Source organism: Corynebacterium kroppenstedtii DSM 44385, assembly GCF_000023145.1.
Taxonomy (GTDB): domain Bacteria; phylum Actinomycetota; class Actinomycetes; order Mycobacteriales; family Mycobacteriaceae; genus Corynebacterium; species Corynebacterium kroppenstedtii.
Map to the genome: position 1 here is coordinate 1,557,130 of NC_012704.1, position 57,671 is coordinate 1,614,800.

A 57,671-nucleotide genomic window follows, 5' to 3' on the forward strand; every position below is an offset into this window, starting at 1 on the left:
ACTTTTTCTTTTGTCCATGGCGCCGGAACGAGGACGCGGAACCCTATGTGCCGAAGCGCATCTGCACCCCGGTCAATGAATTCCACAATGTCGTTCGTGGATAAAAGGTAGTCACGCGTATCAGGGTCAATGCCATACGTGGCGAGTTGCGGCCACACATGGCATGCCCGCTCTAGTTGCTCGCCCACACGCTTGCGAAGATCAGGGTCATTGATCGGCTGCGGGATGGGTGCGGGCGCGTCGGTACCCGAGCGGTAAGCCAAACGGATTCGCCACTGGATTTCGGGTTCAGGCTCCGCGGTGGCACCGAAGTCATGAACGTTGTCAGTTGTACCGATCAGGCGGGACGCGCCTTCATCGCGAACTATGTCCGCCTCCGCCAGATCACGGGCTGCACGCGGATCCGCCGGGTTGAGACGCGGCTCTTCCGCTTCCACATCGTCGGGTTCGTGGACAATAAAGATGAGGTCATAGCTTTCCGACGACATTTTGCTACGCCACGTATTGATATCGACGACCATCGACCCAGTCGCCCGATCCAGCGGCGATCCGTCGATAAGTGAGCGGACCAAAGGTTGAACAATCTCCTCTTGATCGGGCATGGACACCAACGTCCGCCGTGCTAAGGCGTCGATAAGTGGGACGGAAATTCGTTCAGCGAGATCACGGCCGCCGGAAAGCGTCAGCACATCTGGTGTTGCTTCAACCATCTGGGCCAGCCAGACACGCTCCGCCATGCCGACGGCGGGCTGCCACATCGGAATCCATTCCTGGTCAACCCACTGCATTCGGAACAGGACGCGCCCGGACATGCGGAGTTTTTCCAATCCGCGCAAGAGTGTGAGCACGAATTCCGTTTCCGGTGCGATGCCCACGTCGTCCGGGAGCTCATCATTGTCCTGCAACCGGGCTAGCGCTATCAGGAACTCGACCGCCTGATCCGGAGTGAACTCCACTGTCGGGATCGTCAACTCACGGAGACGTCCTTTTGGCGTTGATAGCACAGCATGTGCACGCCGCGGCGCCACCACCCGTCGACCACGATTGGTTAACGCATCCAGAATGACCTGCGGAAATTGGTCACGCGGTAGGTCAGAATAATTCGCCACAACCTTGTGACCATCGGTCTCCTCCACCCACACATGCATGCCGGAATGCACCGGCCACAAAACATGGAGAAGATACGCAGTCATGGTTTCATTGATACCAGGCCCACGAGACAAACAGTCGATACATCCATATAACACCGTCGAACATATTTTCGATAAAGTCGCCAAAACCACGTGACAACGACGTGAAAACCACGAAAAAACTAAGAATCAGTGTGGGCAAAACAGCCCGCCGGATTTGATACGCCTACTTATCCGTGACACCCTGAAAACGCTCTTTTATCAATCCCCAATTTTTCTATTCGTATTTGTTCGTATTCTTTGTCCCTATTCGTAGCGGTTCATGATTGATAGAACTGCTGTCCCAGCACGCTAACCACCGAGGAGTCTTTGTGAGTCAACAAACGTGGTTCATTATCGCCATGGTGATTTATCTGCTCGCCATGCTTGCGATAGGTCTGTATTCGTTCCGCCAAACTGATGAATACGACGATTACATGCTTGGCGGACGCGGCCTGCACCCGTTCGTCGCCGCCCTCTCTGCCGGAGCGTCGGACATGTCCGGCTGGCTCCTCATGGGGCTGCCTGGCGCCATGTACGTGTCGGGCTTCGGCCAGCTGTGGATGCCCATCGGCCTCCTGATCGGCTGTTGGGCCAACTGGAAGTGGACCGCCCCACGGTTGCGTTCCTACACGGAGATCGCGGATAACTCCATCACCATTCCGTCGTTCTTGGAAAAGCGGCTCAACGACAAGAGCCATGGACTCCGCATCGCCGCTGGCCTCATCATTTTGGTTTTCTTCACCTTCTACGTCGCGTCGGGAATGGTCTCCGGCGGCAAGTACTTCCAGTCGACGTTCGGCGGCGACTACCTCGTCGGCATGCTGGTCATTGCGTGCGTGACCGTTGCGTACACCTTCATCGGTGGTTTCTTGGCTGTGTCCTACACGGATACGGTCCAGGGCCTGATCATGTTCATCGCGCTGATCCTAGTCCCCACCTTCGCTTTGCTGCACATGCACGACGCCGGCTCAATCTGGACCTACCAGACCCAGCACAACTACGGCTTCCACGAAGCATTGAGCTCCAACCCCCACTGGTTCTCCCTGTTCAATGGCGTGTCCTTCATCACCGCCATCTCAGGATTGGCATGGGGCTTGGGTTACTTCGGACAGCCACACATCATTGTCCGCTTCATGGCCCTGCGTAAGCCCTCCGAGGCACGATCCGGGCGTCGCTATGGCGTTGTGTGGATGTCCCTTTGCATCATCGGCGCAACCATGGTGGCCGTCATCGGGCCTTCCTTCTTCGGCCAGGACCCCTCAATCCACATCGACGACACCGTCAACTACGAAACGATCTTCCTGGACATGGGGCAGATCTTGTTCCACCCGCTGATCGCTGGTCTCATTTTGACGGCGGTTCTCGCGGCTATCATGTCGACGATCGCTTCCCAGCTGCTCGTTGTCTCCTCTGCGCTGGTTGAGGACATTTACAACGGGCTGATCAACAAGAACGCGAGCCACAAGACATTGATCAACCTCTCACGCGCTGCAGTGATCATGGTGGCCGTCGTCGCCGCGCTGCTGGCTTTGGATCCGAACAGCCAGATCCTCAACCTGGTGTCCTTCGCCTGGGCCGGCTTCGGTTCCGCGTTCGGCCCGATGGTGGTGGCCGCACTGTACTGGCGTCGTCTGAACTACCAGGGTGCGCTGGCTGGGATGGTCACTGGTGCGGTCGTAGCCTTCGTTTGGGGCCAGTGGATCGTTGACACCCCGTTCGGCAACGGGCTCTACGAGATGATCCCGGGCGTCATTTGCAGCACAATCGCTATGATCGCCGTGACCTTGGCGACGCCCGAACCTGACAAGAGCATCACCGACGGCTTCGACGAGGCCTCACGCCTCGCCCGTGTCGCGGAAGCCAACCCCGAGCTGAACATCGCCACAGCTCAGGAGAAGATCGAGGAAGGCAACATCAAGGCCTAGTTTTCCTTGGAACCTCACCACGTGGAGTGCGTCTAAACAGACGTGCTCCACGTTTTTTCATCTCCACATACTTATTGCCGACGCAGGCTCAGCGTCGTCACTCTCGTTCTGGTCGTCGGACTTCTTGTTGCAACAATCGTCGCCATTAAGCATCGCCCCGAGACCAGCGAGCGTCGCTCCTTGGACGCGCTTCTATCCTCGGCACGAATTATTGACTACCGGACCACAATTCTGGGATATCAGCGCGATAAATTCGGCGACGGGTGGGCACGATCCCCTACCCCACAAGGAACATGGTGCACCACCCGGCAACATGTTCTTCGTGAACAGCGTGATGACATAAAAACGGCTGACACCTGCGACGTTGTCGGCGGGCATGGACTCGATCCTTACACAGGCAAGAGCCTCACCATCGGATCTATCGACATCGACCACATCGTGCCGCTCGCTGCCGCGTGGGACTTGGGTGCGGCACAGTGGTCGCGCGAGGAACGGATGAGCTTTGCCAATGACAGGAAGCGGAATCTGGTGGTGACCGATTCCCATGTGAACAGGACAAAGAGCGACAAAACACCCGAAGAATGGATGCCGCCGAGCACGCGACAAGCCTGCTGGTACGCCACCACCTACGCGAAAGTGATTGTCGCATACGATCTCGCGCTGACTCAACGGGACGCGAGCGCCCTTCGGGAGGCCTGCTGAGAAAAACAAACAGCACACCGGGCCCAGCGCATCGTCACGCCACCACGCTCAACGTCGAATCTGACTTCGTGTCATGTCATCGACCCCTCGACCGGCCACTACCCGCTGGCAGGTACCCTATTGACAGACGACGTATTCATTGACGACCCCTGACCCCAAAGAAAAGGACACATCGTGCCTGAACATTTCATGGTGCTTATCCACGTCATTGCGGCGATCATCCTGATCGGCCCTGTCATGGTAGCCACCTCCCAATTCCCGAAAGCTGCACAGGCTGCGCATAACGGTGATGAGTTAGCGCGAGGCAGAGCCCAATCGCTGCACTCGATCACCAAAGCCTACGGATTGTGGTCCTTGCTCGTTCCCCTTATCGGATTTGGTGCCCTCTTTACCGTCGATGGTGCCCTCAAGAACTACTTCATCCACACCGGCATATTGCTGACGGTGATCGGGTGGGGAATCCTCTTCTTCGTGATCGTCCCTAAGCAAAGGACCCTGATCGCGGACCTCAATCTTCTCGACGAAGCCGACGACATCGAACCTGACGAGGTTCCGCCCGCACAATGGGACAAGACCCCGGGAATGCTCAACATGTTCTCCGGAATTTTCAACGCCCTGTGGGTTATCACCGCTATCTTGATGTTCTTCCGACCTTAAGTCGTTGACGCCACAGGACGTATAACTGCGACAAGGCCGACAGCGCAATGCTGCCGGCCTCCATTTGTTTTATTACTGGTCCAGGGCGGGTTCACTCCCGTCCAATTTCCGGTTTAGTACCGGTCGTCGCGACCACGCCCACGGAAACCACGGTCGTTAAAGCCGCGACCGCCTCGGCCGTTCCAACCCCGGCCACCACGGTTCCGATCATTGCGGCCCCCATCACGACGATCATTGCGACCACCGTCGCGGCGTCGGTCTCCACGATCCCATGAATCGCGACCACCGCGGCCGCGGTCATCACGGCCACGCCCACGGAATCCACGGTCATTGAAACCACGGCCACCATCACGACCACGTGAACGACGGTCACCATGACCACGATCATTGAACCGTCCGCCGCGACGATCGCCCGACTGACGATCCCGCTTGTGCGCACCCGGTCGTCCCGCTGGCGCACCCGGATCCGGCTCGATCTTAATGAGCTGGCCGGACACACGCGTGTCCTCCAACGCCTCAAAAACTTCCATCGGTAGATCCGCAGGAAGCTCAACCAAGGAGTGCTCCGAGAAGATCGAAATCTTACCAAAATCACGGGAGTTGAGGCCGCCTTCATTTGCGATGGCACCCACGATCGCGCCGGGGCGAACCTGCTGACGCTTACCCACCGCGATTTTGTACACAGCCATTTCTTTACCTGTGCGATCCGTGAACCGCGGGGGCTCTTTGCCGCTGAAACGCTCATTCAGGCTACGGGTATCGGGCTCGCGGTCATTCCGGCGGCCGCGTCGATCATTGCGACGATCGTTGCGTCGGATGGTGTCTTCCTTCAGCAGGAATTCGTCACCCGATTGCGATTGGGTTGCGAGAGCAGCAGCAATATCTGCCAGCGGTGTTTCGTGCTCCTCGGCGTAGGAGTTGATCAGGCCACGGAATAAATCAACCTGCGGGTCCGCCAAGGACTCCGTGATCGACTGCGCAAACTTGGCCTTGCGGGTCTCATTGACCTCATCAACCGTCGGCAATTGCATTTCCTCAATCGAGGACTTGGTTGCACGCTCGATGGACCGCAGCAAACGCCGCTCACGCGGGGTCACGAACAAGATCGCCTCACCCGAGCGCCCCGCCCGGCCGGTACGTCCAATACGGTGCACATAGGACTCCGTATCGTGCGGAATGTCATAGTTGACGACGTGGGAAATGCGCTCCACATCCAGGCCACGAGCGGCCACATCCGTCGCAACGAGAATGTCTAAGCGACCATCGCGCAACTGATCGACGGTCCGCTCACGCTGATTCTGCGCCATGTCGCCATTAATCGCGGCAGCAGAGAAACCGCGAGCACGAAGCTTCTCCGCGAGTTCCTCGGTGTTCTGCTTCGTCCGAGCGAACATGATCATCGCGTCGAACTCGGTGACCTCGAGGATACGGGTCAACGCGTCCAACTTGTAGTGGTGGTTGACCAGCAAATACTGCTGGTGGATGTTGTCCGCCGTGCGCTGCTGCGACTTAATCGTAACTTCACGCGGATCCTCCAGGTACTGCTTTGACAACCGACGGATCGACGCCGGCATCGTCGCAGAGAACAACGCCGTCTGCTTATGTTCCGGAGTGTCGGCGAGAATACGCTCAACATCCTCCTGGAAACCCATGTTGAGCATCTCATCCGCCTCATCCAAGACAAGGTATTTGAGCTCAGAAAGATCCAGGCTGCCGCGTTCCAAATGATCAATCACGCGACCGGGCGTACCCACCACGATGTGGGCTCCACGCCGCAACCCCGACAACTGAATGCCATACGACTGGCCACCATAAATCGGGAGGACATGCACGCCACCCAAGTGATCAGCGAACTCCTGGAACGCATCCGCCACCTGCAGCGCAAGCTCACGCGTCGGCGACAACACCAATGCCTGAGGCTTCTTCTGCGAGCGGTCCAACCGCGACAGGATCGGCAGCGCAAAAGCAGCAGTCTTACCGGTACCGGTCTGAGCTAAGCCGACAACATCCCGCCCCTGAGCGAGAATCGGAATCGTAGCCGCCTGAATCGGCGACGGGGTCTCAAATCCGACCTTTTTCACAGCACGGACGACGTCATCGCTCAAGTCCAGGTCGTCGAAAGACGGGCCCTCATCGTCGTCATCATCGGTGTCCGTTGATGCATCTTTGTCCGACGATTCCTTGCCAGACGCATCGTCGTCGGAGTTTTCTTTGTCCGACGTTTCTTTGGCCGGCGCATCCTGATCGGACGCGTCGTCCTGCTCAGGCGCATCCTCCGCACGGGTTTCGTCACCGCCGTTTTCAGTCGAAGCGGTGTGCGCCTCATCCCCGCTATCTGCCACGTCTGAGCTCGTCACCGGTTCAGACTTATCCTTCGAATCATCCACCGAATCAACGGAGATCACGTCGTCCAACGTCAACGCATCATCCTCAGCGCCACGTTGCTCGTCCACATTCTCATTCACACTCATGTCAGTGCCCTGCGTCGGGCCTTCACTCTCATTTCCCATTGCGGAGCTTCCGCTCTCGCCTCCCTTAACGGAGTCTGTCTCAAATTCGGTCGGGGTGGTGGGCTCGTCAGCCATATATTTTTACCCATCTATTTTCTGCCCGACATATCCGTTTCAACGCTCACATCCAACGCGCGTAACTTCATCGGAGGCCATCACTGGTGAACTCTCAACCGGGCTGGACACTCAACCGCACTTCGCCAACAGCTTTCACACTCGACTTCGCCAGAGCGTTCTGTCGCGCAATTTGCCCGCGGGTCACCCGAGAGCACAAAAGATCGCAACAGTAGTAAGGGGAAGAAGGTCAGCGTCGACAAGAAGTAGAACGGTGAACACAGGTCAGAGGTTCACGAGTGAGGACGTAACGGTATTCGTCGGTACTCAACAACGTTTCACATCACGATAGCCACTCATTGGTCACCGGCTGTCTCAACAGCAACGACGACAAGCAGCTATCACACTCCCACGGGCGGACCTTGTGAAGTCATCCCGTCGGGACCCAAACGCAGGTAAGGCAGGTGCCTATTCGCAAGAATGGTGGGCTCCAGCCGGTGCGCTCAGTCCCCAACAGGTTACGCGTCCGGCCAGAAAAAAGCGATTCGACCTGGTGACGCGCGTGGTGGCTAGGCTTAGTGGCTGGGCGTGGCCACTCCGGCGGCTAGGCCCGTTAAACCACCATCATCGGGTAGATCAGCAGCAAGAGCGGGGCGATCACGCCCATGGAAATCGCCAAGCTCAGCAGCAAACGGAAGGTCTTATTCTGCTTGTCTTCCTGCACCTGGGCGACGACCAAGGTGCCGGCGACGTGTACAGGGTTAACCACCATCAACGCTGCCGGCGCCGCAATCGCGGCAATCACCCACGTCATATGCTCATTCCCCGGGAACGACGACATCGCGATCGGCAACGCAAGCCCCAACACGCCCAACGTCGAGGATTCAATATTGCACAACAGGGTGGTCAAGTACACGATCGCGGCCAGGAGCAGGGCCGAGCTGCCGATAGACAACATGCCATGCTGGATCGTATCCATCGTGCCAATGTGCTTCATGACACCCAGGTACGTCAGCAAACCGGTCAACAGGATGATGGCATTCCACGGCACCGTCTTCAGCAGGGCCTTCTCCGGCGGGTCAAAGACCAGCTGCAAAATGACGACCATCGCCATCGCGGTCAATCCAACATCCCAACCGAAGGCAATCACGCAGACGACGAACATGATCAAGGCAAGGCCCGAACAAATTGCATAAACAGGCCGCTCCACGACATCGTCGGCCGTACCTTCGACGACCTGTTCAGGCTTCATATTCGCGCGCGCACGACCCCACTTCGTCGCGGTGAAAATAACCTGCAGCACGGCCACGGCAACCACCGCGGTTACCATCGCAACAGCCCACACGCCCCACTTGGAATAGGACACATTGTGGTCCGCAGCGATCGAACTAATCAGAGCACCAACGGGGTTCAACGGCGACGGCCCCGCCATATTCGCCCCGATAATCACAGCAAGCTCGTTAATGAAGAACATGTGGCGCGTTCGCGACGACACATAGGCCACCATCGGCACCAATAGCGCAATCGGCGCGGTAGCAAACGCGCCCGCCGTCGATAATGCAGCGCCCAAAATGAACACTGCCCAGGGCAACACGTAAACCCGGTCCCCTACGACGTCGAAAATTTTGACTATCAACCACGTCAAGGCGCCCGACTGTTTCATATGGGCGAAGAGCAGTGAAACACCGGCAATCAGAACAACCAGTTTGCCATCGAAAAACTCGAAAACTTGCTTGGCGTCAACCCCCGCGATCACGGCGAGCGGAAGTGTGGCAGCAAGGGCCAAGATACCGATATTCAGCTTCTTACTGATGGCCAGTAAGAACACAAGAACCAGGAGTATCAACGAAAGTAGCTGGTCAAAGGGCATGAGCGATACCTTCCATCCGTGCGCTCCAAGTCAGGGGTGAGCGGGTATCACAGACGTGCCACTGAAACCAGTAACTATAAGCGCGGACTTCGGGGCATCCTCCGTGAACTTCCCACGGCTCTCTTGTAACGGTACGCTCGAGTGGGTGCGATCCATTAAATCCGACCCCATCACAGCAACAGATACCACCATGTCAACTGGCCAACAGGCCCCCATTCGAGGGCGCAATTACCGACGCACGTCGCTGAAAGTCCTTGCCGCAGGTGGCTCTGCTATCGCTCTGTGTGGCGTCGTCACCGGATGTTCCTCAAACTCGGACGACGACAACTCCACCAGCGTCGTCACGTCGACGTCGACCAGGACTGCTGCCCCGTCGGCACAAAAGAGCCCGGCCCCATCGGAGGACAATGGCGAGGGCCCCTCAATTCCGCCTAGCTCCGCTGCAGACCCAGCCGAGGCTAAGCAGAGTGGTGCTGCAAACGACAACGCGCTGCTTAATGCTGTCGTCGGATCTGACAAGAAGAACACCGACGTCAAAGATGTCCGTGGAGCGGGCACAACCAAAGAGCTGGGCGAACCAGCCTTGGCTAGCGGTATGCCGTTCTATCCCCCGGGCGTGCAATTCACCCGCAATGGCAAAACGATGACCGTCTGTAGCCGTGGAAATGACGCGGCGATTAAAAAGGGCATCGAGCAGGTTGCAGCGCTGGATGGCACAAGTTGCGAGTTTGCTAGTGCCGCTGCAGGCGAAGCTTTTAACAAGGTGACCGGTTCCAAGAAACTGAGCCAGGTGACACCGCTATCGATTACCGCAACATCCCCGGTAAGCAATGAGAAGCTCACTTTGAAGTGCGAAAGCCAGGCGGATGTTACGGTCTGCGAAAGCAAGAGCGGCGCATCGGTCTTGATGTGGTAGCAGTGGTGCGGGTGCGCGACGCGGTATCCGTACCGCGCGTGCCGTAGCACTGTAGCCAGCGCTTACGCTTCGTTCACCCACGGATCACGCGCACTGCCTCCCCATGGATCGTTGGCTGAGTTGATGAGCTCAGCCTCCCAATTCTCCGCTTGGTCAACAGCGACACTGAGCACGTTGAACACCGTGTCATAGTCTTTGAATACGCCCAGATCCATGACTTCCACGGCGACGTCGCCAGAGAGATCGTCGTCGTTCTCAGATGTATCGAGGTCGGAGTCGTCTAGGTCGTCGGAGTCGTCGGAGTCATCAGGTTCATCCGTGTCATCTGCGTCGTCGGGGTCAATATAGGTCACAAACGCTACGCTGACGGACGGGGACGACGAATCCACCGTCGTCACCACTTCCAGGGACGACGACTCCCCCACATCCGCGGATAACAGCGTCGGATCCTCGTCATCTTGTTCAAAGTCCAAATCCGCAATACGCGCATCTGAGCCGTCGAGAAGATCTCGGATAATCGTCACGGCTTGGTCCGTCGCAACATGGAAATTGACCGTATCGACGGCATCCTCGACGGTAAATATTGCCGTGACCAGCATGGCATCGTCATCGGATGCATCGTCGCCCGGCGCGGTATTAGCGACGGCCACGTACACATTGGCTGCCGGAATGTCGGAATTGATCTCTTCACAACGGAGATCCACGTCCGGTGAGATGGGGACATACAGGGCCTCGCCCGATATACGGGATTCGATCCCTTCCCGGTCGAGAGCCGCCGCGATCAATTCTAGGAAATTCATGTCCCTCCACTACCTTTCCAACGCCGGCCGAACCGCGATAGGCGTTGCCACGAGTGTACGCCGAGCCCGAGCCTTTCTACAGGGCATAAGGATAGGGTGAGCTAAAAGTTAGATGGCTGCGGGAGCTGGGTTTCGCGTGGCGGGTTTCAGCGGGAGCGGATGATTCCGCACAGGGTCCAGCATCTATAACTCAAGAAGGTTTCGCCGAGATTCTTTGTCCTGACGCGGACAGTTCGTGCACATATCCGCCATTGGCGAGCGATACATCATGCAGCACGACGACCTCACGACGACGACACGCTCCTCCCCCATCGCATCGGTGATCCACTGGGAACGGAACGGAGGGACCCGCACGCCCCACGTCGCCGCTTCGTCGCGAAACGCGTCCTCACAGGTTGCCGCGCACTCCTCCCCTTCCGCCGGAGCGAAATCGTCGTTGCCCGCTTCCGTAGCAGCGCTTCCTAGAGCGTCGACGGCGATGGCCCGAAGCGGGGCCGGAGAGACCGAGGTCACCTCAGAGAGGGATTCGATGACGGGGCGGATGGTGTCGGCAAAAACCGCGCCGAATTGATCACGAGTTGTGGTTGCCCCGGGGTGGAAGCTCCACCACATGCCTTCTCTGTGCTGGAGGATCCCGTCGTCGATGTTCGGGCTAGGGCACACTGATTCCTGCACCGTGAGCCACAGCGAAGGGGCAACAAGGGTGTTGCAGAAACTGTAGAGCCACAGGTGGGCCGCGTCTTTTTCGGACTCTAGCTGGAATTGATGTTTAGCAGCGGCAACATTGCGGGTCATGACGCTGGGGTCTACGAGGTCGGAAAGGGTCCACCTCGCTCCGACACTCTCTTGCTCGAGAGTCTGGTCAAAGCCCTGCCCAGACGTCGGACCGATGGGGTGACGATTTTCATTACTCGACAGGGCACCCTCACCCGGTCTACTATGAACACCGTTGGGTGATACGCCACCTATTTCAGGTGCGAATCGCGGCTGGCGGGATATGAGCCGAGCGAAAGCCCGGTCTAGTGAATCAGTACCCATTCCACACACCGCCTCCCACTGTGAGAACACTCCGAAACAGGCTGGATAACGCTACCAACTGTTTCTGCGAGGCATCTTCCACAGTACCAATACGCATTTGCTCCCACAGCAGTATTCATTTTCCGTCCGGAGGTCCGGCGCCATGGACCGCACCTGAGTGGTACACAGACGTCCGTTAGGGCCTCTGATACAGGAAAATCCAAAATTTATATATTTAGATGTAACGCTCACATATGAATTTCACTAAATATTAAGTGGGTGCACCACAGTATCCCCTCGGACGCTGCCGAGAACCCAACACGATGTAACACGCGTCATTTGCTCATAGACCACATCGCGAGCCAGACCACAACCGACTCGCGCCCCGAGCAAACGACACTAAGGAGAAGAATTACATGACTACGACACCACGCCGTAAGACAATCGGCATCCGTTCCACCCGCCAGAGGGCAGCCGTCGAAGATACCCTCGCTGACCTTCCTCGGTTCGCCTCTGCGGGCGACATTCACCGTCGCATCGTCGACAAGGGTGAGAGCGTCGGGCTTACCACTGTGTATAGGACCCTTCAGGCACTTGCCGACGCCGGAGAAGTCGACGTTCTCAATAGCCTGGGTGGCGAGGCGCTGTACCGGAAGTGCAACTCCTCGACGCACCATCACCACTTGGTGTGCACCAACTGCGGAGCCGCAGTAGAAATCGACGGAGGCCCCGTCGAAGAGTGGTCACAACAGGCTGCCGACGAGCACGGCTACGTTCTTACCGGCCACACCGCCGAGGTGTTCGGCCTGTGCCCACGCTGCCACGGTAAGAAGTCGTAATACACGATGACTTGTTGTGCATGAGTGCACCCAGTGACAGCGGATACTAGCCGGCCGGAGTTGAGTTCTCTGGCCGGCTTTATCATTGTGTAGCGGTGTTTCGACGCTGGTGCTGCACATCTATGGGGCAATCCCACACGAACCCAACCAACGTGGCCGCTAAATTAACCCGAGAAAATACGCCCCAGAATGAAGGTCACGCTGGCCGCGCCAGCACCGATCGCGAGCTGGAATAACGCACGCTTGACCACGGATGTTCCAGAGAGCAATCCGACGGTTCCTCCCGTGCACAAAAGCGCAATCCCCACCAGCGTGCAGGCCACCACCACTGCGGCAAGCCCCGTCATACCCAACAAGAACGGCAACACCGGAATGATCGCGCCGGACGCAAAGAACAGGAAACTTGATATCGCCGCGCCCAGAGCAGTGCCCACGACATCATGCGACTCCGCATACACCGGATTAGCCATACGGCGTGCAGTATCACGCGCTCCCGGCTGTTCCTGCGCGGACATCGCACGGGTGACCTCATCAAAAACCTCGACAGCTTTACGTTGGGCCTTCTCCGCGTCGTACCCCCTCGCCCGATACACCAAAGCCAACTCATTAGCGTTCATGTCCAACTTCGGGACGATATGCTTCGCCTCCGGGTTAGGCTCTGACGCCGCGAGCAGTTTCCGCTGCGAGGAGACCGATACGTACTCCCCCGCCCCCATAGACAAGGCGCCGGCTAGCAAACCGGACAGGCCGGTCACCAGGACCGTGTGATGCGAAATCCCGGAGCCGATCACACCAAGCACCAACGCCAAGTTCGATACCAGACCGTCGTTAGCGCCGAATACAGCCGCGCGGAAACTCCCCGACATGTTTTCTCGCCCGCGAGCTGCCAGTCCACGAACGACCTCGGCGTGGATCGCTTCGTCGGCAATCATTTGCTCGGTAGCGTCGGTGTCTTTCAAATACGGGGAGCGGGTCTCTGCGGACTGCATAAGTGCCAAGACCCACACAGAGCCCATGTTTTTTGCCATCCAGCCGAGGAAACGCGTCCCCCAGCTGGGAGAACGCGGCATCCCCACCCGGTCACCCAGGCGCTCGAGCCAGTACTCTTCGTGACGGTGCTCGGCTTCGGCGATCTCTAAAAGGATGGTGCGCTCTTCCCCCGTTTTCTTCCGGGCGAGTTCGCGATACACAGCCGCCTCAGCGCGTTCATTCGCTAAATAGCGCTGCCACCGGTTGATTTGCCTGCGGGTAGGGGTAGGGACATCAGTGGTCTTCTTCGAATTCATCGATCACTCCTCGGTACACACCATCAACCCCACAACCATGCAGCCAGGCCCTGGCCGCTACATCACTCCGTCGCCACTATTTGACCCCACCGAAACGACGGTCACGGTGAGCGTATTCTTTAATAGCGGCCCAAATATGGTTCTTCGTAAAATCGGGGAAAAGAACATCTTGAAAAACATACTCCGCATAGGCGGATTGCCACAAGAGGAAATTCGACGTTCTTTTTTCTCCCGAGGGACGAAGAAATAAATCTACATCGGGCATTTCCGGATCATATAAGAATGATGAAATATTTTTCTCAGTGATATCCGAAGGAGAAATTTCACCACTCTGAACTTTTTCAGCCACTAATTTCATGGCGTCCGCAATTTCCGCACGACCGCCATAATTAATGCACATGTTGAGCGTCATGCGGGTGTTATTCACGGTCTGAGCCTCAGCCTTCTCCAGCTCGCGAATGACTACCCTCCACAACCGGGGACGACGACCGATCCAGCGAATACGAACCCCCTTCGCATCCAGCTCATCACGGTGATCGTGCAACACCCGACGGCTAAACCCCATGATGAAGCGAACCTCTTCAGGGCTGCGTCGCCAATTCTCGGTCGAAAACGCGTAGGCCGACAGAGTGTTCACACCAGCTTCGAGACACCCATCGACGGCGTCCATCAGCACGGCCTCACCGCGCTTGTGCCCCTCTGTGCGGGGAAGACCACGCTCCCGAGCCCAACGGCCATTCCCATCCATCACCAGAGCAATATGGCGAGGAATCAAATCAGCTGGAAGATCAGGCGAAGCAGAGGGAAGTTGAACAGATGACGAAGAATTCACACGGAATATTCTGCCAGACCGGTGTTGGTGTTCACGACCACCTGCCAACCTGGTCCGACGAGCAACCGGGCGCGGGCGCGTAATCACACGAAGCCGACAGCCTAGCCTTCCATGAGTTCGACGGTCCGCAGCTTCATGCCGAGATGCCACTGCACATGCTCAACGACCAAGTCGTGGCACCCATCAGCGATGCGACGAAACTCTGGGGAATCGCCCGACGACATCCACGCATCGCGAACAACCGCGTCGCGATCATGAGCAAGCCACCACGCCAAACGCAGGGACTCCTCGGGAACTGTCAAGGCTCCGGGCGGGCGGCACGCACCGCACACTGCCCCACCGATCGACGCAGAAAACGCATGGTGAGGGCCTGGTTGGCCACACCCGGCGCAGGAAAACAGTTGCGGTTCCCACCCCTCCGCGGCCAGGGCACGCAGAACAAACTTGTCGACGCGCAACGTCGGCAAGCCCTCGCCACGTACGCTGGACTGTTCCCCCTGTGCAGCTGAGTCCACCGGCCAGGAGTGGGCAATATCGCGGATGGCCGCTGCGGCATCATCACATAACGTCGCTTCCTCGCCCACCGTCAGTTTCTCGGCAACATCAAGCACCGCGCACGCAGCCGTGTACTTAGCGTAGGAATCAACAATCAACTGGTTGTAGGAGCGGACCGTTTCCGCCGACGTCAGCGTCGCCAGTGATCCCCGGCCAACATAAAGCTGCACATCGACGACGACGAACGGCGCGAGGCGACCACCAAACCGACTTTTGTTCTTCCGCACGCCTTTCGCGACAGCCCTGACGACGCCATGCTCACGAGTAAGCAAAACCACAATGCGGTCGGCTTCGCTGAAATCGTAATGGCGAACTACTAAGGCGCGGTCGCGATAATTCTGACGCATAAAAGAATTAAAAGCCCAATCTTCCTAAGGACTTAGGATCGGACTGCCAATTATCAAGCACTTTGATCCTCAAATCGACAAACACGTTTTGCCCCATGAGCTCGATGAGCGACTTACGCGACTGAGAAATAATCCGCCCCATCCGTCGATTATTTTTACCCAATAGGATTTTCTTTTGACCGGGGCGCTCAACATAAATAATGGCGTGGACATCAAGAACGTTAGGGCGGTCGGGATTGGGTAAAACCTCATCGACTTCCACGGCCACCGAGTGAGGCAACTCGTCACGCAGCCCTGATAGCGCGGCCTCACGGATTAATTCGGAGATGCGTGTGTCACGGTCTTCGTCCGTCACGTGCTCATCGGGATAAAACTTTGGCCCCTCAGGAAGATAGCTCGTCAAAACGTCGAGAAGAGTGGAAAGCTGAAAATTATCCTTCGCAGAACATGGAACAACATCGGCACCGTCGAGAAGATCATGGAGTGCGAGCAGCTGGGCACCGATTTCATCCTTCGATGCAATATCAGTTTTCGTGACAATGCCGATCAAAGGCATCTTTGGGGCGACTTTACGGACATTCTCCACAATCCACCGGTCCCCCGGCCCCAGTTTCTCATTCGCGGGAACACACACCCCGATGACATCGACGTCGGCGTATGTATCTTTAACCACTTCATTCAAGCGCTCACCCAAGAGCGTTCTCGGGCGGTGCAGTCCGGGAGTATCGACAACGATAATCTGCGCATTATCCTCGTGAATCACGCCGCGGATGGGATGCCGAGTGGTCTCTGGCTGGTCTGCAGTAATCGCAATTTTCTCGCCCACCAAGGCATTGGTTAACGTCGATTTCCCCGTATTCGGGCGTCCAACGAAGCTAACAAAACCTGACCGAAAACCATCGGGTTGATCGCCCAGGGAACTGCCTTGTGGTGCGTCCATCGCGTTTATTCTCCTTCTAGCGTGTGGGGCAATTTGTTATTTATGAGGCAATGATATTTAGCGTGATGAAATGTGCCCGCCATGCTTATCACTCATCATGATTCAGACTCGTGATCGCCCGTGCCACTGTGGACGATCCCATTATTCGAAGAATCATCACCATTGACAGGTTCACTCGACGTTGCCGACCGGCTCACAACGACGCTGGTAATCCGGATGCGGCCTCGACGATCGTGTCCTCCCTCAGCGCGGAACGTGAGCCCCGCCGTCGTGACCTGGGCACCCGGTAGTGGAACACGGCCTAGCTCAAACGCCAGCAAACCTGCAACAGTCTCGACGTCCTCGAGCTGCTCCTCGGAGAATTCGATGTCAATTCCCCGCTTCTCGTCGTAGAGTTCAACCAGTTCGTCTAGAGAGAACCGTGCAACTAGTCGGAATGAACCGTCATCGAGCTCCTCGACGGGGGCAACTTCGTCCTCGTCATATTCGTCGCTGATCTCTCCCACGATTTCTTCCAAAATATCTTCAATGGAAATCAAACCAGCAATGGCGCCGAATTCATCGACAAGAAGAGCGATATGGTCGTGGGATGTCTGCATGTCGCCCAAAAGCTCATCTAAGGGCAAAGAATCGGGAACAAATTCCGCCGGGCGCATGACTTCTTTGACCGGCGTCGAATTTTTACTGGGATCGTCATAGGACAAAGCCACGAGATCCTTTAAATAGACAACGCCCTCAATGTCGTCAACATTTTCACCAACGACAGGAATGCGGGAGTGGCCTGAGCGAACACACAAACGGGTTGCCTGGCGCGCGCTCTTTTCCGACTCAATCCACAACATATCTGTTCGCGGAACCATCACTTGCCGTGCACGCGTATTAGCTAAGTCGAAAATAGCCTGAATCATTCGTCGTTCTTCTACTTGAACAACACCGCGTTCCGAGGCTATGTCTACCATTTCGCGGAGCTCAACCTCGTTAGTAAAGGGCCCTTGTTCGAATTTCTTTCCGGGCGTAAAAACATTTCCTAACCAAATGAGCAACGATGCCAGCGGGCTAAATAACTTCACAATCGGCCGTAAGAAAAATGCCGCTCGCAAACCAACCGTGTAGGGGTTTTGGCGGCCGACAGTTCGTCCAACCACGCCCAAGAACACATAAGAAAGGAGCGTAAGCAGGACAATCGCAACAACAACGGCAGCCTCGTGAATTAACCGAATAGCGAGGACCGTAATAATGACCGATGCTCCCGCCTCGCACGCGGTTCGCACAAGAATAAGGGGGTTAATAAAACGGGCCCGATTATCCAATATCGCCAATAACGTCCGCGTGCTCCGTGTCTCATCCATATCTTCAACACGGGCGCGTGAAATCGAGATCAATGCGGTCTCTACTGCTGTAAAAATCGCGGCAATAGCCAAAAGAACCACGACAATAACGCAGTCAATAAGGCCTTCAGTCAGAAAATTCACGGGTCTGTAACGTCTTCCTATGACTTATCGCGATCAGTCGGCTCCGCGAGCATCCCACCAACTGTGGACTTAATCATGTCCTGATCCAATGCCTCCCGATCTGCCGCGGTGGGAAACGCGCCAGGGCCCGTCGGCTTCGGCCCATAGGAGACACCGCGTTCTTCAAGATCGGTGTACCAATCAGCGAGAATATCGTTCTGGAGGGCGAACATCCGCCGCTCCTCCTCGGGGGCCACATGGTCATAACCCAACAGATGCAAAATGCCGTGCACAGTCAGTAAAGATAGCTCATGGCCCAAACCGTGGCCGGCCCGATGGGCCTGACGCTCAGCGAAAGCAGGACACAACACAATGTCACCTAACATCGCCGGACCAGGGGCATCCGCATCTGGTCTGCCAGAGCCGGGTGTGAGCTCATCCATAGGGAAACTCATGACGTCCGTCGGGCCTTCCAAATTCAGCCACCGGACGTGGAGGTCCTCTATCGTCGGCTCATCAACAATAGAGATGGTCATATCTGCGGCCGGGTGAATATCCATCCGCATAAGAGCGAATTGCGCAACGTCGATAAGCGCTTCTTCGTTGACTCCGTCGTACCCGGATTCATTAAAGACTTCGATACTCACTCTGAGTCCTTCCACACATACCGCTGATGCTGAGGCCGTTCACCCTGCGCGTGGCCAGCATCATGGTGGCTACCGTGTCGCTTGCCTCGTCGCGACGTTCCCGAACGAGCGCTATCACCGTCATCACCCTCGAAGGCTGCGTATGCGTCGACGATGGCGGACACCAGGTGATGCCGAACAACATCCTCAGATTGCATACGGATAACGCTGATGTCTTTGACCCCGTCCAGCACATTGACGGCGCGCGCCAATCCCGACTCCTGGTGGGGCAAATCGACCTGGGTGAGGTCACCGGTCACAACCATTGTTGTACCAAAACCGAGACGCGTCAGAAACATCTTCATCTGCGCGGGCGTCGTGTTCTGGGCTTCATCCAAAATGACGAAAGCATCGTTCAGGGTCCGCCCACGCATATAGGCCAACGGGGCGACCTCGATAATCCCTGACTCCATCAGCTTAGGAATGGTTTCCGGCTCAACCATATCGCGGAGAGCATCATGCAGCGGCCGCAAATACGGATCGATCTTTTCGTGCAAAGTCCCAGGTAAAAATCCTAAATTCTCCCCAGCCTCAACAGCCGGCCGCGTCAGAATAATCCGATGAACCTCACGATGTTGCAGCGCCTGAACAGCCTTAGCCATGGCCAAATAGGTTTTACCCGAACCCGCCGGACCTATCCCGAAAACAATCGTGTTGCTATCAATCGCATCAACATAATCGCGCTGACCAGGGGTCTTGGGGTGAACACCCCGCCCGCGTCGCGTCACAATCGCAGCACTTTCCGACGGCAACGTCGCCGCCTCACCCCGAACCAATGTCACAGTTCTGGATACGGCATCAGAGGAAATGGGGTGCCCACGACGGGCCATCGACTGCAGCTCGAGGAAAATCCGACGGACCGCTTGGCAATCCGCGGGCCTGCCGGACACCGTGACCCGGGCGCCGCGAACATGGACATCGGCGTCCACTGACCGCTCCACGATGCGGAGGTTCTGATCCGCCGGACCAAGGACCTGCGGTGCGTAATCGTCGTCAAGATCAAAGCTTAACGACGATATAGCCGACGACACGACGCTCTCGTGATCATCACCGGCTAGGGCCCGCGGAGTGCCGGACCGTGGGGATTGACGTCGGGATGCCGAATTCGACGTACTCAGTGGAAACCTCCCTGGTTAGTGTGCTCACTCAGTGTAGCGTGCAGTGTGGTTCTCGTCGCCCCGACGCTCATATGCAGGCCTATCGCGCCTCGGACCAACGCCCGCACAGCACATTCACAGCACCCAAAGCGACGCTCGCTGCCGTGGCGGTTCGCAATACTTCGGGGCCAAGAACGACGGAGGTGGCGCCCGCACGAACGAAAGCATCATGCTCATCAGGAGCGATGCCACCTTCAGGCCCCACAATGAGCATGATCTGCGACGCCTGACGTAGATTTTCGGCCAACGAAGTCACGCGAACGGATTCCGATTCCTCCAGCACAAGAGCTAAGCCACCTGATTGCGTGACCTGTTCAATGGCATTGACGACGTCATCCGTCGTTGATAAAGCGGCGATCCGTGGAAGGCGCGCACGTCGGGACTGCTTCGACGACGCGACAGCAGTATCGGCCCACTTGCCGCCCGCTTTCTTCTCTTTGCCCTTCCACCGGGCAATCGAACGAGAGGCCGACCACGGGACGATAGCGTCGGCACCCGCCTGGCACGCTAAATCAACCGCGAGTTCGGACCGATCAGACTTGGGAAGAGCTTGGACGACGGTGATGGGCGGGGTGGACATCGGCGTGTGGCCGGCCTCAAGAACTGTGGCCCTCAGCCGGGTCTTTGACGGGGTGGACTCCACTGTGCACCGGAGCCAATCGCCCTCACCATTAACCAAGACCAACGAATCCCCCGCCACCAGGCGCTTCACGGTAACGGCATGACGGCCTTCCGAACCGGTGAGAAGAACGGCGTCACCGACGTCGTACTGCGTCAGTGACTTTTGCCCGTGAGCATTAGCGCCATCGCCAAGCCCTTCATCGCGTTGCCCGCCGAGTTGGCCGGTACCGTCGTCACGCGGGCCGACAACGTCAGCTAATGAGGGAAATGCTCCGTCGGGATATCCGGCGAAGCCATACACAAAGACGGGATCACTCATGTGAACACTTAACGCCCAACAAACCGGCTACGCAGCCTGGAGAAGAAACCGCCACCCGATTCCCTGTCATTCACGACGGCATCGTCCTTGCGGTGGTTCTTCACTTGCTTCAACAGCTTCTCGGTCTTGGAATCCAGCTTGGTCGGCACGGCGACACTGACGTGAGCCACCACATTGCCTTTGCGGTCGGACCGAATCCGCGGCATACCCCGGCCCTCGACGGTGATCGTTTCATCCGGCTGCGTTCCCGGAGCAATATCGAGGGGGAATTCCTCCCCGACCGGGTCCTTCACGGAAATCGAGGTGCCGAGCGCTGCATCGACCATGGGGACCGACACGCTCAAGTGGAGGTCGTCGCCCTCACGGACGAAAACGCTATCCGGCGCCACGCGAACCTCAACATAGAGATCGCCGGCTGGTCCGCCACCGGGGCCCACTTCGCCCTGCCCCGAGAGGCGAACACGCATACCGTCGTCAATACCGGCCGGAATATCGACGGTAATGGGGCGACGCTTCTTCACACGACCATCGCCATCACACTTCGGGCACGGATCTTTAATGATCTCACCAGTACCGCCACACCGGCTGCACTCCCGAACAGTTTGCACATTCCCTAAGAAGCTGCGCTGTGTTTCGACGACTTCACCTCGGCCTTGGCACGTCGGACACGTCACTGGCGACTGGCCAGACTGAGAACCTTTGCCCTGGCAGGCGTCGCACAAAATAGCCGTATCGACAGTGACCTCTTTGCGAACACCGGTGTAGCACTCGGCGAGATCGAGCTTCATGCGGACGAGGGCGTCGTTACCAGGGCGCACGCGCGGTTTCGGACCACGCATTCCAGCGCCCGCACCGCCGAAGAACTGCTCGAAGATATCTCCCAGGCCGCCACCGCCGAAGCCACCTGAGAATCCACCTGCACCACCATAATTAGGCTGTGCCTCGGGGTCACCGCCAGCATCAACGATGCTGCGCTTCTGCGGATCGGTCAGCACCTCTTGGGCGATTTTGAGTTCGTTGAATTTGTCAGCGGCCTCAGCGGAATCATTGACATCGGGGTGATACTTCCGCGCCTTGCGTCGGAAAGCTTTCTTAATGTCCGCGTCAGAAGCATTTCTGTCGACGCCTAATATTCCGTAATAATCTCGAGCCACAGCTCACGTACTCCTTGTTTACCTACGTCAGTGTTCAGGGGTTAGCTTTATTCACAAATTAATAATGGTTAAAAGCAGGGAATCTCGCGATAATAATACGTTCTTCCACTCGTGCTCAGTTTTAGCACTCTTGCACTTTGAGTGCTAGTTTTCCGACGGCCTCTGCCGCGAGTTTTCGCGACCCACTCCGATCGCTCCCCGCTGATCACTCCCCGCGGAGAACGTCACCAACATACTTAGCGACGACGGCAACGTGCGACATCGTACCTGGATAATCCATAAATGTTGGCCCGACGACACCTAAGCCACCCAGCCGCTCAGCCGCCCCGCCATACCCAGCAGACACAATCGACGCGCCCCGGAGCTCTTCGGTTTCGTTCTCCTCACCGATGGACACGTGCACGGACTCCAGATCCCGAGCAGCAGCCAGCAGTTTCAGCACCACCACTTGTTCCTCAAGAGCCTCCAGCACGGGCCGCAACGCGTTGGATCCCTCCTGAGTACGGGTCAAATTCGACGCCCCGGCAAGAATCAGGCGGTCGGACGGGCGTTCAACAAGGGTCTCGACAATCACAGTGGCGCACGCAACAATAACGGACCGCAGCTCACGCGGCGCATGAGCCACCAATGATTCCATCGCGTCCGGAGCTTCCGCCAGGGTCCTGCCGCTCAACGCGCGGTTCACCGCGTCGCGAACGCGCGGAACATCCTCGGTCGGAATTTCCGACGTGACCTCCACATTCCGCTGTTCCACACGTCCCGTGTCCGTAATTAACACCAAGAGAAGGCGGTGTGGCGTCAGCTGCACGATTTCGCAGTGCTTCACATGGCTGACGGTCAGCGTCGGCACCTGAACCACAGCAACTTGCCTGGTCAGCTGGGCGAGCAACTGGACGCTGCGTCGTAAAACATCCTCTAAATCAACACCATCTTGGAGGAAGGACAAAATGGCGCGATGCTCCGCCCTGGACAAAGGCTTAATGTCATGGATCGTGTCGACGAAAGCCCGGTAGCCCTTCTCCGTGGGAATGCGCCCGGAGCTAGCGTGCTGCTGCGTGATATAGCCTTCTGCCTCCAACACGCCCATGTCATTGCGGATCGTCGCTGACGAGACGCCCAATTTATGCCGCTCAACCAACGACTTCGAGCCCACGGGTTCCCGCGACGTAATGTAATCGGTCACGATGGCCCGCAACACCTCAGCACGGCGTTCTTGAGTTCCGGCCATCAGTACCTCCTTATCGTGTCGTCGACCAACCGTGGCCTTCGTGACAGGCCGCTGGCTCTGAGAGCCCGCTAGTCATCTTCACTCACCAGGATATCGGTGATGATCCCATCCGCTAATAAACGCCCACGATTCGTGACCGCCACCCGACCGCTAGAAGGACGCCACAACAACCCGTCATCAATAAAACGCTGCACGCACGAGGTTGTTGATTCAGGCAGCTGGGATTCCTCGATCCCCTCGGCCAACCGCAAGGCCAACATTACGCGCTCCTCATGACGTTCAGAGGGCGACAAGTCCTCAACACCCTTCAAGGCAAGCGCGTCCTCGCTCCCGCTGATCATCGCCGAGTACCGGGCGGGGTGTTTGACGTTAACAAACCTCTGGTTGCCGATGTGGCCGTGCGCGCCCGGGCCGGCACCCCACCAGTCGCCGTCGCGCCAATAGACCAAGTTATGGCGGCACTCACCGCCCTGACGCGACCAGTTGGAGACTTCGTACCAGGAGAAACCCTGTCCGCTCAGGGCGTCGTCGATAATGTCGTACCGACGGGCCAAGGTGTCCTCATCGGTTTCGATCAGCTCACCATGACGCACTTTGCGGAACATCGCTGTCCCCCGCTCGATAATCAGCGAATAGGCCGAGACATGATCAACATCAGCGCTGAGAACCGCATCGACCGAGCGCTTGACATCATCGTCCACTTCCCCGGGCGTGCCATAAATAAGGTCAAGGTTGACGTGCTCGAAACCCGCCCGGCGCGCCTCCTGAGCAGCGGCCACCGGCCTGCCGGGGGTGTGACGCCTGTCCAACACCCGAAGCACTTTTTCCGACGCCGACTGCATCCCTAAGCTCACCCGGGTGAACCCGGCCTCACGCAGTCCTGAGAAGAACTCTGGCGAGGTGGATTCCGGGTTGGCCTCCGTCGTTACCTCTGCACCTGGGCTCAAACCCATCGACGAGCGCACGGCGTTGAGTGCCCGCGTTAACCCCTCTGCCCCCACCAGGGATGGTGTTCCCCCGCCGACGAACACCGTATCGGCTGGTGGCAGGTGGTAGCGCTCGGCAGCTCGGGAGAGTTCACGCTCGACGGCATCGAGGTACTGGAGGACGGGCGAGGGTGCGTCGTCTTGAACACCCAATTCCCGCGGCGTGTAGGTGTTGAAATCGCAGTAGCCGCAGCGTGTCACGCAAAAAGGGACGTGGATATAAACCCCGAAAGAATCCTTCTTCTCAGGAGGCAAAGTGGCCACCTTGGCGGCGCGACGCCACACTCGCCACGATACGGTCCACCCGCGCACGCTCCTCCAAGAATGGCGGCGGGCAGGTTCCCCGCATCATCCGGGTAAACGGCGGATACGGCCAGGCCACGGTGTTCTTCCACGCGTCAATGGCACTGACTACATGGTCGTAGGCTCGCGCGAAAACGATCGACAAATTGGTTGACGAGGCATCATCCACGGCTAGGTTCGTCTGGTACTCCACCCAGCTGGCCACATCGGCGCACAGTCCCGACGCGGTCTCTGTGCGGCTCGTCAACGCGGTGCTCACCGCGTCCGCGTCCACCACCGTCGGGATGGGAAAGCGTTGAGCCAGCGATTCCGCGGTGACTTTGAGCGGCTCATTCGGCAGACCCGTCATCGGGCGACCAGAGCGTTCACGCGCCCCCGGCCCCGCCGAGAGCACCCCACTTTTTAGTCCCGACGTCAGAGCGCGGCGGATTCCGTCGAGTTCGGGTACCACGCTGCGAATATCCTCGCGGGCCTCGCGGATAATGACGTCACATTCTTCCAGGCAATCGTCGGCAAGATCTGCATCCCAATCAGCCAGGGCTTCACCGATGTTATCGATATAGGTGGCGACCTCGTCACCAATATCGGAGACCTCCTGAGTGAGCTCGCGAAGCCTTTCCGTGGCGCTACACCGAGCGGGAGACTCTTCAAGCACAGGCGAACTCCTCACAGAATCGACCGAACCAGGCGATGGGAGCAGGAGAAATCATGTCGGAAATGGGTGCTTCCGGACGATTGATCACTCTGCACAACCGGTATCAAATAGGGACGGGGATAACCATAAGGCAGCGGAGAGCCCATTGCACTGCGGCGCGCCGAGTGGTGGTTACTTCTGATACAGGTTCGCAATATCCCGAGCGAAGTGTTGCATCACCACATCCCGCTTGACCTTCAAGGTCGCGGTCAGTTCGCCCTCTTCCTCGGTGAAATCGCGGTCGAGAATATGGAACTTCTTGACGGCCTCCGCGTGCGACACCGTGCTGTTGGCGTCGTTAATGGCGTCCTGGATCTCTGCCCGCAACACCGGATTGGCGTGCAACTCGCGGTTGCTCACATTGTCATTAACACCGTGGTCGCGCTTCCACTTCTCCAGGGCGACCTCGTCGAGCGTGACGAGGCACCCGATGAACGGCTGACCATCGCCGACGAGCATCACTTGGCTTATCAACGGGTGCGTGCGCATGCGATCTTCCAACGGGCCAGGCGACACATTCTTGCCGCCCGCAGTCACCAGCAATTCCTTCTTCCGGCCGGTGATCTTGAGATGCCCGGAATCGAGGATCTCGCCTAGGTCGCCAGTGTGGAAGTAGCCATCGTCATCGAAGCATTCCTTGGTTGCTTCCTCGTTATTCCAGTAGCCATCGAAAATGATGGGGCCCTTTAGGCAGACTTCTCCGTCGTCGGAAATGCGGGCTGAGCAGCCGCCGGACGGGCGCCCCACGGTTCCGATGATGTTGTCGTCGTAGTTGACACAGAATGCGGCGGTGGATTCCGTCAGACCGTAGCCTTCGTACACGGTGGTTCCGATGCCACGGAAGAAGTGGAGGAGCTCGGGGTTCATGGCTGAGCCGCCAGAGATGCCATATTGCACTGCCCCGCCCATGGCGGCGCGCACCTTGCGGTAAATGAGTCGGTCGTAGAGGGCTCGACGCCATTTCAGGACTCGCGATGGACCTTCCTCATCTAAAGCCTTCGAGTACTGAATAGCTGTCGCCTCAGCGCGCGAGAACAATAGCGCCCCTAATGGGCCTTTACTCTTCGCTTGAGCCTGCACACCATTACGGACTTTTTCGAAGACTCGCGGGACGCCAAGGATCATATTCGGCTGCGCGCGCTGGAATTCGATGCTGATCGTGGAAAAGTCAGACCAGTGAGATTGCTGTGCCCCACCGATAGCCATTGCCAAAGAAATGGCCCGCGCAAAAACGTGCGCTAGCGGGAGGAACGTAATGTACCGCATGCCAGGCCGGGCGATCGTCCGGGCGATGTTGTGGGTCAACAGAGAACGCGCTTCGCCTAGCCAGTTAGCGTGAGTGAGCCGGCACCCCTTTGGCCGGCCCGTGGTACCGGAGGTGTACACCAGGCTCGCTAAGTCAGAGGATTTCGTTGCATGAATCCGCTCCCAGACGGCATCATCGGACACATCGCGACCTTCAAAAGCAAGAGTATCCAAGGCTGAGGAATTAAATTCCAGAATGCGTCGAAGTTTAGTTGGGGAACCTTTCAAGCGCGGTTTTCCGTCGCTATCCAATTCCAAGAACCGCATAAGTTCGGTGTGCTCACGAGTTTCCGTAATCGCGAAAACGGTTCCTGAATCCTCGATAATCCATTGAATCTGGCTTGCCGACGACGAACCATAAATCGGAACAGTCACCGCCCCCGCAGCCCAGATGGCGAAATCCATGACTGTCCACTCGTATCGCGTTTCCGACAGCAATGCGACACGATCGCCGTGCTCGACGCCGTTGGCAATCAGCCCCTTCGCCACAGCCATAACCTCGGCAATGAACTCTTCCGACGTCACACTGACCCACTCAAAATTCTTGGGGCGAGTGAATAACGCCAGCTTGGGGCGTCGTTTATTATTGTCCAGAACTGCGGTCAAACAGGTTTCATTCTCGCCCACTGAGTAGAGAGCCTTGGTCGAGCTTTCTTGCATTGTTCAATAACCTCCGAATACCTGGCTGTGTGACCTACGCTACTTTTGTGATTGGTGAATAATCTACGCTATTCCTCCCACTCAATGTGGGGGATCAAATAATTAATGCTATCCCCCACCACATCCAGGCCACCACCCCCACAAGCAGCACTCATTTTCCCGACGGCCGCCATTAACCCCCGCCAGGTCCCCACGCGAGCCTGTTCAGACATCATCTTTCTGCAAGAATGGCCCCGTGACCTACTCAGAAAAACTCCGCTCCCTCAGCGCACACTGTGGCGTTGCAACGTCCTATACCGACTATCGCGGCTCCCACGTGGACGTCGCCGACGAAACACTCGAGGACACCCTGCACGCCCTTGGCCTGAGTTTTTCCCACGACGACGCCGGCATCGATGCAGCTAGCCAATACTTTTACACCAAAGAAGCCACCCGCTCCCTTCCCCCCACTATTATTGGAGTCGAAGGCGAGGACGTCACCTTCCCCGTTCACGTTATCGACGGCGAGCCCGTGGACGTCTGGGTAGTCACCGAAGACGGACAACGATATGACTGCCACCAAATTGAGGATCTCACCCCCGCGAGACACGTCGATTATCCCGTTGACCATGCTGGGGAGCCACTTACGGATAGTGAATCCGAGTCAGGCGCGGCCGCTCATGCTCCCGGTGCGGCGAGCTACGGGCAGGCGTCATTTACTCTCCCGAAAGACCTGCCACTGGGATGGCACACCATTTATGCGTCCTCCCCCACACGCGGCCAGGCAGAAACGACGCTCGTTATTATGCCCGCCCGCCTCTCTGCCGCCGACGACCTCGTCGCTCATCCCCAAGCGGGCTTGATGGCGCAGCTGTATTCAGTTCGCGATTCCGGGGCCTGGGGAATTGGGGATTTCTACACCCTGGGTACGCTCGCCCGCCATGCTGCAGAGCAGGGGAGCTCGTTTATCCTCACTAACCCACTTCACGCTGCGGAACCTGCTCCGCCGGTGGAGGATTCCCCGTACCTTCCCACAACGCGTCGCTATATCAACCCGATTTATATTCGTCCCGGCGCGATCCCTGAGGCCGCTCACCTCCCCGACGACGCCGCCGAGGCTCTGCAGGAACGGGGTCGTCGTCATTACCCAGAGAACACGTCGTCGGCCTATATCAACCGGAACCCTATTTACGCCGACAAGTTGCTGAGCTTGAAAGACATTTACGACGTCGAACGGTCGGCGACGCGGCAACACGCGTTCGATACCTTTGTTGAGCATGAGGGCGAGGGCCTCACCCACTTTGCACAATGGTGCGCTGACCAGGCAGAACCGTGGTGGCGTGAAAAGCTCGGCCATGGCGAGGACGACGATTCGTTCCCTCCCAGCGACTATTGGGTTGGCTTTTACCAGTGGCTCCAGTGGATCGTCGACGAGCAGCTGGAAGCAGCCGACGTGACCGCACGTGATAGCGGAATGAGTCTCGGGCTGATGGCTGATCTCGCGGTGGGAGTCCACCCGGGTGGATCGGACGCGGAAGCGCTGGCCCCCTACCTAGCACCCGATTGTTCGGTAGGCGCACCGCCCGATGGGTATAACCAAGTGGGTCAGGACTGGTCCCAACCCCCGTGGCACCCGTGGAAGCTAGCGGAAGCAGGGTATCGCCCGTGGCGTGACCTGTTGCGCACTGTCCTCCGCCACGCCGGAGGTATCCGGGTTGACCACATCTTGGGGCTCTTTCGCCTGTGGTGGATACACCGCCCTGTACCTGGAGAGGCAGCTGATCCCCGCGCCGGGACGTACGTGAACTACGACCACGCGGCGATGGTGGGCATTCTTGCGCTGGAGGCGGAACGCGCCGGTGCCGTCGTCGTCGGTGAAGATCTCGGCACATTCGAGCCGTGGGTTCAAGACTATTTGCAATCGCGCGGCATCATGGGGACGTCGATTCTCTGGTTTGAAAATGACGACGATGCGCCGCGTCACTCCGAGAATTATCGACGCTTGTGCTTGGCGTCGGTCACGACTCATGATTTGCCCCCGACCGCCGGATACTTAGACGGCGAGCACGTGACGCTGCGCCAGAAGCTGGGAATATTGACGTCGGATCCGGAAGAAGAGGATGCGAACGACCTGGAGTGGCAGAACCGCGTTCTTGACACGGTGCGCGAGCACGGTGACTTCGACGGGACTCCTGCCGACGTGTCCTACAACGGGCTGGCGCGGGATGAACGGCCAGATTCGTCGGCCATTATTGCTGGGCTTCACAAATTCCTGGCGGAGTCGCCCGCGGCGCTGACCTGCACGAGTTTGGTCGACATTGTTCACGATCGGCGAGTACAGAACCAGCCGGGAACCACGGCTGATATCTACCCCAACTGGAGGGTTCCGTTGTGCGATGGTGATGGGAATGCAGTGGTGCTGGAGGACCTATTTAGGTCCGATGAGTGGGCGCAGCCCTATTTCCACTCGCGGCGGTGACGCGCACTAGAAATGCGCCACGAGGTAGGCGACCACGATAACCGCGATGAGGAGAAAGAGGAAGTTTCTCACCTGGGAATTCTTCACGAGTCCTCCTTCCCATCATCGCCGTCCGCTGTCAGGTTGCGATCGTTAATTGCATTCTCGATCGGTATACCGACCTTATCAACAAGGTGAAGAATGGCCCACGCCACACCCATCGACACAACGACGACAATCGGTATAACGATGGGAGCTTGGCCCCACACGGATAAAGAGATAATCCATTGCTCTGCCGAATTCCATGCATCCGCAATGGACTGAGACAACGACGAAGGGGCCGAGGAAACGAGCGCGGTGCCGTGTATAGCAGCGCCATGCACGTCCGCCGATGCTGCACCGGATAAAGCTAAGACATCAGGATGGATCACCATGGCACGATCCCCGCTCCTCCTCGATACAGTTTCTTGGTCACGTTCTCAGTCAAAGGACCTTCGGCCAGACGGCTCCTATTATGCACGCCTTCGACGCTCGGTAAGGCCTCAAGCCTCCTGCCATAAACGTGATTGAATGGTTCTATGACTTCGGAGCCGCCTACCGAACCGTCGAAGGATACGACGGCCCTCGACGACCGCGCGGAAGATAGCCACGCAGAGGGCACCCACTCGCCTTCCACAGGTGACGATGCTCGGGCTCGTCTCTACGCCTCCACGGCTGAACTCTACGATCTCGTGGCGGCTCGCTTGTCTTCCCGACTCATCCGCGCGTACTCAACGTCGTTTACCTTATCGACGCGTCTGCTTGGCCCACGAGTTCGGCAGGATATCCACAATCTCTACGGAATTGTCCGCGTGGCCGATGAAGTTGTCGACGGCGCAGCAGGCGGCCATGGTCTTCCCCCTGAGCGCATTCGGGACGTCCTCAACGACTATGAACAACGCGTTCGCGAAGGCTGCGCCACCGGGTTTTCGACCGATCCGATCATTCACGCGTTCATTGGCACAGCGCGGTCATGCGACATCAAAAACAGCCATCTTGCTGCTTTTTTCCAATCGATGCGCGCCGATATTCCCGCGTCGTACTCCGCCCACCAAGCACCCCAGTCCACAACGGTGTACGACGCCGAGACCCGCGACACCTACATTTATGGTTCAGCGGAAGTCATTGGCCTCATGTGCCTGTCGATTTTCTTGCGCGACGAAACACCATCGCCCGCCGACCGTCGGACGATGGAACAGGGTGCTCGCCACCTCGGGGCAGCGTTTCAAAAAATCAATTTTCTTCGGGATTATGCGGCGGATAAGGACGGCCTGAACCGCGATTACGTCGCGCACGGGCAGCCTCTCAATGACGAGACCAAAGACTCTTTTCTAACTGAGATCTACCGCGATTTATCTATCGCGCACCAGGCTATTCTGCTCCTACCCGCGAGCTCACGCCTCGGAGTACGCGCTGCATATGCACTCTTTTTGAAGCTTACCCATTCACTTGAGCACACACCGGCTCAGAAGGTGACCTCCTCCAGGATCCGCGTGGGGAATGCCACCAAACTTCTTACGACGGCACAGTCCATAGTGGCCGGAGAAACTCGCCGCTTCCGCACACGACATCGCCGCGGTACCAATTCTTGACGCTCCCTTCGTCTTCTCAACGCAACCTACGTCGCCGTGGCCAGCGTCGGCAATAATGACTAGACCTGCCAGAAGGATGAGGTTTACATGGGTGGGTTTGAGCCGAACTGCCCAGGTCATTCCCCTGAATATGTTTCATGTCACCGATAACGACTATCCTTGCTGCCATGCCTGGCCACCAACTTTCCACCCTCTCGATAGAGGAACTGCGTGCCCGCGGAACAAGGAAGTGGACTCATTTTCCTCCCGACGTGCTGCCCGTCTGGATCGCGGAATCCGACTTTGATACCTGCCCGGCCGTGATCGACGCTGTTAACGCCGGTGTTCGTCGGCAATATTTCGGTTATCCACCCGAACTTCCCGAGCTCGGGGAAGCCCTCAGTTCGTGGTGCCACGACGCATATGGGTGGGACGTTGATCCGACTGCCATCGTAGGCGTGCCCGACGTGGTTCGAGGTCTTCGGCTGGCCATCACACATTTCACAGATCCGGGTAGCCCCATCGTCATCCCTACCCCTGCATATATGCCATTTTTCGCACTGCTGGACGTGTGCGACCGGCCTGGAGTGTTCGTCCCCATGATCCAGGACACCGCGACCGGCCGGTGGGTGTTCGACCTCGACGGGTTGGAGCAGGCATTCGCCAGTGGTGCTGGCAGCATGATCCTGTGCAACCCGCACAACCCGTTAGGCACCGCTTTTACTGTCGACGAACTTCGCGCGGTGACTGACCTTGCAGCCCGCTATGACGTGCGCGTTTTCTCTGATGAAATCCACGGGCCCCTGGTTTACGATCGCCCGCATATCCCGACGGCGAGCGTGTCCGAGACCGCTGCCCGCGTGACGATCACCGCCACCGCTACATCAAAAGGGTGGAACACGGCTGGCTTGAAATGCGCGCAACTGATCTTCACAAACCCCGCCGATAAATACGTGTGGGATACGCGCATTAACTTCCTGGATAAGGAGGGTGTATCGACGCTCGGCCAGCTGGCAGCGATCGGGGCGTACACGAATGGCCGGAAATGGCTCCGGGAGGAAATTGATTACCTCCGCGACAACAAGAACCTTCTTGTTGAGGCTCTCAACCGGATTCCGAATGTGCGCACTACTAACCCAGAAGCAACGTTTTTGTTGTGGGTGGACATGACCGATGTGGTTATTCCCGCTGTGTCGGAGCAGGCGCGAGATGGCGAGGACAACGAGACCGCCGACGAGGGAATAACGTTCGGCGAAAGCATCCGACGCGGCGGTCTCAACCCCGAACAATGGCTGGTCAAACACGCGAAGTTAGCACCTAATGACGGTGCTGCTTTCGCTGCTCCTCCCTCTGAATCCGCACAGGGGAACAAGGCACAGGGGAACGATAACGAGCCCCAACCACTCCCCCACGGATTCGGATGTATTCGGATCAATTTCGCAACCTCGCGCGACATCTGTGAAATGATTGCCACTACGTTGACCCAGCTCTTCGGCTCCACCGAGGATCCGAATGGCACACCACGTCACACCACACCGAAAGGTGTCCCAGAGGCTCACTAACCACCAACGCTAACCACCAACGAATCACCCATGGTCGGACTTTTCACAGCACATACGTCGACAACCTCGACGTCGAAGCGTCGGAAATTGCAACACCTCGCCACAGTCACCGCAACAACCACGGTGGCGGCCCTCTCACTGTTCCTCGGCGGGTGCAGCGCGGGCCACACAGCGGTCCAAACGGGACGCGTCGCCTCCGACGACTCCGCCGTCATCGCGCTGACGGCAGCCCCCGCCACCCTTGACTTCACAAAATCCGGCGGCGCGGCGATACCGCAGGCGTTGATCGGGAATGTGTACGAAGGCCTGGTCCGAATATCGTCCCAAGGAGATATCGAACCCCAGTTGGCGACGTCATGGGACCTCTCCCCGGACCGCACCACCTACACCTTTCACCTGCGGAAAGGAGTGCATTTTTCCAACGGCGACGAGTTCACCGCCGACACCGCCAAGTTCAGTATCGACCGAGTGAAGTCAGACGCGTGGACCAACGGGCTCAAATCGGGGATGAAACCGGTGACGCGCACCCAGGCCGTCGATAAATACACGTTGGCTGTCACACTCTCCGCGCCCAGTAACGGCTGGCTGTGGTCCATGGGCACACTCATTGGGGCACAAATGACACCCCACGGCGTCGACAATTTAGCCACTAAACCCGTCGGGACCGGGCCTTTTACCGTCGACGAGTACAAAGTCGGCCGGTTCCTCACGTTGACGGCGAACAAGTCATATTGGGGCCGGCAATCGGCCACCCGCCATGTGGCGTTGCGCTATATGACAGATTCCACCGCGACAGCGAATGCGCTCCGATCGGGTGACGTCGACGCGATTGTCGGGATGGATGCCCCGGAGATGGTCTCGTCCTTCCGCGACAACAATCGGTATGCCGTCGATGTTGGTACGACAACCGGCAAAGTGCTGCTGACCATGAACAATAAGCGTGCGCCGTTTAACGACGTCCGCGTCAGGCGGGCGGTGATGTACGCGATCAACCGGCAAGCGGTGATCGATACCGCGTGGGGCGGTTTTGGTGAGGACACCGGTGGCGTGCCTGCCCCACCAACGGATCCGTGGTCATACCACTCCACCGAGTACCCCTACGATCCTGACCGGGCTCGGGAGTTGCTATCCGAAGCCGGCGTCCACGACGTCGATATCACCTTCACTGTCCCGGCCCGCGCATATGCAACCAATGCTGCAGAGCTCATTATTTCTGAGCTGGAGGACGTCGGAATTCATGCTCATATCGAATCGCAGGAATTCCCCGCCGTGTGGTTGTCCCAAACTCTAACCCAACATGACTACGACGTGTCCATCATTGAGCACGCTGAGGCCAGGGACATTCCCACATTGTTCGGAAACCCTGACTACTACCTCGGTTACGACGACGAGCAAACACGCACACTCTTGTCCGCTGCGGATGCCGCGCCACCTGATGAGTACGCGCCCCTCATGCGCAAAGCTGTTGATCGGATCATGAATCAAGCAGGTGCTAACACGATATTTATCTATCCCAACATCGTTGTGCGGGATAAAGATCTCACCGGTATCCCCACGACTATTGCCGGGCAGGGGCTGGAACTCGCTGGTATTAGCCGCACCCATCACTCGACCGCACGGAGCGAATCATGACAGCTCATGTACGCATCGTAGGCAGGATCGCTCTGCGCTATATCGTGTCCCTGTGGGCAGCGTCGGTCATCATTTTCATGATCATGCGGCTCATTCCAGGTGATCCCGCGGAGGTTTCCCTGGGTGAGACCGCGACGCCACAAGCTATCGAATCGATGAAGCACACGCTGGGGACCGATCGACCGCTGATCACACAGTACTTTTCGTGGATCACCGGGATGCTGCATGGGCACTTCGGGGTCTCATACTCCAGTGGAACGGACATCGGGCCAATACTGATGGACCGGACGGCGGTCAGCCTCATTCTGGTTCTGACCAGCATGGTTCTTGCCATTGCACTCGCCGTCCCCCTGGGGACCTGGGGAGCCATGCGTAACCACAAACCGGACGGCACGGCCCTGTCGGTGCTGGCGCACGTGGGTATCGCTATCCCCAGTTTCCTCGCCGGCATCCTGTTAATCTCGCTTTTTGCCGTCCACTGGAGCATCCTCCCCGCTAATGGCTGGGTTCCCCCGAACCAGTCCTTCACCGGTTTTCTCCGACGGCTCATCCTTCCGTGTTGCGCGTTGGCGTTCATTCAGGCAGCGATCCTGACGCGCTATGTTCGATCGGCCGTCTTGGAGGTTCTACACCAGGAATACATCCGTACCGCCAGGTCAACGGGCTTATCGACGCTTCATGCCCTCGTCGCCCACGGTGCGAGGAATGCAGCTGTGCCCATCGTGGCGGTCATTGGCGTGAACATGGCCACGCTTGTCGTCGGAGCTGTGCTCATTGAGCAGGTGTTCGTCATCCCCGGGTTGGGATCATACGTCCTTGATGCGGTGAATAGTCGCGACATGATTACCGTCCAAAGCTGCGTCATGATGCTGGTCACCATTACGCTCACCGTCACGCTGGCTACCGACGCCATAGCGGCACTGATTGACCCCAGAATGTCGAGGTCACGCCTTGTCTAACGCACGCACACATGCACCACGTTCCGGGAGACCGAATCCAGTGATGGCAGGGAAGAATGGACGATTGAAGGCGGTGACCCGCGCCAACCACCGCGTCATGTTTATGGTTGGGGCCGCCGTAGTGAGCCTGGTCGTCCTCGTCGCGCTGATATCGCTGGTCTGGACGCCGTATGGCCCGCAAGAGGCTAACCCGGCATCGGCACTACAACCGCCGAGTTGGGACCACTGGATGGGAACCGACCGATACGGCCGGGATACGCTATCGCGGATCATGGTCGGATCCCAGATCTCACTCGAAGTGAGCGTTCTCGCGGTCGCAATTGGTGCCGGCGTCGGCGTTCCGCTCGGGATACTTGCCGCAGTCCGCGGAGGGTGGCTCGATTCTTTCATCATGCGGCTGTCGGATTTAGCGCTGGCATTCCCGGCTCTCCTGTTGGCGATTATCGCCGGATCGGTTGTCGGCGTCGGCACGTCGTCAGAGATGGTTGCCATTGGGATTGCGTTTATCCCCAGCTTTGCTCGCGTATCCCGCGCGGGCACCCGCCAAGTTCTCAGCCAGGACTACATTTTGGCCGCGCGAAGTGCGGGAATGGGATGGCTCTCCATCGCGACGAGGCATATCGTGCGTGGAATTACCGGCCTCATCATTGTCCAGGCGACGGTTTCCGTGGCGCTCGCCATTCTGGCTGAGGCAGGGTTGTCATTCTTGGGACTGGGCACACCGCCGCCGCAGGCTTCATGGGGCCGGATGCTCCAGGACTCGCAAGTTTTCCTCGATTCGCACGCGGAGCTGGCTCTATGGCCGGGGCTCGCTATCGCCCTCACAGTGCTGGGGTTCAATCTTCTTGGCGACGGGCTCCGCGACATCCTCGATCCGTTTTCTCACCGGGCAATGTACGACGCTCCAGCCACGAGTGCGACTCATGGAGAGGCTGAGCAAGGGCCGAAATCAGAGGAGGCGTCGCGAGAAACAGCGCTGGAGTCAGCGGCGGACGAATCGTCGTCGGCAATTTTGCAGGTGAGAGACCTGTCATTGACCACTCCGCGTTCTGCAGATGCTGCCACGAACGCGCGTCGATTAGTCGACTCTCTGAGCTTCAGTCTCGAACCCGGTGCCAGGCTCGGGCTCATCGGCGAGTCCGGATCGGGGAAATCGTTAACGGCACTGGCGATCATGGGGCTTTTGTCCGACGATGTGCGCCCGTCCGGATCGATCATGTTCGCTGGCAACGAAATTGTGGGCGCTGCTGATAGCACCCTCAGCCAGTTCCGAAGCGTGCGCATGTCGATGGTTTTCCAAGAGCCTATGACCGCGCTGAATCCGCTCATGACCGTGGGCAAACAGATCGAACGCGCATGTCGGGCCGGCACCCGAGAGGACAAGCGTGCTGGGCGGAACCGCCGTTCGTCTGGTCACAGCCGACGGGAGCGTGAGGCTAAAGTCCGTGAGCTTCTTGAGTCGGTGGGGCTCCCCGAGCGCGCTTATTATTCGTATCCGTTTGAGCTCTCCGGGGGCCAACGCCAGCGAGTTCTCATCGCGATGGCGTTTGCGAATGACCCTGAGCTTCTCATTTGCGACGAGCCAACAACGGCCTTGGATGTCACAGTTCAGCGGTCTATTTTGATGCTGATCAACCGACTTGTTCGCGAAAACAACACCGCGCTGCTGTTCATCACGCATGATTTGGCGGTCGTTGCGAACATGTGTGACAACATCCTGGTCTTGAAGGATGGGGTTCCGCGCGAATACGGGCCGACAGAGCGCATCTTGCAGCATCCTCGGGATTCCTACACAACGATGCTGGTTCAGAATGCGCACGTTCATGACATTCGCGAGGAACACGATGCACAGGGTCACGATGCGTCCGCCGAACATGATGCACGCGACGAAGCTTCCCCAACGCCGTCGTCAACCGATCCTCTCCTCCAGGTCCGCCATGTAAGCCAGGTGTTCGATCAACGTCAGAACCGCTTTGGGCCGTCGTCGGCAATCACTGCTGTCGACGATGTGACATTAGACATCCACCGGGGCGAACGCCTTGGCATCGTCGGCGAATCTGGATCGGGCAAAACTACCCTGCTGAAGATCATGGCGGGGCTCACCCGGCCGACATCCGGCGATGTCCGTGTCGACGGGCGCGCCATTACCAATCCGCACGATATGAGCCGCTATGGGCAGGTTGTCTTCCAGGATCCGCGTGGTTCTTTGGATCCCACCATGACTATTGGCGATTCGCTCGCCGAACCACTGCGTGCGCAACCACATCCCCTCCCCCGAGACGAGCAGCGCGACCGCATAGTCACCGTGCTCGAGCAGGTAGGGCTAGACCCGTCTGCAATAGACCGGTTCCCTCATCATTTCAGTGGTGGCCAACGCCAGCGGATTTCACTTGCCCGCGCGCTGACTACCCACCCGCAGATTCTTCTTGCCGACGAGCCCGTCTCGGCGCTGGACGTCACCGTGCGGAACCGCGTCATTGCGCTTCTCGACGAGCTTGCCGAAGACTATGGCCTGACAATGGTGTTCTTATCGCACGATCTTAACGTTGTGCGGCACATTTGCGACACGGTCGCTGTGATGAAGAACGGGCGGATCGTCGAAAAGGGAACAAGCGATCAGATTTATCGCGATCCTCAGCATGAGTACACGAAGGAACTGATTAGCGCTGCCCGCCAACCGGTCTCACCGACATAAAGCTCAACACAAATCTCAACCGCCCGTGACAGGGCGGCTGGTAAGCTCGCCGGCATGAAAGCTAAGTATCATTCTGATCCTGAGGGGGACGATTCCATCACGAATACCAATGAGCATTACAACTTTTATGAGCAGCTCAACCTGGATCCGTCGCTAGCGCCGGAAGAGCTTGTCGACATTTGCACGTCCCGACTGCGTGAGCTGGAGGACAACGGTGTTCCTGAAACCGATGCGCGCGTGCAAGAGCTGTTAGCTGCTCGGACGATTTTCCACAATGACCGGGCGAAAGCCACCTACGACGATGCGCTGCAGCGGACTGATATCCCGGCGATGACTGTTCCGGCGCTGCGTCATCTTGCCCGTACAGGCACATTGCCGGACGAGTATGCCAGCCCATCGGCTTCCGGCACTCACGGTGATGAGGTCGGCGCACACTGGGGTGAGGGTAACGCGACTGCTGGCCAATCCTCGGAGGAAGGCCTGGACGAGCAGGCTGGTTCTGAGACCGATGCCCAGTCCTCCACCACGTCACTATCGCCATTTAACGCTGCTCCGACGCCGATCAAGATCAGTGTGACGTTGATCGGTCTGATGGGAATCATTGCGGTAATTGCCGTCGTGTGGTCCCGGTTCTCTGATGATGTTCGCGTCATTCAGTACAACCCCATGACTGGCGCTGTGATGTATAACCACCCAACGTTCACAGTCAACGAATCATGGGCAATGCTGACGATGGGGGCCGGCATTCTTATTCCCGCCCTCCTTGTGCCCCAGCTTCGACGCTTCATGCGCGTGCCCGTGCTTGCTTACGCTGTCACGGGTCTGATGCTCTCGGCGTTTCCGTATAAGTCCGTCGTCGTTGGTGAGGGCGACAAAATCGTGACCATCATTACCGCTCTGGCATCGGCAGCACTGATCGCGCTGGCCATGATGATGACCACTCGTACCCGCACAACAACCGACGCATCGGAGCAGGATGGTTTCACTACCCCGGATTCCGATGGCTCGGCTTTCGAAGCCGAGGCATCCGGTGCTGAATCCGCAGCGAACACTAAAACTGTAGCCGCTACTGAGGCCACAGCGGGTTCGCAAACTGCGAGCGACGCAGACGCCGCCGGCCAGCACACCTCTGGTACTACCGGCAAGCAGACTAACGAATAGGTTTGCCTTTCTCGTCGTACGTGTAAAAGCCACGGCCGGTCTTCTTTCCTAACCGACCGGCTTGAACCATCCGACGCAGCAGGGGCGGGCAGGCGTACGTCGGGTCGCCATATTCGTCGACCATAACGTCGGCAATCGATGCCACAGTGTCCAGCCCCACCATGTCGGAGAGCGCGATGGGCCCCATGGGATGTGCTGCACCATTGCGCATCCCAGCGTCGATGTCTTCCTTGGTCGCCACGCCATTTTCCAGCATGCGGATCGCAGAAAGCAGGTAGGGCACCAACAAGAAGTTGACGATAAACCCGGAGCGATCCTTCGCCTTGATCACCGTTTTCTTCAGCACCTCGCTGGCCCACTTTTCGGCCCGATCAGAAACGGCATCCGTCGTATCCAAGGTTCGAACGTGCTCAACCAGCGGAAGAACCGGGACAGGATTGAAGAAGTGCAGCCCCATCACGCGACCTGGGTTCGACGTTGCCGACGCAATCTGCTGAATGGGCAACGACGAGGTGTTAGAACACAAAGGCGCATCGGGATCCGAAACGATCTTGTCGAGCTTCCCAAAAATATCTGCTTTGACCTCGGGGTTTTCAACGATCGCTTCGCAGACCAGTTGGCGATCCGCAAACTCCTCCAAATCAGTGGTGATGCGGATACGCCCGAGCGCGGCGTCCTTGTCTTCCTCGGATAGCTTGCCTCGTGATACACCGCGCTCGAGGGACTTGGTGATCCTCTCGAGCCCTTTGTCGGCGAACTCCTGGGTAGCTTCCCACGCTACGACGTCGGAACCATGACGGGCAGCAACTTCAATAATGCCTGACCCCATTTGACCAGCACCGACGACACCTACACGCAACGCCGAAATGTCGACCGAGTCCGATGACTTATCGTTGTGCTTCTGATCTGCCATGAGTATGTTGTCCCCTCTTTTGCTCTTAGCCGCTGTGTTCAGCGTCTTATTCGTGGTTTCGCTTATTGGCGGTTTCCCTCATGGTAAAAACCTCACTGGCTTTTCGTCGGAAAACACGAAAGAAAATGGCAGTAGTATCCGCCCGGTGCCCATCCTCGTACCAGTCCCCCGCGCCAGCATGAGGGCGTTTACCAGGTCTTATATTGCTTATCGTTGACGAAAAAGCCGTGTCCTTCAGCGCTGGTACACGTCATTCCACGTGCCTTCGATGTGCATGTGTAGGTGGTTGCGTAGTTCCCCTGTACTGGAATTGTTTTCGATTGACCATAAGGCAGCACAGGTCCTGTCCGTGGGAACTCTCCCTGCAAGAGCCAGTGGCATGGTTCCGCGTCGGGGCCTCGACGGAAGCCAATCATGGTGTCATTTCTGGCCTCGACGCCCAGATATGGGCACCGGTTTTCGTCGCCCCACCGGGGGTGCTGATGGACATCGCAGCCATCGTCATCCATCCCGCGGAACTGGCACACGATGTTGCCACTAGGACTCTGAAATACCGTCCGCCCCGATGCCGTCGTAGTTGTGGCACCACCTGCTGCACCACTCCCGGTCCTGGGAGTTGTCGTCCCGTTCTGGGCGGTTCGCGGCGTTACTGCACGGTTCCCCTGGGTACCACCGCGTTGTTGCTGAGCAGTTCCATTCGTCGCACCCCGCTGCGTGCCACCATGACGGCTGGTCGTCGTCGAATTGAGACTGGGATGTGGGTTATCTTGCGGTGCCCCAGTCGCTGGCTGCGGTGCACGCGAGTTCGAGGTGGAATGGGCCTGCGACTGGGTCGCCGACGCTGCCGATGTGTGATCATGGGAAGAATTCGCAACGTCATCGCTGCTGCTACACCCAGCTAAGCCACCACCGACCATAATCCCGACGGCCACTGCGATGCTCGCGCCACGTCGTGCGTTCTGCATGATCCGTCGACAACCGGCACGTCCAAAAAGGCCACGAGACTGGGCCACCTCGGGGGTGCCCGTTAACTCGGGTTGGGGACGTCGACCATGGGGAGCATTCATATCACCGACAATACGTGACAACGCCGGGATAGGACACCCCCATTTCGCGGCACGAGATAGGTATGAGGTAGGAAGGAAAACTCACTACAGAGGCCATCGCGACAAGCGCGACCACTATGAAAGACGACCCCGGGAATCGCGTCTCCATAGTTTTCCCACGTCATCCCTATCCGAACTCGAGTTCGAATTTTGTGTGTATGATGTCCTTCATGCGAACGACGCGAGCACATTGTTCCAGCCATCATGGGCCATTGTTTTCCCACTATTCACTCTCAGCACTGGTGGGCATTTTTCTGAGCCTCGGCCTTGTTATGCCCCTTTCAGGCTGCGGAGACATCGCTACACAGGGCAACAATGGTTCATCTTCGGCGAGCTCTCCGGCTAACAATGATGCCGCTTCCGCGAACGATGGCACTGGACCAAACGACAATGGCTCAGCCGACGATGGCTCGTCACCCGCCGATTCTCCTGATCAAGGCGCTAATGAACCACCCGCCACGGATGCTGCTTTCCCCGGCTCCCCACGTGCTGAACACATCGGCCAGCTGAGCAAACAAGAAAGCACCGATGCACTCACCGCGCTGAATGTCCCCTTCCCCACCGGCGACATTCACGCACTCCTCGCAGCGCTGCCTGAATCACCGCGTCGTGGTGGCGCAGAGCGATACCAACGTAAGAATTTCGGCCCGGCATGGGCGGATGTCGATCGCAACGGCTGTGACACCCGCAATGACATCCTCCACCGGGACCTCACGGACATCACGACGAAACCGCCACAGGGATGCGTCGTTCTTACCGGAGAATTACATGACCCCTACACGGGCAACACCATCGATTTCCACCGTGGGAAGAAAACCTCGCAGGCGGTACAAATCGACCACGTTGTCGCGTTATCCAATGCATGGGCAAGTGGCGCCTATGCGCTGCCGTATGCCGCGCGCACTGCACTCGCCAACGATCCGCTCAACTTGCTCGCCGTGGACGGCCCTACCAACAACGCCAAATCCGACAAGGACGCCGCCGAGTGGATGCCGCCGAACACCGCCTACCGGTGCGGATACGCCGACCGACAAGTTCGCGTGAAGTCGAAATACCATCTACGGGTCACGCGGCAGGAGAAGGAAGCGCTCACCGCCGTGCTTAATCAGTGCGCGGCGTAACACCCCCGCAGAGCCCCCCGGCGCGACCTACTTCTTCCCCTCGTCGGTCGACAAGGCCGCAACGAACGCTTCCTGAGGAACCGACACAGAACCGATGCTCTTCATGCGTTTCTTACCGGCCTTCTGCTTCTCCAGGAGCTTCCGCTTACGAGAAATGTCGCCACCGTAGCACTTGGCCAACACGTCCTTGCGGACGGCCCGGACATTCTCGCGGGCGATAATTTTCGACCCGATCGCAGCCTGAATCGGCACCTCAAACTGCTGACGAGGAATCAGCTCCTTGAGCTTCGTCGTCATCTTATTGCCGTACCACTGCGCATTGTCCCGGTGCACGATGGCAGAAAACGCATCCACCGGATCGCCCTGCAAAAGAATGTCGACTTTCACGAGGTCAGCAATCTGCTCGCCCGCGTCCTCATAGTTCAAGGACGCATAGCCCTTCGTGCGGGACTTCAACATGTCGAAGAAGTCGAAGATGATCTCCCCCAGCGGCATGGTGTACCGCAGCTCCACGCGGTCCTCTGACAGATAATCCATGCCGCCCATCTGACCGCGCTTCGACTGGCACAGTTCCATCGTCGGACCCAAGAACTCCGCGGGAACGATCACCGTCATCTTCACGATGGGTTCGTAAATCTCCCGCGGCTTTCCATCAGGCCAATCCGAAGGATTACGCACCTTGGTCTCTTCGCCCGCCTCTGTCACCACGCGGTACACCACCGACGGGGCCGTCGAAATCAAATCCAAATTGAACTCACGCTCCAGCCGAGCACGAGTAATTTCCATGTGGAGCAAGCCCAAGAAACCGCACCGGAAACCGAAACCCAGCGCCACGGACGACTCCGGTTCGTAGGTTAACGCGGCGTCGTTGAGCTGCAGTTTCTCCAAGGCGTCGCGCAAATCCGGATACTGATCCGCCGAAATGGGGAACAACCCCGAATACACCATCGGCTTCGGCTCTTCATAGCCTTTCAACGGTTCCGTGGCAGGATCATTCACCACAGTCACGGTGTCACCCACCTTCGACTGGCGCACGTCCTTCACACCCGTGATGAGGTACCCCACTTCGCCGACACCCAAACCGTCGGTCTTCTTCGGCTGCGGAGAAACAACGCCGATCTCCAGCGTTTCGTGCGTGGCCCCCGTCGACATCATCTGAATCTTCTCGCGGGCCTTCAGCCGACCATCCATCACGCGGACATAGGTCACGACGCCGCGATAGGTGTCGTACACCGAATCGAAAATCAGCGCGCGAGCAGGCGCATCCGCATTCCCCGTCGGCGCAGGAACAACATCGCACAACTTGTCTAACAGTTCGGGGACGCCGTCGCCGGTCTTCGCCGAGACGCGCAAGACTTCTTCCGGCTCACACCCAATGATCAAGGCCAGCTCGTCGGCAAACTTGTCCGGGTCCGCGGCGGGAAGATCAATTTTGTTCAACACCGGAATAATTTCCAGGTCATTCTCCATCGCGAGATACAGATTCGCGAGAGTCTGCGCCTCAATGCCCTGAGCAGCGTCGACAAGAAGAATAGCCCCCTCACACGCCTCCAGGGCACGCGAGACTTCATACGTGAAGTCGACGTGACCGGGAGTGTCGATGAGATGCAGCACGATCTGCTCACCCGCATGATCCCCAGTTTTGGGGACCCACGGCAGGCGCACATTCTGGGCCTTAATCGTGATGCCCCGTTCGCGCTCAATATCCATGTTGTCCAGATACTGGTCGCGCATGTCACGATCGCCGACCACCCCGGTGAGCTGCAGAATTCGATCCGCCAAGGTCGATTTCCCGTGGTCGATGTGTGCGATGATGCAGAAGTTCCGGATACGCTCCGAGTCGGTGAACGTTGTTTCCGCGTAGTTGGTGGCCATAAAAGAGCTGTGATCCTCTCCGTCAGTACTCGGTGATCACAGTACTAGACGTTGGATTGCACCACTTTTCACACCGAATTATTGTGGGGACATGTTCGTACCGCGAGGAAATTCGGGCCCATTTTCATACGACTCTGAGCCCGAACGCCACACGCAGCGGTCTTCCCTGATCCGTCACATCACCGGCTTTCTTGCCCACAAGCGGGCAACCACGAGTGACGACGACTTCGAACTCCCTGACGCGGCCGGGAGGTCGCACTCACCACGCCGATCTCGTCGCGTTCCGACGTCATTCTCGCGGCCATTCCACCACGAAGGTGCCCTGGATCAAGGCCTTGCTTCACTGCAGCAAGGGCTAGGTATGACGGACTCCAGCGTTTCGACGTTTAATAACGAGGATGAGCCGGTTCTCGCACGGCCCACTGGTGCCTGCGCCTCTACGCTGATTTATGCGCCCGATATGGATGGGCAGGCCGATCCTGGCGAGGTCGTCTGGGTTCATTCCCCGAATAAGCAATCGGACGGCCGGGAACGAGCAATCGTTATTCTTGGCCACCACGAGCGATACATTCGCGGACTTCTCATTTCGACGAATGACGAGCACTCGACCGATAACAACTGGCTGGAGATCGGCGCCGGGGGCTGGGATATGCAAGGCCGCCCCGCATGGGTTCGGTTAGACAAGATCATCGAGGTTCCTGACCACATGATTCGTCGGAAAGGGACAGTGTTGCCACGGCGGCGGTTTGAACGCATCGCCAGCCGGCTGCGGACGGACTACAACTGGCGTTAGCGGCACGCCGGGTTGGCAGCGCTGATATTGGACGCAATTCTTGAAGCACTGTAAAGTGTCCTGGAGTTCTACCACGTATGTGGACGATGAGCCGGAACAAGCAGGACCTTGGGTTTGTTCTTGAAGGTCGCTCATTCACGGGCCGATGCCTTTATATCGCCCTCCACATGCTCTTCATATGAGAAATGACATGAAGAGTTGTGGTAGATCGCGTCGTGCGCACCCAGTGCATGACAAGCGTAGAGAAAGAGGTAATTCCCGTGGCAAACATTAAGTCCAAGAAGAAGCGCATCAAGACAAACGAAAAGGCTCGTCAGCGCAACAAGGCCATCCGTTCGCGCTTGCACACCGAGAACCGCAAGTTCCGTGAGCTGGTCGCTGCTGGTGACAAGGCTGGTGCCGAGGCTCAGCTTCGTCTGGCTTCCCGCGAGTATGACAAAGCCGTCACTAAGGGCACTCTTCACCGCAACAACGCTGCGAACAAGAAGTCTGCGATGGCCAAGTTGTTCAACTCGATGGACTAGTTTTCCGACGAGTCCGCTGGTTCGTGTGGGCAGCAAGACCGTGTGATCTGTTGGTCACCCGTCTTTAGGCCCGCTGACCGGGGTGTTCCCCGCTCCGCCTGGAGCGGGGTTTTTCATTGCGTCCCCGGCTATTTCATCCGCGGTCATCTCATCCGTGGCTATTTCATCCGCGCCAGCTCCGCCAGACGCCGCACACCTAGTTCAACGGCACTGTCTTGGTCGCCCGCAGCACCTTTAATCCCCGCTTCCATCTGTGCGGCAACCTGCACGGCCTCGGCGATTGCAGCTTGCGACCATCTCTGAGCTATCGGCGCTGTCCTTTTCAGTTTCCACGGTGGCATTCCCAACCGCGAGGCATCACGATAGGGATCAATACGCCGGTTGCCACTGAGCCGAGCGACCTCGCTGATCCCCCGGCACACCGCCGTCGAGATCGCCATGTGAGCCACTCCCAACTGGAGAGCCCGACGTACTTTTGCCACCGACTGGTCCACGTTGCCGGCGATAACGTCGTCGGCAATAGAAAAACTGCTAACTTCCGCGGTGCCGGTGTAGTACCGTCGCACGGCCTCGAGGTCGACGTTCCCGTCGTTATCGGCGACCAGCTGGCTCACGGCCGACGCTAATTCGCGCACATTGGAACCGACACTCTCGATGAGGGCAGAGACGACGTCCGGGCTCACGCGCACGCGGAATCGACGGAATTCTGACTGCACAAAAGTGGGCAATTCACGGACCGGAATCGCGTCAGCCCGGTGTTCTTCCCCCAGCTTGAGAAGCTTGGACAACATGGCCTTCGTCCGGCCTTCACCCGAATGTTGAATGATCAGGGTGATGCCCGGCGCGGGGTCTTTCGCAGCAGCAAGCACGAGCGATGCCGGCTCTTTACCTGCATCATTCATGTTTGTAATGACGACGATGCGATCTTCACCGAAGAGGCTGGGACTCAGGAGCTCGGTGAGCTCGGGGGCCGTAATGTCTCCTGCTCGGACTGTGGTGACGGTGAGTTCATCGCCGGTGGGCGAGTTCTCACGGACACGTTTGACGATGGCATGGCGGTGACGATCCGCGAGGAAATCTTCAGTTCCGACGATGATGTGGACGGGTGCGGGCGCACCGGATCCCTCCGCAGGGTCGAATGTGGTGCGTGACCTCCGTGATGGTGCCATGCCCGTCAGTCTACTGACCACCGAGGACACAACGTGCCTCACGGGCAGAACCTCCATGAACAGGTTTGTCCGTTGCTGCGTAGGACGACAATGCCTTCGTCGACAAGCGTGGTGACCGGTGTTCCATTGGCCAGTTGGGTCGGGCGAAAAGACTGATTACCCGTGCCCGAATGTGACGAGGGCGATGGTGACGTCGGCTTGGTGATGATGAACCACCGTGCAGACGACGACTCTGGATCGATCTGTTTTTTATCGCCGACGAATGCGATGGATTCCCTCTCCACGCGGCGTGAAGCGTCGTCGGCAACAAGGTTCCGGGAAGAAAGCTTCAGTTCACGGGCGCAATCTTTGATTCTTCGCTGGAGGCGTGAGGCCACATCATCAGGGGATGAGGGTGCTTGCTTGTCGACGGTGGCCAGGGCGTAGTGACTGTCTGGCCACATCACCACCGAGATGGCGGGCGAAAATGGACATACTGCGGCGGTCCACTGAGCCGGAGGGAATGAAGCGGACCTCACGAGGTGAGTCATGGCCCGCAGGTGGTCGAAGGCGTCGCGGGGTGGGCGCAACACGTACTCCGATGCTTGATTGCTCGATCCACCGGCCGTCGGTCCCACTCCCTCGGAGAACTCTCCGGATCGGTCGCGCTCCCCCGCAGTCCCACCGCCAGTTGCTGCTAGACACGTCGATATGGCGACCACAACAACTCCGACGCTCCCCAGTGCTTTGCCCCACCAGCTTGTGATCCGTCGGCTCGTCATCCCCCAGCTCGTCGTCCACGGTTGGAGCCGACGTTGCGCGGAACCGGTTCTCGGCCCAGGGGCCGCGGAAAACATCCGTCGGATAAAACCACCTGACCACAACGTCGACAAGAAAAAGTAGGAACCGACAACGGCAGTAATAACAATGATTGCTGAACGTGGTGATCCGACGACCAATTGGGCGGCCTCACACTTGGCTATTGCGTGCCCAACCCAGCGAATCCACCACAAAACCGGTGTGCATGCAGCCATGCCTACCGACGCCAGCCAAGTGGCTCCGTGGCAGAACGATTCGCTGAGCCATTGAACAATGTCACAGACCGTTCCCGCACGTGCTCCCACGGGATGAGCCACAACGCTGAGCGCACACAGAACGAGCGCGATAGTCCCGATAACCGTGACGGGCGCGACAACAAAGCCAACTAAGGAATTAGCCACGATCGACAGAGCAGAAGTCCGGCCAATAACGAGCAAGATAATCGGCTGAGTGACCACATCTGCAGCTACGCATACGGCGCATCCGGTGATGACAGCCCGAGCACGTCGCGATACCTCACCGGACTTCCCGCACGCAGTCAATACACGCACCACCACCTTTTCAAGGGCATCGGACAAAGGTGGCGCAAGACAGATAATGCCGACCGTCGCAGCGCACGATAAAGCAAATCCCAAGGACACAGCCATATCCGGGTTCCACACTACGAGACCGATAATCCCCGCACACAAGGCAGGCAACGCTTGCCGACGCCTCCCCGCCATCGTGGCAAGAAGCCCCACCGTCCCCGCGACAGCCGCCCGCAACACGGACGCGTCCAATCCGATGAGAAGGACAAATCCCACCAATGAGCATCCGGCGCATAGATAACGAACACGTGGACGCTCGGTGGACACGATCGCGGCAACCACTCCAAGAACGATCGCCACATTCGCCCCGGACACCGCGGACAGGTGGCTCAGGCCAGAGGTGACAAAAGCTGCTTTATCGTCATCGGATTGTAACGACGTATCACCAATCACCATCCCCTGAGCCAAACCCTGCAGATCCTCGGGCACATAGCGACGTGAGGCCTCAAGGAACTCCCGATGGACTGCGGACATCGCATGGCACACCACTTTCCATAGCCGGCCGACACCCCACCCCATCGGCGACGATGGAGGTGCCTGCACGACGTGCAACCCCTGGCCTGACCCACTGTGTCCCGCAGATGACAGCGTTATTGGTGCAGTGCCCGGCTGGAAAGCCTCTTTGACCGACACGAGGCCTTCAAGGCGCTGACCAGGGTTAACTGCGCGAAGCTCAGCCCCGCCTGAGACAAAAATATCCGACGGCATTCCCTTGAAGGACACCGATACGCCATATCGCTCCTGCCCCGGCGCGAAGGGAGCTTCCGGGAGCCGACGTGAGTAGGACGTCGCGGTGCAGTCCATGGATGGGTCGATGAGCAGATGGCCGCCCTGCTTATGGGCTAACCAATGGCTCGACGAGCGACGGATGGCATAGAGCGATCTGACCCCTCCGATGATGGCGCCGACAGCCACCGTGAGAAGCTGCAGCACCCATGAGGGACGCACACTGCCCGCGATCCCCCCGCCGTAACTAGGTCGACGACGATTCATGTACCAGCGTGCAGAGATCACCGTCGCTGCTGCTAGTGCAGCACACACCGCCACAGCGGATACAGGGTGACCAAGCCACCAGCCAATAAAGCCCCCATCACCGTGAAAACTGACCGTTTCTGGCGTCCCCCATCTGAACCACACCACGACACCACTCGCTGCCCATACACCGGCAGCGCAGGGCAGTAACCGGCCATCCAGCGGAACTCGTTCTTTTATTCCTTCACGGTTGGAGCGTGAGGAATGGCTGTCACCCACAACAGACGGGTCGTCAGATCGTGACGGCATCGCGCATCGCGGCCAGTTTTGCGGGGCCTATCCCTTTAACTTCCGCCAATTGGTCGATACTCCGGAACGGCCCGTTCTGCTCGCGGTAGGCAATGATTGCCGACGCCGTTTTGGGCCCCACACCAGGTATGGCGGTCAGCTCAGCCTCACCGGCCGTATTGATATTCGTCCCGCCACCCGACTTCGCTGGCGGTCCCTGGCCCGGCGCGGATCCACCACCCGGGCCTCCCGCCGGAGCCCCCGGTTGCGATCCAGCGTTCCCGGGTGGTTCACCGCCGATAATGGTGCCCTCTTTTCCTTCTTCTCCGACGCATATTTGTTGCCCATCGAGTAGCTTTTGCGCACGATTAAGCCCGTCCCACCTGCTACGATCGGTCAACCCACCGGCCGCGTTGATGGCGTCGTCAACGCGGGCTTGGGCGTCCAGAGAGACTAAGCCGGGATGAACGACATTGCAGACGACCGCGACCGTAATCGGCTGCGATGCCGCCTCGTGACCGCCATGCGATCCCTCCTGAGCCCCGGCGTCTTTTTATCCGCTGACACACTTCGTGAACCCTGGTCCGACGATTCTGCTTCGGATTTCTCTCTGGCCTCCCCGCGGTGGGTCTCTGCATCGGCCGACACTACCTGCGCCGCTTTAGACACGGGACGCTGACTATTGTCCTCCCCCATCAACGCGAACCCGATCACGGTGGACACCACGAGTACAGCAAGGACCACTATCCCGACGCACGCCCGTGGCGACATCTCCTGGAGAAGCCGGATACCGCGCCGGGCATGTCCATCACGGGAGAAATCATAAAGGGCAACGTTGCTGTCACCCTCGGCGCGTTCGGCATCGAACATCCTGATTCGATCGCGACCTAGGCTGTTCCCCGGACTCTGCGGGGCAGGTAAAGGCGAGGTGTTCTGTGGTCTCGACCGTGGCACGAACTCGCCAGGAAGATAGCCATCCGGACTACGCTCAAGCACATCGGTCTCATTGGCGACGTCCGCCCGCATCATCCCCACACTGCCCCTGCTACTCATGAGCCGGAGAGTAGAGAACTCGGCCCATCATCGTTGGGTACATCAGCCATCAGGACGGCCATGTTGTGGATAAACAAAGTTATCCACAGATATGGACAGTGCCCGCTATTGCCCCGCTAGCCCAGATTGCAGCAGTGCCCACTACGACTCAGCAGCGTCGCGCGTATTGATCACCGAGACCGCAATCGCGCCGGCACCGGTATGCACCGCCAAAGCCGGGGAGAGTTCAGTCTGCGTCAGCACCACGTCCGCAGGCGGGGGCTCTTCTATCCCCCATCGTTTACCCAGGTCAAGGAACGCATTATCCGCTTCCAACGCCTTCTTCAGCCCCGCGCCAACAAGGCGTGCACGGTCATCGGCACCCGAGTGATGAATGCAGATACGCACCGGTTCCAGATCAGCATCCGAACTGCGGGAAACAGTCGAGCCAGCGTCCGCACCGGAATCCCCACTGGAGTCATCCTCATCGTCGGCACTGGTGGTCACGGTTGCAGCATCAACCACCATGTTGACAAGTCGCGTAAAGGCTTTCGCTTGCGTCCGCGTCCGGGCAACAACACCAAAACTGCCATCGTGCAGGGAAAACAGCGACTTCACGGGCAGCGCAGATGACATCAACGATGACATCGTGCTCATCCGCCCCGAACGTCGCAAACCGTCGGTACGCTCAAGGTAGAGGAACAATTGCGAATGGCCAGTGATCATCGACGCACGTCTCGCGCATTCCTCCAGGTCCTCACCATCCTTCGCCGCACGAGCAGCGGCCATGGCAGCTTCCCCCACCGGCATCCCGATCGAATCGGTTTCAATAACGCGGACTTTTCCTTCAAACACCGCGGAGGCTGCCACCGCCGCTGACCAGGTACTACTGAGCTTTTGTCCAAGATGAACAGCGACAACACCGTCGTCATCAGACCGTTCCATCTCCCGGCCATAAGCTGCGGCTAGTTCCAACGCCGTCAGTCCCGACGTCGAACTCGCGTCGTCGGAAGACACGACGTGCAGCGGGAGGACGGTAATCCCCCATTCCCGCGCGCTCTCGACGGGCAAGCACGATGAGGAATCAGTGACGACGCGGACAGTCACTGCAGCCCCTCGATCGACGTCCTGGTATAGGTCACGCCGACGCCCTCACTACCTGGTTGAGCAGGCGCAAAGGGAATACCCAGCGCGGACGCATTCCAGGCGTCCAGATGCCACTGCGCATCGTCGATAGTCGATTCAGAGAACGTCGCCACCGGGGTCGTATCCAACGCTGGATCCGCCGGTCGGTCACCGGAATTGTCGACGGTCGAGTGGTCGTAGTGGAAACGTGGGCGCGCCGTCAGCTGAGCCCAACTCGTATTCCCCAACCCCGAAAATGACGAGTAGTTGTCCGTCGGCAATCCCAATAATGAGCAGGTCAAGCCGGCGATCGTTCCTCCGTGGGCCACGCACACGACCGTGCCGCCTTCCCACTCGGGGAACGAGTGCATGAGCTCATCAACAAGGCTGCGGGCACGGGCAGCGACCTCAAGACGGGTCTCACCACCCGGCGGGGCCCAATGAGGGTTATGCCGCCACATCGCGCGCTGACCAGGGTGAGCAGCATCAATCTCCTCATGCGAACGGGCCTGCCACGCCCCCAAATGGGTCTCACGCAAGCGCTCATCGAGCACGGGGGTGAGCCCATGAGGGGCCGCAATCAGCCCTGCAGTTTCCGCTGCTCGCGACAGGTCAGAGGTCACCACTCGTCGGATATCCCACCGACTGAGTTCGCCAGCCGTCCGCTGGGCTTGCTGTCGCCCCAGATCGCTGAGGTGCGTATCCATCTGGCCCTGCATGCGGCCAGTGGCGTTGTAATCCGTCTGGCCGTGTCGAAGAAGAATAAGGCGGCGAGCCATCGGTACTACCTAGATTTCGTCCGCGTCGGGTTCACGGCCGGCCAGTGGTATGTCATCAATCACATCGGCCCGGTGCGCCGCGTCGCTGGTATCAGAGAACCCACCGCGCTGGGATGGTTCGATGCCTTCGATCTCGATCACGGGGCAGTCTTTCCACAGGCTATCGAGCCCATAAAAATCGCGCTCCGGCTCGCGCTGGACATGTACCACAATGTCGTTGTAATCCAACAGCACCCAGCGCGCTTCACGGCTGCCCTCGCGTCGGACCGGCTTGTGGCCCGCTTCGGCGAGTTTGTCTTCGATTTCGTCGGCAATAGACATGACATGGCGTTCGTTATCGCCACTACATACGACGAAACAGTCGGTGATCACCAGCTGGCCTGACACGTCCAAGACAACGATGTCCGACGCTATTTTGTCCGATGCGGCACGTGCGGCAATCTGCGCCATGCTCACTGATTCTTCTGATGCAGCCATAAAATCCTTCGTTATTGTTTTCGTTATTGTTGTTCAGTCTTGTCGGCGGGGAAGCAAAGTCTCATTGTGACACGGGACCCCGCTTACCGCCTAAGGCCTACCACATACTCGACGCCCCGACTTGTCCCGAGGGCAGGTACAGCTTTTCCTTCGCAATGTATTGCACCACACCATCGGGCACGAGATACCAAATAGGCCGATTCGCCCTTGCACGCGCGCGAATATTCGTCGACGAAATCGCCATAGCCGGCACCTCCACCATCGTGACACTATCCCCCAACGGGCCTAGCTCGGTTTTCTCCAACGAATACCCGGGCCGCGTGACGGCGACGAACGTCGCCAATGACATCATCTCGGTGCAATCGCGCCACGTTGCCATCCTCGCCACAGCGTCGGCACCGGTGATGAAGAACAATTCGGCGTGTGGGTATCGCTCGTGCAAATCATGGAGCGTATCGACGGTATATGTGGGGCCGCCGCGGTCGATATCCACCCTCGACACACTAAACCGAGGATTCGACGCCGTCGCAATCGTGGTCATGAGATAGCGGTCTTCGGCCGGCGTCACGGTGCGGTTCTTCTTCTGCCACGGCTGCCCCGTCGGAACGAACAGTACGCGATCCAAAGAAAAAAGATCCGCGACCTCGGAGGCGGCCACCAAGTGCCCATGATGAATGGGATCAAAGGTGCCGCCCATAATTCCAAGGCGCGGATAGTTCGTTGACGTCTGCATCACAGAATAAACTCTACGGGCGAGTGTGTCCCTCTCCGTAAATGACCCACTTCGTGGAGGTCAATTCCGGCAACCCCATGGGGCCACGCGCGTGCAGTTTCTGCGTCGAAATGCCGATTTCTGCACCGAAGCCGAACTGCTCACCATCGGTGTACGCCGTCGATGCGTTGACGTACACAGCCGCGGCGTCCACAGCAGCTTCAAATTCCTTCGCCGCCGACCAGTCCTGTGTGGCAATAGCCTCCGAGTGGCTCGTCGAATAGGTGCGGATCCAGTCAACGGCGTCCTGCTCGTCGGGAACAATCGCTGCGGCGATATCCATGGACAAGTACTCCGACGTCCAGTCCTTCTCCTCGGCTTCCACCACATTGTCGACGCCCAGGTCACGCAGTTCCTGACGTCCGTGGATGGTCACGCCCGCGTCCTGGAGGGCCTTGAGCACAGCGACTTTGTCCTCATCGGGCAGGCGCCCGTCGAGAAGAGCCGTTTCGGTCGCGTTGCACACAGAGCAGCGTCGGGTCTTGCCATTGATCACCATCGCGATGGCGTCGGCAAGGTCGGCGTCTTTGTGCACGTAGAAGTGGCAATTTCCGGTGCCCGTTTCGATTGTTGGCACCGTTGCGCCGGTGACGACGGCGTTGATCAGGCCGGCACCGCCGCGGGGGATCACGATGTCCACCAGGCCACGAGCCGTAATCAGATCCTGGACGCTGTCGTGCGTGGTGCAGGGCAAAAGCTGCACGGCGTCCTCGGGCACGTCCTGGTCCGCGCAGGCCTGCCGGAGTACATCGACCAGCGCGCTATTGGAATGAACGGCGGACTTTGATCCGCGAAGCAGCGCAACATTCCCCGACTTCAGCGCCAAGCCGAAGGCATCAACTGTCACGTTCGGACGGGCCTCATAAACCATGCCCATCACGCCGAGCGGGACGCGCACCTGCTTGAGCTCCAAACCATTCGGCAAGGTCGAGCCGCGAACGATATCGCCCACGGGGTCGGGCAGCGCAGCCACCTGGCGCAGGCCATCGGCGATTCCCTCGATGCGATCCTCGTCGAGAACCAGACGGTCGATGAGGGCCTCGGACATCCCCCGCTCACGGCCAGCTGCAACATCTTTGTCATTCGCCTCAATAATTGCCGACGCTGACTTCACTAATGCATCAGCGGCGTGATGGAGCAGCTCATTCTTTTGAACAGTTGTTAAACGAAGCGTTTGGGCAACGTCATGCGCACGCTGAGCCTTATCGAGGACCTCAGCGCGCTCCTGTGCGCGCTCGTCTTCGAGCTTTGTGTTCTGGTCGGTCGTCTTGGGGTCGGTCTGGGGATTCTGGCTAGGTGTTGTCATGAAGCCTTTCCTCATTGTGGTTGTCAATCACGGCGCAGTAATCAACGTGTATCAATCGCCGCCGTGATGTCCTCACGATGCTTTTAACCTACTGCCCCACCTAGGCGCGGGAAGCGAAATTCGACAAATAATCGCGGTGTACCACGGGACGGTGGAGGTATTCGGGCAGCTCCTCCGAGGAACGCCCAATCATGTCCGCCAATGTCGAGGAGTCGTAATTAACCTCGCCACGGCCAATGACCTGCCCCTTCGGGCCCACAATATCGACGATGTCACCCGCGGTGAAGTCCCCATCGGCACGACGAATACCAACAGCAAGAAGCGACGAGTGCTTTTCCGTCACGGCTTTCATCGCGCCGGCATCAAGGCGCAACGTGCCGCTGGCGTCGGCGGCATACAGCGCCCAGAATTTCCATGCTGACAAGCGCTCTTCGCGTGGCCAGAACGCCGTTCCGACGTCCGCATCATTCAGCGCCGGGCCGATGTTAGCCGTGGAGGTTAACAGCACCGGAACGCCAGCGCGCGAGGCCAACCGAGCAGCCGAAAGCTTTGAGGCCATGCCACCTGTCCCCAGTTTGCCGCCATCACCGGCGGCGACTTCCTTCAAATCGTTGCCGCTCTTGACCTCAGGGACAAAGCGCGCCCCCGGCGAGGACGGGTTGCGGTCGTACAAACCATCCACATCGGACAGCAACACCAACGCATCCGCAGAGACCAGGTGTGCGACCAGCGCGGCCAGGCGGTCGTTGTCGCCGAAGCGCATTTCCGAGGTCGCCACTGCATCGTTCTCGTTAACAATGGGAACGACGTGCATCCGGCGAAGGCGATCAATCGTGCGCTGTGCGTTGCGAGCACGGTCACGACGCCCCGCGTCGGACTGTGTTAACAAAACCTGAGCGATGGGCCTGCCGTAGCGGGCGAACGTCCGCCCCCACTCTTGCGCCAACAGCACCTGGCCGACGGCGGCAGCTGCCTGTTTCGTCGCTAAGTCGGTGGGTTTCGTCGGCAAGTTCAGTGGTTTCATGCCGCAGGCCACCGCGCCCGATGACACAACAATCACGTCACTGCCACGGGCCATGCGAGCCTCGAGCGCATCGCAAATGCGGTCCATGGCCTCCGGGTACACGGCCCCGTTGTAATCCGTCAACGAGGAGGACCCAATCTTGACGACGATTTTCTTAGCGTCGGCGATACGCTCACGAACGGTGGATTCGTGGCCAGCGGCACGATCATCTATGCCCTGGTCGGGGTCCGGGAATTGGAATTCTTTGGCTGGAACAACCGGGCCTGGCATATGTACGTGCACATCGTCACGCATGGGTACTCCCTCAGGGGCAGGTGCGTCTGACTGGAAGTTCGAAGGGAGTTCGGCGCCGGGCTGGTGACCCGACACTTCCTGGTCAGACGGTTGTGGATGGTCGGGTGCGACGTCGCTATCGGCGTTCGTGTGATCTGTCGGGTGATTAGTCGTTTGTTCAGGGGTCAGTGTCTGGGTAGAAGAAGGCATCGATCCTGATACATCAGATTGAGAACAGAAAAGTGATGAAGAGATGAGGGCATACGTCCTCTGCCGCTCATCAAGCACGCTATCCAGTATTAGCAAGAAAAGGAGGAACTGTCATATTCCATCCGACCGTTTTCGACGGTCTGCAGTGTCTTTTTCCTTGCATTTTGGCGGAAGATGTTGAGCGCGTCACAGCGCGCGCGGATCGGCCAATTCCCTTCCTCTACTCTTCGGTGTTTAGCCTTCCCATCGCTCGCGTGACGCTTCTTGTCCCAGGTCGTATTCATCAATAAGTCCACGACGAACCTGCGACGCCCGCTTACGCTCTTCCGCGGTACCACGATGGTTCTGTGACAAGCGCGCATCCGAACCACGACTATCCGGTGTGCGGTCGATACCCGCCGAGGTTGTCGGCTCCCACTCAAACGTGATGTCGCCAATAGTCACATCGCAGCCTGGCTCGGCGCCAGCATCAAAGAGAGCATCCTCCACACCGATTCGGGCCAGGCGATCAGCCAAGTACCCCACCGCTTCATCGTTCTCGAAGTCGGTCTGACGAATCCAGCGGTCGAGTTTCTTACCTTCGACGATAAAGCCGCCGAGCTCATTGTCCGTGCCATTATCCGTGTGAACGACGAAATCCTCACCGGCGTTTTTCGCTGCGCTCTTGCGGCCCAGTTTTCCTCGACGCTTGTCAACAGGCTCGGGCCGAAGAACCGCCACGGGCTCCTCGTCGACCGGATGCTCAGACCGATACTTCTTCACGATCTCCCATAAACCGAAACGAAGCTCGTCCAAGCCCTCGTGGGCGACCGACGAAATCGTGAAAATGGGCCACCCGAACTGTTCGAGAGACTCCTTCTCCAGCTCAGCCATATCACGTGCGTCAGGAACATCCATCTTCGTCAGAACAATGACACGCGGACGCTCACGCAAATCCCCCAGCCCCGTGTCATGATCCAACGCTGTTTGATACGCAGCTAACTCTTCTTCCAGCGCACGAATGTCATCGACCGGGTTGCGGTCAGCTTCCAGAGCCGCCGGATCAACCACATGGGCGATCACCGCACATCGTTCAATATGGCGCAGGAAATCCAACCCCAGGCCACGCCCTTCAGAAGCACCGGGGATCAAACCGGGGACATCCGCGATCGTGAAAGCGTCATTATCCACCATGACGACCCCGAGATTCGGCGTCAGCGTCGTGAAGGGATAATCCGCAATCTTCGGCTTCGCAGCCGAGAGCACGCTGATCAGTGACGACTTCCCCGCCGAGGGGTAGCCCACCAGTCCAACGTCGGCAATGGACTTGAGTTCAAGGACGACGTCTTTTTCTTCACCTGGCTCGCCGAGGAGGGCAAAACCCGGCGCCCGGCGCGCCTTTGAAACAAGGGCAGCGTTCCCCAGTCCCCCGTAGCCGCCCTCTGCGATGGTGAACCGCGTGCCGACGCCCATCAAATCCGCGACCACGGTGCCGTCGGGTTCCGT

48 protein-coding genes (2 of these 48 only partly in view) are annotated in these 57,671 nt (G+C 58.4%); 15 read left to right on the forward strand and 33 right to left on the reverse strand.

Features of this window, described 5'->3' with window-relative positions; translation table 11 throughout:
- Positions 1 to 1,193, reverse strand: partial view of a DEAD/DEAH box helicase gene (locus CKROP_RS06470; protein WP_052292377.1) — the start only. The gene continues 2,050 nt to the left of window position 1, outside the view; only the first 1,193 of its 3,243 coding nucleotides appear in the window; the start codon lies at positions 1,191 to 1,193; the stop codon falls past the left edge of the window.
- Positions 1,194 to 1,501: 308 nt separating this feature from the next.
- Between CKROP_RS06470 and putP the strand changes: the two genes are divergently transcribed.
- From putP to CKROP_RS06485, 3 genes are all read left to right on the forward strand, one after another.
- Positions 1,502 to 3,097 carry a sodium/proline symporter PutP gene (putP, locus tag CKROP_RS06475; RefSeq protein WP_012731938.1) on the forward strand — a complete coding sequence of 532 codons (1,596 nt, stop codon included), beginning with the start codon at positions 1,502 to 1,504 and terminating at the stop codon, positions 3,095 to 3,097.
- Between the two features lie 42 nt (positions 3,098 to 3,139).
- Positions 3,140 to 3,799 (forward strand): HNH endonuclease family protein, encoded by a 660-nt coding sequence (locus CKROP_RS06480; protein WP_012731939.1) that lies wholly within the window; start codon positions 3,140 to 3,142, stop codon positions 3,797 to 3,799.
- A gap of 174 nt (positions 3,800 to 3,973) precedes the next feature.
- Positions 3,974 to 4,456, forward strand: a complete 483-nt coding sequence (locus tag CKROP_RS06485; protein WP_012731940.1) for a hypothetical protein — start codon at positions 3,974 to 3,976, stop codon at positions 4,454 to 4,456.
- A gap of 113 nt (positions 4,457 to 4,569) precedes the next feature.
- Here the strand turns inward: CKROP_RS06485 and CKROP_RS06490 are convergent, their stop codons facing one another.
- Together CKROP_RS06490 and CKROP_RS06495 are read right to left on the reverse strand one after the other, a co-directional pair.
- Positions 4,570 to 7,041, reverse strand: a complete 2,472-nt coding sequence (locus CKROP_RS06490; protein ID WP_012731941.1) for a DEAD/DEAH box helicase — start codon at positions 7,039 to 7,041, stop codon at positions 4,570 to 4,572.
- 592 nt (positions 7,042 to 7,633) lie between these two features.
- The gene (locus CKROP_RS06495) at positions 7,634 to 8,890 is read right to left on the reverse strand and encodes an SLC13 family permease (protein WP_012731942.1); all 1,257 of its coding nucleotides are present in this window, start codon (positions 8,888 to 8,890) and stop codon (positions 7,634 to 7,636) included.
- A 145-nt stretch (positions 8,891 to 9,035) separates the two neighbouring features.
- On the opposite strand from CKROP_RS06495, the gene CKROP_RS06500 reads away from it, so the two are divergent.
- Positions 9,036 to 9,806, forward strand: coding sequence for a hypothetical protein (locus CKROP_RS06500; RefSeq protein WP_041628856.1), 771 nt, complete (start codon positions 9,036 to 9,038; stop codon positions 9,804 to 9,806).
- 62 nt (positions 9,807 to 9,868) lie between these two features.
- On the opposite strand, the gene CKROP_RS06505 is transcribed toward CKROP_RS06500, so the two are convergent.
- Together CKROP_RS06505 and CKROP_RS06510 are read right to left on the reverse strand one after the other, a co-directional pair.
- The gene (locus tag CKROP_RS06505) at positions 9,869 to 10,606 is read right to left on the reverse strand and encodes a hypothetical protein (protein WP_012731944.1); all 738 of its coding nucleotides are present in this window, start codon (positions 10,604 to 10,606) and stop codon (positions 9,869 to 9,871) included.
- Between the two features lie 183 nt (positions 10,607 to 10,789).
- Complete coding sequence (locus tag CKROP_RS06510) at positions 10,790 to 11,401, reverse strand: (2Fe-2S)-binding protein (protein WP_041628857.1); 612 nt, start codon at positions 11,399 to 11,401, stop codon at positions 10,790 to 10,792.
- 638 nt (positions 11,402 to 12,039) lie between these two features.
- On the opposite strand from CKROP_RS06510, the gene CKROP_RS06515 reads away from it, so the two are divergent.
- Entirely contained in the window at positions 12,040 to 12,462 is a 423-nt protein-coding gene (locus CKROP_RS06515; RefSeq protein ID WP_012731946.1) for a Fur family transcriptional regulator, read from the forward strand.
- Between the two features lie 164 nt (positions 12,463 to 12,626).
- On the opposite strand, the gene CKROP_RS06520 is transcribed toward CKROP_RS06515, so the two are convergent.
- The 13 genes from CKROP_RS06520 to CKROP_RS06580 form a co-directional block, all read right to left on the reverse strand.
- A complete protein-coding gene (locus CKROP_RS06520) occupies positions 12,627 to 13,748 on the reverse strand; it encodes a VIT1/CCC1 transporter family protein (RefSeq protein WP_012731947.1) in 1,122 nt (373 codons plus the stop codon).
- A gap of 76 nt (positions 13,749 to 13,824) precedes the next feature.
- On the reverse strand, positions 13,825 to 14,580 hold the full coding sequence (locus tag CKROP_RS06525; protein WP_012731948.1) for an isoprenyl transferase: 756 nt from the start codon (positions 14,578 to 14,580) through the stop codon (positions 13,825 to 13,827).
- Positions 14,581 to 14,681: 101 nt separating this feature from the next.
- Positions 14,682 to 15,482: a DNA repair protein RecO gene (gene recO, locus CKROP_RS06530; RefSeq protein ID WP_012731949.1), complete on the reverse strand. Its 801-nt coding sequence runs from the start codon at positions 15,480 to 15,482 to the stop codon at positions 14,682 to 14,684.
- A 7-nt stretch (positions 15,483 to 15,489) separates the two neighbouring features.
- Entirely contained in the window at positions 15,490 to 16,422 is a 933-nt protein-coding gene (gene era, locus CKROP_RS06535; protein ID WP_012731950.1) for a GTPase Era, read from the reverse strand.
- A gap of 95 nt (positions 16,423 to 16,517) precedes the next feature.
- Positions 16,518 to 17,894, reverse strand: coding sequence for a hemolysin family protein (locus tag CKROP_RS06540; RefSeq protein ID WP_012731951.1), 1,377 nt, complete (start codon positions 17,892 to 17,894; stop codon positions 16,518 to 16,520).
- Between the two features lie 17 nt (positions 17,895 to 17,911).
- The gene (gene ybeY, locus CKROP_RS06545; RefSeq protein ID WP_012731952.1) at positions 17,912 to 18,520 is read right to left on the reverse strand and encodes an rRNA maturation RNase YbeY; all 609 of its coding nucleotides are present in this window, start codon (positions 18,518 to 18,520) and stop codon (positions 17,912 to 17,914) included.
- Positions 18,517 to 19,590, reverse strand: a complete 1,074-nt coding sequence (locus CKROP_RS06550) for a PhoH family protein (RefSeq protein ID WP_012731953.1) — start codon at positions 19,588 to 19,590, stop codon at positions 18,517 to 18,519. Before CKROP_RS06550 ends, ybeY begins: the two co-directional genes overlap by 4 nt.
- Positions 19,591 to 19,756: 166 nt before the next feature.
- Positions 19,757 to 20,656, reverse strand: a complete 900-nt coding sequence (locus tag CKROP_RS06555; RefSeq protein WP_012731954.1) for a 16S rRNA (uracil(1498)-N(3))-methyltransferase — start codon at positions 20,654 to 20,656, stop codon at positions 19,757 to 19,759.
- Positions 20,657 to 20,664: 8 nt separating this feature from the next.
- Complete coding sequence (gene dnaJ / locus CKROP_RS06560) at positions 20,665 to 21,810, reverse strand: molecular chaperone DnaJ (protein WP_012731955.1); 1,146 nt, start codon at positions 21,808 to 21,810, stop codon at positions 20,665 to 20,667.
- A 205-nt stretch (positions 21,811 to 22,015) separates the two neighbouring features.
- Positions 22,016 to 23,041, reverse strand: coding sequence for a heat-inducible transcriptional repressor HrcA (hrcA, locus tag CKROP_RS06565; protein ID WP_041628858.1), 1,026 nt, complete (start codon positions 23,039 to 23,041; stop codon positions 22,016 to 22,018).
- 65 nt (positions 23,042 to 23,106) lie between these two features.
- Positions 23,107 to 24,279, reverse strand: coding sequence for a radical SAM family heme chaperone HemW (hemW, locus tag CKROP_RS06570; protein ID WP_012731957.1), 1,173 nt, complete (start codon positions 24,277 to 24,279; stop codon positions 23,107 to 23,109).
- On the reverse strand, positions 24,269 to 24,982 hold the full coding sequence (locus CKROP_RS06575; protein WP_012731958.1) for a hypothetical protein: 714 nt from the start codon (positions 24,980 to 24,982) through the stop codon (positions 24,269 to 24,271). Before CKROP_RS06575 ends, hemW begins: the two co-directional genes overlap by 11 nt.
- Positions 24,983 to 25,153: 171 nt before the next feature.
- Positions 25,154 to 26,986 (reverse strand): AMP-dependent synthetase/ligase, encoded by a 1,833-nt coding sequence (locus tag CKROP_RS06580; RefSeq protein ID WP_012731959.1) that lies wholly within the window; start codon positions 26,984 to 26,986, stop codon positions 25,154 to 25,156.
- Between the two features lie 235 nt (positions 26,987 to 27,221).
- On the opposite strand from CKROP_RS06580, the gene malQ reads away from it, so the two are divergent.
- Positions 27,222 to 29,444, forward strand: a complete 2,223-nt coding sequence (gene malQ, locus CKROP_RS06585) for a 4-alpha-glucanotransferase (RefSeq protein WP_012731960.1) — start codon at positions 27,222 to 27,224, stop codon at positions 29,442 to 29,444.
- 83 nt (positions 29,445 to 29,527) lie between these two features.
- Here the strand turns inward: malQ and CKROP_RS06590 are convergent, their stop codons facing one another.
- On the reverse strand, positions 29,528 to 29,857 hold the full coding sequence (locus CKROP_RS06590; protein ID WP_012731961.1) for a hypothetical protein: 330 nt from the start codon (positions 29,855 to 29,857) through the stop codon (positions 29,528 to 29,530).
- A gap of 144 nt (positions 29,858 to 30,001) precedes the next feature.
- On the opposite strand from CKROP_RS06590, the gene CKROP_RS06595 reads away from it, so the two are divergent.
- From CKROP_RS06595 to CKROP_RS06620, 6 genes are all read left to right on the forward strand, one after another.
- On the forward strand, positions 30,002 to 31,054 hold the full coding sequence (locus tag CKROP_RS06595) for a squalene/phytoene synthase family protein (protein ID WP_012731962.1): 1,053 nt from the start codon (positions 30,002 to 30,004) through the stop codon (positions 31,052 to 31,054).
- A 167-nt stretch (positions 31,055 to 31,221) separates the two neighbouring features.
- Positions 31,222 to 32,595 carry a MalY/PatB family protein gene (locus CKROP_RS06600; protein ID WP_169302957.1) on the forward strand — a complete coding sequence of 458 codons (1,374 nt, stop codon included), beginning with the start codon at positions 31,222 to 31,224 and terminating at the stop codon, positions 32,593 to 32,595.
- Positions 32,596 to 32,625: 30 nt separating this feature from the next.
- Positions 32,626 to 34,227, forward strand: coding sequence for an ABC transporter substrate-binding protein (locus CKROP_RS06605; protein WP_012731964.1), 1,602 nt, complete (start codon positions 32,626 to 32,628; stop codon positions 34,225 to 34,227).
- A complete protein-coding gene (locus CKROP_RS06610) occupies positions 34,224 to 35,186 on the forward strand; it encodes an ABC transporter permease (RefSeq protein ID WP_012731965.1) in 963 nt (320 codons plus the stop codon). Before CKROP_RS06605 ends, CKROP_RS06610 begins: the two co-directional genes overlap by 4 nt.
- 43 nt (positions 35,187 to 35,229) lie before the next feature.
- The gene (locus CKROP_RS06615) at positions 35,230 to 37,881 is read left to right on the forward strand and encodes an ABC transporter ATP-binding protein/permease (RefSeq protein ID WP_052292379.1); all 2,652 of its coding nucleotides are present in this window, start codon (positions 35,230 to 35,232) and stop codon (positions 37,879 to 37,881) included.
- Positions 37,882 to 37,935: 54 nt separating this feature from the next.
- Entirely contained in the window at positions 37,936 to 39,042 is a 1,107-nt protein-coding gene (locus CKROP_RS06620; protein WP_012731967.1) for a hypothetical protein, read from the forward strand.
- On the opposite strand, the gene CKROP_RS06625 is transcribed toward CKROP_RS06620, so the two are convergent.
- Both CKROP_RS06625 and CKROP_RS06630 read right to left on the reverse strand, forming a co-directional pair.
- On the reverse strand, positions 39,032 to 39,955 hold the full coding sequence (locus tag CKROP_RS06625; RefSeq protein WP_012731968.1) for a 3-hydroxybutyryl-CoA dehydrogenase: 924 nt from the start codon (positions 39,953 to 39,955) through the stop codon (positions 39,032 to 39,034). The two genes, CKROP_RS06620 and CKROP_RS06625, sit on opposite strands and share 11 nt — an antisense overlap.
- A 188-nt stretch (positions 39,956 to 40,143) precedes the next feature.
- Complete coding sequence (locus CKROP_RS06630) at positions 40,144 to 41,022, reverse strand: hypothetical protein (RefSeq protein ID WP_012731969.1); 879 nt, start codon at positions 41,020 to 41,022, stop codon at positions 40,144 to 40,146.
- Positions 41,023 to 41,231: 209 nt separating this feature from the next.
- On the opposite strand from CKROP_RS06630, the gene CKROP_RS11880 reads away from it, so the two are divergent.
- Entirely contained in the window at positions 41,232 to 42,182 is a 951-nt protein-coding gene (locus CKROP_RS11880; protein ID WP_338078387.1) for an HNH endonuclease family protein, read from the forward strand.
- 27 nt (positions 42,183 to 42,209) lie between these two features.
- On the opposite strand, the gene lepA is transcribed toward CKROP_RS11880, so the two are convergent.
- Positions 42,210 to 44,057 (reverse strand): translation elongation factor 4, encoded by a 1,848-nt coding sequence (lepA, locus tag CKROP_RS06640; RefSeq protein ID WP_012731971.1) that lies wholly within the window; start codon positions 44,055 to 44,057, stop codon positions 42,210 to 42,212.
- Between the two features lie 91 nt (positions 44,058 to 44,148).
- Here lepA and CKROP_RS06645 point away from each other — a divergent pair, with 91 nt between their 5' ends.
- Complete coding sequence (locus CKROP_RS06645) at positions 44,149 to 44,850, forward strand: type II toxin-antitoxin system PemK/MazF family toxin (protein WP_012731972.1); 702 nt, start codon at positions 44,149 to 44,151, stop codon at positions 44,848 to 44,850.
- A gap of 260 nt (positions 44,851 to 45,110) precedes the next feature.
- On the forward strand, positions 45,111 to 45,374 hold the full coding sequence (gene rpsT / locus CKROP_RS06650) for a 30S ribosomal protein S20 (RefSeq protein ID WP_012731973.1): 264 nt from the start codon (positions 45,111 to 45,113) through the stop codon (positions 45,372 to 45,374).
- A gap of 158 nt (positions 45,375 to 45,532) precedes the next feature.
- On the opposite strand, the gene holA is transcribed toward rpsT, so the two are convergent.
- From holA to obgE, 11 genes are all read right to left on the reverse strand, one after another.
- The gene (gene holA, locus CKROP_RS06655) at positions 45,533 to 46,543 is read right to left on the reverse strand and encodes a DNA polymerase III subunit delta (RefSeq protein WP_041629440.1); all 1,011 of its coding nucleotides are present in this window, start codon (positions 46,541 to 46,543) and stop codon (positions 45,533 to 45,535) included.
- Between the two features lie 38 nt (positions 46,544 to 46,581).
- A complete protein-coding gene (locus CKROP_RS10735) occupies positions 46,582 to 49,209 on the reverse strand; it encodes a ComEC/Rec2 family competence protein (RefSeq protein WP_052292380.1) in 2,628 nt (875 codons plus the stop codon).
- A complete protein-coding gene (locus tag CKROP_RS06665) occupies positions 49,193 to 49,684 on the reverse strand; it encodes a ComEA family DNA-binding protein (RefSeq protein ID WP_081429424.1) in 492 nt (163 codons plus the stop codon). Before CKROP_RS06665 ends, CKROP_RS10735 begins: the two co-directional genes overlap by 17 nt.
- Complete coding sequence (locus CKROP_RS06670; RefSeq protein ID WP_148209658.1) at positions 49,642 to 50,241, reverse strand: hypothetical protein; 600 nt, start codon at positions 50,239 to 50,241, stop codon at positions 49,642 to 49,644. Before CKROP_RS06670 ends, CKROP_RS06665 begins: the two co-directional genes overlap by 43 nt.
- Before the next feature lie 141 nt (positions 50,242 to 50,382).
- On the reverse strand, positions 50,383 to 51,327 hold the full coding sequence (locus CKROP_RS06675) for a DegV family protein (protein WP_012731979.1): 945 nt from the start codon (positions 51,325 to 51,327) through the stop codon (positions 50,383 to 50,385).
- Complete coding sequence (locus CKROP_RS06680; RefSeq protein WP_012731980.1) at positions 51,324 to 52,124, reverse strand: histidine phosphatase family protein; 801 nt, start codon at positions 52,122 to 52,124, stop codon at positions 51,324 to 51,326. The genes CKROP_RS06675 and CKROP_RS06680 overlap by 4 nt, the downstream gene beginning before the upstream one ends.
- A gap of 9 nt (positions 52,125 to 52,133) precedes the next feature.
- Positions 52,134 to 52,601 (reverse strand): ribosome silencing factor, encoded by a 468-nt coding sequence (gene rsfS / locus CKROP_RS06685; protein WP_012731981.1) that lies wholly within the window; start codon positions 52,599 to 52,601, stop codon positions 52,134 to 52,136.
- A gap of 97 nt (positions 52,602 to 52,698) precedes the next feature.
- Positions 52,699 to 53,334: a nicotinate-nucleotide adenylyltransferase gene (gene nadD, locus CKROP_RS06690; RefSeq protein WP_012731982.1), complete on the reverse strand. Its 636-nt coding sequence runs from the start codon at positions 53,332 to 53,334 to the stop codon at positions 52,699 to 52,701.
- A 13-nt stretch (positions 53,335 to 53,347) separates the two neighbouring features.
- A complete protein-coding gene (locus CKROP_RS06695) occupies positions 53,348 to 54,679 on the reverse strand; it encodes a glutamate-5-semialdehyde dehydrogenase (RefSeq protein ID WP_052292381.1) in 1,332 nt (443 codons plus the stop codon).
- 100 nt (positions 54,680 to 54,779) lie between these two features.
- Positions 54,780 to 56,186 (reverse strand): glutamate 5-kinase, encoded by a 1,407-nt coding sequence (proB, locus tag CKROP_RS06700; RefSeq protein WP_012731984.1) that lies wholly within the window; start codon positions 56,184 to 56,186, stop codon positions 54,780 to 54,782.
- Positions 56,187 to 56,420: 234 nt separating this feature from the next.
- Positions 56,421 to 57,671, reverse strand: partial view of a GTPase ObgE gene (obgE, locus tag CKROP_RS06705; RefSeq protein ID WP_012731985.1) — the 3' portion only. The gene runs 291 nt beyond the window's last position; the window shows 1,251 of its 1,542 coding nt (coding positions 292-1,542); its start codon lies beyond the right edge, outside the window; the stop codon is at positions 56,421 to 56,423.

Bases quoted from the DNA above. Each gene is read 5' to 3' on its own strand.
- CKROP_RS06490 (WP_012731941.1), bottom strand. From the start codon at position 7,041: ATGGCTGACGAGCCCACCACCCCGACCGAATTTGAGACAGACTCCGTT.
- CKROP_RS06495 (WP_012731942.1), bottom strand. From the start codon at position 8,890: ATGCCCTTTGACCAGCTACTTTCGTTGATACTCCTGGTTCTTGTGTTC.
- CKROP_RS06505 (WP_012731944.1), bottom strand. From the start codon at position 10,606: ATGAATTTCCTAGAATTGATCGCGGCGGCTCTCGACCGGGAAGGGATC.
- CKROP_RS06510 (WP_041628857.1), bottom strand. From the start codon at position 11,401: ATGACCCGCAATGTTGCCGCTGCTAAACATCAATTCCAGCTAGAGTCC.
- CKROP_RS06515 (WP_012731946.1), top strand. From the start codon at position 12,040: ATGACTACGACACCACGCCGTAAGACAATCGGCATCCGTTCCACCCGC.
- CKROP_RS06520 (WP_012731947.1), bottom strand. From the start codon at position 13,748: ATGAATTCGAAGAAGACCACTGATGTCCCTACCCCTACCCGCAGGCAA.
- recO (WP_012731949.1), bottom strand. From the start codon at position 15,482: ATGCGTCAGAATTATCGCGACCGCGCCTTAGTAGTTCGCCATTACGAT.
- era (WP_012731950.1), bottom strand. From the start codon at position 16,422: ATGGACGCACCACAAGGCAGTTCCCTGGGCGATCAACCCGATGGTTTT.
- CKROP_RS06555 (WP_012731954.1), bottom strand. From the start codon at position 20,656: ATGAGTGATCCCGTCTTTGTGTATGGCTTCGCCGGATATCCCGACGGA.
- CKROP_RS06580 (WP_012731959.1), bottom strand. From the start codon at position 26,986: ATGCAAGAAAGCTCGACCAAGGCTCTCTACTCAGTGGGCGAGAATGAA.
- CKROP_RS06590 (WP_012731961.1), bottom strand. From the start codon at position 29,857: ATGGTGATCCATCCTGATGTCTTAGCTTTATCCGGTGCAGCATCGGCG.
- CKROP_RS06595 (WP_012731962.1), top strand. From the start codon at position 30,002: ATGACTTCGGAGCCGCCTACCGAACCGTCGAAGGATACGACGGCCCTC.
- CKROP_RS06600 (WP_169302957.1), top strand. From the start codon at position 31,222: ATGCCTGGCCACCAACTTTCCACCCTCTCGATAGAGGAACTGCGTGCC.
- CKROP_RS06605 (WP_012731964.1), top strand. From the start codon at position 32,626: ATGGTCGGACTTTTCACAGCACATACGTCGACAACCTCGACGTCGAAG.
- CKROP_RS06610 (WP_012731965.1), top strand. From the start codon at position 34,224: ATGACAGCTCATGTACGCATCGTAGGCAGGATCGCTCTGCGCTATATC.
- CKROP_RS06615 (WP_052292379.1), top strand. From the start codon at position 35,230: ATGGCAGGGAAGAATGGACGATTGAAGGCGGTGACCCGCGCCAACCAC.
- CKROP_RS06620 (WP_012731967.1), top strand. From the start codon at position 37,936: ATGAAAGCTAAGTATCATTCTGATCCTGAGGGGGACGATTCCATCACG.
- CKROP_RS06625 (WP_012731968.1), bottom strand. From the start codon at position 39,955: ATGGCAGATCAGAAGCACAACGATAAGTCATCGGACTCGGTCGACATT.
- CKROP_RS06630 (WP_012731969.1), bottom strand. From the start codon at position 41,022: ATGAATGCTCCCCATGGTCGACGTCCCCAACCCGAGTTAACGGGCACC.
- CKROP_RS11880 (WP_338078387.1), top strand. From the start codon at position 41,232: ATGCGAACGACGCGAGCACATTGTTCCAGCCATCATGGGCCATTGTTT.
- lepA (WP_012731971.1), bottom strand. From the start codon at position 44,057: ATGGCCACCAACTACGCGGAAACAACGTTCACCGACTCGGAGCGTATC.
- CKROP_RS06645 (WP_012731972.1), top strand. From the start codon at position 44,149: ATGTTCGTACCGCGAGGAAATTCGGGCCCATTTTCATACGACTCTGAG.
- holA (WP_041629440.1), bottom strand. From the start codon at position 46,543: ATGGCACCATCACGGAGGTCACGCACCACATTCGACCCTGCGGAGGGA.
- CKROP_RS10735 (WP_052292380.1), bottom strand. From the start codon at position 49,209: ATGCCGTCACGATCTGACGACCCGTCTGTTGTGGGTGACAGCCATTCC.
- CKROP_RS06670 (WP_148209658.1), bottom strand. From the start codon at position 50,241: ATGAGTAGCAGGGGCAGTGTGGGGATGATGCGGGCGGACGTCGCCAAT.
- CKROP_RS06680 (WP_012731980.1), bottom strand. From the start codon at position 52,124: ATGGCTCGCCGCCTTATTCTTCTTCGACACGGCCAGACGGATTACAAC.
- rsfS (WP_012731981.1), bottom strand. From the start codon at position 52,601: ATGGCTGCATCAGAAGAATCAGTGAGCATGGCGCAGATTGCCGCACGT.
- nadD (WP_012731982.1), bottom strand. From the start codon at position 53,334: ATGCAGACGTCAACGAACTATCCGCGCCTTGGAATTATGGGCGGCACC.
- CKROP_RS06695 (WP_052292381.1), bottom strand. From the start codon at position 54,679: ATGACAACACCTAGCCAGAATCCCCAGACCGACCCCAAGACGACCGAC.
- proB (WP_012731984.1), bottom strand. From the start codon at position 56,186: ATGCCTTCTTCTACCCAGACACTGACCCCTGAACAAACGACTAATCAC.